This window comes from Mesorhizobium sp. M1A.F.Ca.IN.020.03.2.1 (genome assembly GCF_004023205.1).
Classification (GTDB): domain Bacteria; phylum Pseudomonadota; class Alphaproteobacteria; order Rhizobiales; family Rhizobiaceae; genus Mesorhizobium.
Genome location: NZ_RZSV01000017.1, coordinates 1 through 46,290, shown reverse-complemented (window position 1 = coordinate 46,290; position 46,290 = coordinate 1). Strand labels below are relative to the sequence as shown.

Genomic DNA, 46,290 nt, shown 5'->3' with positions numbered 1-46,290 from the left:
CTACAAGACCAGCGTCGAAAAGCTCTATGCAGCGGGCGATGTGCGCCGCGGTCAATCGCTGGTCGTCTGGGCGATCCGCGAGGGCCGTCAGGCAGCGCGTTCGATCGACGAGGCGCTGATGGGATCGAGCGTGCTGCCGCGCTGAGACCGTTTGGAAACGCTACTCCCGCGGCCATCTGAGGGCGCTTTGCCCTTCAGGTGTCCCGGGGGCAGGTTTACGGACGATCGCCGTGGTCGTTTCGGTTGTGGCCGCGGCCGCAGGCTGCCGCCTTGGCGGCCAAGAAAAATCGTCGGCGCGGCCGGGCGAAGCAGCGGGCGCCTTGCCCTCGACGACGAATTTTTCACCGGGCCCGGCTTGGCCGGCGCTGCGGCACCGAGGAGTTCCGAACCGCCGTCGAGTGCCGGTGATTTCGAGTCGGCGTCGGTAGCCGGGGCGGCGGCCTCAGTCTTTTCGTTCGAGGGTGGACTACGCTACTGGCCCAGTACCGGCAAGCATCGAAGGACCTTTACAATCATAAAGGTACGTCACCGGTCTCGCGGCTCACCTATGACGATCTAGACGCGCATTCGAGTGAAGTCTTCTTCAACGCGATCCACAATCCGACTGGCATTTTCGTAAAGGCCTCCTCGGTGCCGGCGGCATCAGGGAGGGTTTTCTCATGACGAGGACTTCTTACGGAAATGGGGGGCTACTCAAACACATTCAGTGATCAGCGCGGGGGCGGCGTCAGCTATTTCACCGCCGATCTTGGATATAATTTCTTGAACGCGCCGCGCTACCGCATCGGTGCTTTTGTTGGCAACAATTTCTGGCACGAGAGCTACGACGCTTTCGGTTGCACGCAGCAGGCGACCAACTGGAGGACCTGTGTGCCAACCGTCCCGACCTACGTCAACCTCATCAGCCAGGACAACGATTGGCATTCGCTGCGACTCGGCTTGGCCGGGCAGACGCAACTCACCGCGCGACTCAGCCTTTCTGGTGACGTGGCGTTCCTCTTCACGCGGCTCGACGGCAAAGATCAGCACCACATGCGCCCCAAGATCAAGCTAATTCCCGAAGACGGCGATGGGCATGGCGTCCAGCTCGAGGCGGTGTTGAACTACAAGGTCACGGATTTGTTCAACATCGGCGTCGGCGCCCGCTACTGGGCCGTGGCGAATAACGGCACGGCTCATTTCGAAGAGGCAATGGGCGGTCGTGGTTCCCCGCAGGCCGACGATTGGAAGGCAAAGCGCTACGGCGTGTTCGTGCAGGCCAGCATCAAGTTCAACTGAGAGAGCAAGAACCGGGGAGAGCGGCGATGCCACTCCAGCTCATTACGATCATTGGATCAACAGAAGGAAGTTTTCCGAAGAGTTCTGCAGGCGTGCGCAAAGTCGCCAGACAAAGTTCTCTGGTCCATAGTGTACGTGCCGTCACGCCCGTTCTCGACATGGTTGAATGATACGTCCCGCGCGATAGATCAAAGTCGTTCTTCATTGGTTTTCCGGAAATCGCGGGAGCACAGCGTGCAGTGACCCTCGGCTGCTGGTTTTCTGTCAACGCGCAGATGAGGGAGAATGAGCGTACAGCAAAAATCATCAGTGCTGTCGCTTTCGCCAAAGCCCGCCGCAGCTAAACGGGGCCCCACGTCCGGTAGCGCCCCTGCCGGTCACCTCACGGATGCCGAGTTCGGCACCAGCCCGAGCGCAGCACGCTGGCTAATTTTCAGCTCGGCCGCGACCAGACCTGCCGACACCAGCGGCCGCGCCAGCACCAGCTCGATCAGCGCCGGCAGGCTCGAGTTTTTGCGCCGGTTCCTGAGCCGGCGCTCCATCTGGCTTTTGGCCAGCGCCTGGATGATTGCAAGGCTGAAACAGTCGATGGAACGCCCCTCCAGCGAAGCCGAACCGGACGAGGCGCGCGCGCCAGGTCCTTCGGCTGCCATCGGCACGCTGGGTTTAAGTGCTTGGGGTGACACGGCGTGATCTCCGCCGTTGGCGGGAACAGGCGGTAGAACAGCTGGATGTTCTCAAATGCATGCGGGATTGCCCAGATCTGGCCGCCCTCCCCCGTTGCGATCTGACCGGCTTCCATCTTCCAGGTAAGCGCCGCACGCAGGCTCGGGAAGGAGTCGTTGTAGTCGTATCCAGCATCGGGTAAAAACGGGTAACCGGCACTTAAAGGCGTTGTAGTGTCGCCACCAGAAATACTGCTCCGTGGTGCTGGCCTTTGCGTGGGGGCGCAACACGGCAACTACCCGCTCAAAACGGTTGGTCCTCTACCTCTTATTCACCGTCGCTTTCCTCGCGGCCTAACCCGGCCGGAATATCCGTTGCCAGAAAAAGGCCTCGCGGCCGGTTCGAGGCGCATCCCTCCTCCGAAGCAGCACGCTCAAGTATCGTCACAAGCCCCGAGCGCTTCGCGTTCGGCGATGTCCAAATTCCGACAATGTCGGATACAGTCAGATCTACTGGATTGCGTTTGAATGGTTTTCTCATTTGGCACAGTACATGCGGGTCATCCGCAAAACACGTGACCGACCAACAAGAATTCGCATGATCACCTTACCACAACATACAGCCGCCTCGGAACAATCACTTGGCCCTGATCGCCCGCCCCGGCACCACAACCGGAGTCATCGATGTTCTGACGGGCTGCCCTAGGATACCTGCTGCGACAGGGCTTGCCCTGGTGACGACCACTCCGGCTCCGCCGGTTACCGACGAGGGCAACGTGACGGATTTCCTGCTTTTCAACGGCATGGAGGTGGCTGTCATTCCCGACCACCGAAGCGAGCGACAAATTCTATCTCAACGCCGAGCAAGAGCTGGTGTTCGCCGATGAAGACAGCCCGGCCTTCATGGCAGGCGCATTCGAGTTCCTGTCCGCGCTGTGGCTCGATGAAGAAAAGGTGAGGCAGGCATTCCGTCCGGCAATGGCGTCGGGTGGCACGATCATAGCGCGTGTCTGTTTCGCGGTACGGAACGGTTCTTCCGTCCAGGCTACAATGCCAATCTGATCGACTCCTGGCTGCCGGCCTTGGAGGGCGTCGTCGAGAAGCTCGAACGCGGCGTGGACGTCGCGGATGTTGGATGCGGTCATGGTGCATCGACCGTGCTCATGGCACAGGCCTTCCCCAATTTCGCGCTTCGTCGGCTTCGACTATCATGCCCCTCCGATTGAGCGCGCCCGCAAGGCGGCCGAGGTAGCCGGCGTCGGCGTCAACACGCGGTTCGACGTCGCCGCCGCCAAGAGCTATCCCGGAACCTACGACCTCGTCACATTCTTCGATTGCCTTCACGACATGGGCGACCCGACGGGCGCCGCCACCCATGTCCACGGATCGCTCAAGCCGGATGGCACGTGGATGATCGTCGAGCCGTTCGCGCATGATCATCTGGCGGCGAACCTCAATCCCGTCGGACGCGTTTACTATGCCGCTTCCACGTTCGTGTGCACGCCCGCGTCCGTGTCGCAGGAAGTCGGGCTCGCGCTTGGAGCCCAGGCCGGTGAGGCGAGGCTGCGCAAGGTGGTGACCGGTGGCGGCTTCAAGCGATTGCGTCGCGCCGCGGAGACACCGTTCAACATGGTGCTGGAGGCCCGCCCTTAGCGTGGCCGTCGCCAGAAATTGCAGCTCATCGCATTTGATGAAGATCACCGCCAAAATCCGGACGCATCGGGCTTTTCAAGGCGTCTGGGTTCACGCAGAGGTCGCTGCCGAGCCGCCTTCTCTAAACCACTGAAGTCGATGTCCGGCGGCAGATTCTTTCCCTCTCTGCGGCCACAAGGCGAGCAGCCTCGCTGTAGGCGTCTTCCCGCCCAGTGCTTTCTCGACCCGCCGCGGTGGGCTGATCGTCTCGGATCGTCATCAAAGCGGTGGACGCCGGTGCGAAGTCTGGGCATGGAGATCGGCACCTCCGAGGTCGAGCGGATCTGCTAAAAGCGCCAGGAGCGGCACGCGACCAGTGGCCTATTTACGACACGATGGGCTTCCACCTTCGCAATACGCTCGGTGAGTGTCATCTGGATAGCCTCATCGTGTTTGCAGCTTCACGACGCCTTACGACGCAACGCCGTTTGGTATCCAAGCCATTGGTGGATTTCAGCGGCTATACGCTCGGCATGCGCGGTGACTTCGGGAATTCCCATCAATTCGCCAACGCTGCCGCGCGCCAGCGGCCCGCTGACGAAAATGCTGTCGGTCGGTCGGCCGGAAGTGCTGACCGCACGGCCTTGGCTGTCGGTCGCCAGGCCAAGGCCAATCGGGTCTAGCCGGACCAGTCCCATTCGCCCGAGATCGGCAATTGCTGTGTTGGTCCGGAAAATATCGGCATGCGCCGGCCCGGTCGTGACGACCACCCTGTCGAACGTCTCGGTTGTCTGAGTGGGTTGGCGCCTTGGCCGCAGCGTGACCCGAATGCGCCCGTCGACCTGCTCGGCGCCGACGATCGATGCGGCGCGATAGGCGAGCATGCCTTCGGCAACGCGGCGATCGAGCACGTCCGCGACCTGTGGCGCGATGCGGAAGCGATGCACATCCCACAGCGTGCGCAAATGGCGCACGAGGCGGCGTTGCTCGTCGAGCGGCAGGGCCTGCCAGATGATTTGTCCCTGACGTCGGACGGCATCGAGGACCGGGTGCCAGTCTTCGCCCCGACGCTTGGCATCTAGGATCGTGGCCCGGATGCGTCTGAGCATCACTGTTGCGCTGCGTGAAGGCAGACTGATGAAATCACCAATCGGGTCGCCCGGGAGCACCGCGTGGCTGCGCGAACGATAACCATGACGTGACAGCGCGACGATGCGGCTACGATGCCCATTGCGGTCCAGCGTGGCAATGATATCCGCCGACGTCAATCCAGTGCCGACTACGAGCACTTGGTCGTCGCGGCCGATCGCTTGCAGCCCTCCGAGATCATAGGGATTGGCCACCAGCCGGGCAGCAGCAGCCACAGACCGCAGGGCCGATGGCAAGGCCGGTGGCGGATGCGTCGCCGCAATCACTAGGGCGTCGGCTGCGAGCGTCCTTCCATCAGCGAGAATCAGGATGTAGCCCTGGCCACTAAGCTCGACTGACGCGACGGCGGACCTGACATGACGGATCACTTTGCCGAACAGAAAGGGTTGGAGATAAGATTCCACGTAGCGCCCGAAAACGCGTCGTTGTGGGTAGAGTGCTCCATTTGCGGCAATAGCCTCGGCATCGTCGAGAATCGCGCCGGTCTGCTCCAGCCAATCGGCAAAGTGGCTGTCCTGGCCGGAGATCAGCGTCATTCTCGACGCCGGCACATTGATGCGGTGTGAAGGATCGGCCGTCGAGTAGGCCAGACCATAGCCGAGCCCCTCTCTGGGCTCGACGACCACGATATCGGCAGCACCGGCGGGCAGCAGCCGCGCAAGATGAAACGCGGTCGCCGCACCGGAAAAGCCGCCACCGATGATGGCTACGACCGGTCCCCTGCCCAAGTCTCTGGCGCTCAAGACTGACTCGCGCGCAGTGCCGAAGGCCGATGGTCGCCGGCCACCGTTTCGCCGAACGGTCCCATGTTCACTGCCGTCGGGCGCGTCGAGATTTCATGATCGAGCGGCAACAACGGCAACACCAGTTCGCCAAATCGATAGGCCTCCTCCAGATGCGGATAGCCGGACAGGATAAAGCTATCGATGCCAATGCGCCGGTATTCGTCGATCCGTTCCGCAACTGTCGCCGCATCGCCGACCAGGGCGGTGCCGGCGCCGCCGCGCACCAGGCCAACGCCAGCCCACAGGTTCGGACTGATTTCGAGCTTGTCGCGGCGGCCGCCATGAAGCCGGCTCATGCGCGACTGGCCGACGGAATCCATGCGCGCGAAAACCTTCTGCGCCTCGGTTATCGTGTTGTCGTCCAGGCGGCTGATCAGGCGGTCGGCATCGGCCCAGGCCTCATAATTGGTCTCGCGGACGATGACATGCAGCCGGATGCCGAAGGTCACCTGGCGCCCGGCTTTCTCGGCAAGACCGCGCACATAGGCAATCTTTGCCGCGACGTCCGCCGGCGGTTCGCCCCAGGTCAAATATTTGTCGATCTGTTCGGCGGCGACCGCGTTAGCGGCATCGGACGAGCCGCCGAAATAGAGCGGCCGATGTGGCGTCTGCACGGGCGGAAACAGTAGGCGACCGTCCTCGATACGGAAGTGCTTGCCTGCGAACGCTACGGTCTCGCCGCGAAGCACCGCCTTGTAGATGTCGAGGAATTCCCGCGTCACCTCATAGCGCTCGTCATGGCTGAGGAAGATGCCGTCGCCCTTGTTCTCGACCGGATCCCCGCCGGTGACGACGTTGATGAGCAGCCGTCCGCTGGAAATGCGGTCGAGCGTCGAGGTCTGCGCGCGGCTAGCGTCGGCGATTGCAGGCCCGGCCGGACGGCGACAAGGAAGCGAAGCCGCTGCGTCAGCGGTGCCAGCGCCGACGCCACGACCCAGCTATCTTCGCAACTGCGTCCTGTCGGCAGCAGCGCGCCATAGTAGCCGATGGCATCGGCGGCTTTCGCGACTTGGGTGAGATAGGGCAAGTCGACCGCCCTGCCCCCCCTCTGAGGTGCCGAGATAGCGGCTGTCGCCATGAGTCGGCAGAAACCACAGGACCTTGATCCTGTCGGGAGTGGCAATGCTCATGAATGGTCCTCTGTGATTTGGAGGCGCTTCGCTCAGCTCCAGGCATGGAGCGGCGGATTTACGTCGTTGAGGTAGTAGTTGCCGAGGATCGCGTATTTCCAGCGCACCGGATCGTGCAGCGTGTGGGTGCGGGCGTTGCGCCAGTGCCGGTCGAGATTGTGCTCGGCCAGCGTCGAGCGTGTGCCGGCGAGCTCGAACAGCTTGTTCGTGGCAATGATGGCGATCTCTGTCGTGAGGATCTTGGATTCGGCAACCGCGATCTGCGCTTCCGCGACGGTCTTCTCGTTCGGGTCGGCCACGGCGAGATCTACCGCAAGCCCGGCCCTTTCCAGAACCGCCTCTGCCGCGTTGGCCCGCAGGCGAAGGTCGCCAATCGCCTGGATCGTATAAGGATCCTGCCAGGCATGATCGACGCCGCTGTCGATCCAGGCGCGCGACTTGGTGCGCACGAAGCCGACAGTCTCGTCGATCGCCGCCTTGGCGATGCCGAGATCGACCGCGGCCTGGATGATCTGGAAGATGGCGCCGTCGGCCGTCGGCCTGTCATAGCCCTTGTAGCCGGGGACAAGATGCGTTTTGGGCACCTTGACATTGTCGAGCAGGACCGTGCCGGACAAAGTCGTCTTCTGTCCGAAGCTCGACCAGTCGTCGATCACCGTCAGTCCGGGCGCGCCGCGATCGGCGATGGCATACCAGGCGCGCCCCTCGTCATCGAGCGCCACGATCGGAACCAGATGGGCAAGCAGAGCACCGCTCGAATAGAATTTCTGGCCGTTGACCACGACATGGTCGCCGGCGTCGACGAACTTTGTCTCGAAGTCGGCCGCGCGCTTGGAGCCGAACTCGGAGAACGCGTTGCCGAAGCGCGTGCCGGACAGCACCTCAGCGAAAAGCAGCTTCTTCTGCGCCTCGTCGGAGACGGTGCGGATAGCGGCGACGACGCCAAGATGGTTCTGCGGAATCTGGCCGAGCGACGGATCGGCCGCCGAGATGATGGTGATCACCTTCGACAGGGTCACATAGGAGAGCTCCGGCCCGCCATAGGCTTTCGGCACGTTGATCGACCACAGGCCGCTCTGCGAAAACGCATCGAGCTCTTCCTTCGGCCAGATGCGTTCACGATCCCGCTTGGAGGCATCCCTGGCGAATTCGGCGGCGAGTTTTTCGGCGACAGCGATTGCCTCGGCATCGGCCTTGATCACATGCGCCTTGGCAGAGGGTCGTTCGACCGGCGGGACGGCACTGCGGCTATCCGACGCCTGCCTGGATTGGATGGTCATGCTGCTGTCTCCTTGGGAAAATGTTGCGGTGGAAGCGGCGCGCCGCCGAGGTAGTAGGTTTTGATATCGGTGCGCTGGCGCAAGTCGGCAGCCGATCCTTCCAGCACGCTGACGCCGTTCTCGAGCACGGTGGCGCGGTCGGCGTATTTCAGCGCGACCGCCGAATTCTGTTCGGCAACGAGGATCGAAAGGCCTTCGTCGCGGTTGAGCCGTTTCAGGGCGCTGAAGATCTCGTCGACGATCAGCGGTGCCAGCCCCATCGACGGCTCGTCCAGAACAAAGAGTTTCGGCCGCGACATCAGACCCCGGCCGATAGCCGTCATCTGCTGCTCGCCCCCGGAAGTGAGGCCGGACCGGGTTCGCCGCTTCTCGGCGAGCCTTGGGAAAAGTGAATAGACACGATCCAGGTCCGCCTTGACGCCCGTGCGAGAGGACGAGCGTCCGAGCGCGCCGGTGAAGAGGTTCTCTTCGACCGTCAGCGAGCGGAAGCAATGCCGGCCCTCGAGGACTTGGACAAGGCCGCTGCGGACTAGGTGCGAGGGGCTTGCCCTTGAAACATCCTCGCCACCGAAGGTGATCCGACCGGCGGTAATGGCGCCGCGCTCGGCCGGGAGGAGATTGGATACGGCGCGCAGCAGTGTCGTCTTGCCGGCACCGTTGGAGCCGAGCAGCGCGACGATCTCGCCCCTGCCAACCAACAAGTCGACGCCGTGTAGGGCGGCGATGGCGCCGTTGTAGACAGCCTCCACGCTGCTAACTGACAGTATCAGGTATTCCGGGATGGACATCGATGACTCCGCTCGGGAAGGTGGATGGCGCGGCCGGCCAGATTTGTCGGCCGCACCATACCAAATTCAGTTGCTGACCACCGCGTCGGCGTCCTCGGCCGTGCGGATCTTGATGCCCTTTTCCTTGGCATACGCCTCGGACGACTTCTCGATGATCGGACGCAGCAGCTTCCAGTCGGGAGCGATCCAGTCGGAGACGACATTCCACTTCTTGCCGTCCCATTGCTGGAAGGTCACGTAGCCGTCACCCTCGTGATTGTCCCAGGAGACGTTGATCGAGTGGAACAGGTCCTTGGCGCCGAGTGCCTCGACGCGCGCCGGATCGAGCTTGAGATGCTCGAAGCCCCAACGCACTTCGTCGCCGGTCAGCGTGCGGTTGCCGAACTTGGCCTGTGCGATGCGGACCGCCTCGACATTGAGGATGCCATTGACGATGCCGAGATTGTGGTAGACCGAGCCGATGCGGCTTTTGTCCTCGAGATTGCCTTTGCCGTCGCCGTAGACCGTTTTGACGATCTCCTGGACCACCGGATACCGCTCACCCGAGGCCTGGGTGGTGATGGCCGTATAGCCCTTGGCGGCATCGCCGGCGGGGATGACATCCTCTTCGGAATTCGACCAGACATTGCCTATGATGTGATCGGCCGGGAAGCCTGTCTTCTGCGCGGTCTTCAAGGCGACGGGGTTCATCACGCCCCAGCCGCGCAGCACGACATAGTCAGGATGCTCGCGCCGGATGGTCAGCCACTGCGCCTGCTGCTCGTTGCCGGGATGCGGCACCTCGATCTGCGACAGCTCGAAGCCGTATTTCTGCGACAGCAGCTCATAGATCGGGATCGTCTCCTTCCCATAGGGCGAGCCGTGATAGAGCACGACGATGTTCTTGCCCTTGAGCTTGTCGAGGCCTCCTTCCTTGGACGCGATGTAGTTCACGATGCCGGAGGTCTCGCTGTAAGGATTGAGCAGCAGCGGGAAGACGTAAGGGAACACCCGCCCGTCGGTCGTGTCTGTGCGGCCGTGGTTGATGGTGATCAGCGGCACCTTGTCGTCGGTGATGCGATCGATCATGGCATAGGCGATGCCGACCGAGAGTGGATTCCAGGCAGCGATGCCGGGATTGCTCTTCAACCGTTCATACACCTCGACGCCCTTCTCGACCTCATATTGCGTCTCGCCTTCGCTCCAGGCCAGCTTGGCGCCATTGACGCCGCCGTCGCGGATGTTGATCAGGTTGAGATAGTCGATGAAGCCACCGAAAAAGCCGGTTCCGCCGGCCGCATACGGACCGACACGGTAGCTCTGCAGGGGAAAGTATTGTTCTTCGGCGTGAACCGCCGTCGCGCCGAGCACGAAGGCCGTGGCGATCGCCGCTTTTCTTAGGTGACTGAAGAAGGTCATTGCTTACGTCTCCTGATGGGTTGGTCCGAGCGGAGGAGGAAGTTGAGCGGCAATCAGCTGGACCTTGAGCCGATCCGTCGTTTGAGGCGGTCGAAGAGGGCCGACAGCCCGCTCGGTTCCGCGATGAGGAAGATGATGATAATGGCGCCGAGCACGATGCGCTGGCTCATGTCGAGAACGCCCGAATCGAACAGGCCGCCGAACAGGAATGCGCCGAGCCGGGACAGAAAGAGCGGGAGGACAACGATGAACGCCGCACCCAAAACGCGCCACGGATCGAGGCCAGCCCGCCGATGATGATGATGAACAGGATCTGGAATGAGCGGTCGAGATTGAAGCCTGCCGGCTCGACGGTGCGCAGATAGGTGAAGGCCCACAGCACGCCGGCGATACCGATGATGAACGACGAGATGGCGAACGCCAGAAGCTTGGTTCGCAGCACCGGCACACCGATGACGCGTGCGGCGGTTTCGTTGTCCCGCACGGCGATGAAGTTGCGACCGGTCGCGCTGTTGACCAAGCGCCAGACGAGGGCCGTCAGCACCATGACCGTGGTGACCGAAAGCAAATAGCGGCCGGTCGCGCTGTCGAGCGAAAGACCGGCGACGGCCAGGTGCGGCGCCGAGATCACCCCGGACGGGTTGTCGTTGGAGAACCAGCCGAACTTGGTCAGCGCCCATTGCACGAAGAACTGGGCGGCGAGCGTCGAGACGGCGAGGTAGAAGCCGCGCAGCCTGAGACTGGGCAGGCCGAACACGACGCCGAAGCCGGCGGCGGAAATTCCGGCCAGGATCATGGTCACCGCCAGCGGCAGGCCTTCGACCCTGAGGTTGAAATTGTAGGCGCCGAACGCGCCCACCGCCATGAAGGCGGAAGAGCCAAGCGAGAGCTGGCCGCAATAGCCGGTCAGCAAATTGAGGCCGACCGCCGCCAGGCTGAGCGCCAGGAATGGCAGCAGGATCGCCTCGACCAGATAGCCCGAAGCATAGGCAGGGACCACGCCGTAGGCGACGACGAACAGGGCGGTCGCCAACGCCAGCTTCTGAACGAGTTTCGCCCAGTCGACTGGAAGCCTTGCGGCGTCGAGAGCTTGCACGGCCATGGTTCAGACCCTTTCGACGGTTTTCTGGCCAAACAGGCCGGAGGGGCGCACCAAAAGCACAACCAGCGCCAGCGCATAGGCGAACCAGCCCTCGATGCCGCCGCCGACGAACGGGCCGAGATAGACCTCGGCCAGCTTCTCGCTGGCGCCGATGATGAGGCCGCCAACGATGGCGCCGAGGATGGAATCGAAGCCGCCAAGCACCAGCACCGGCAGCGCCTTCAGCACGATCAGCGACAGCGAGAACAGGACGCCGAGACGCGCGCCCCACAACAGTCCGGCGACCAGCGCGACGAAGCCGGCCGCCGTCCACACGGTGCCCCAGATGCGAGGCAGCCGCAGCCCGACGGCGAGGGCCGCGAACTGATCGTCGGCGACGGCGCGAAACGCAAGGCCGATCCGCGTCCAATAGAAGAAGGCGCTGAGGCCTGCGACCATGGCGGCGGCGATCGCCGCCGCCAGCAGGTCGAAGGATGAGATCAGTATGCCGCCGACCTCGAAGGGGGTGTCGTCGATGCCGAGGTCGAGCCCGTGCACCTGCGTGCCCCAGATAAGCTGGGCGGCACCTTCGATGATGTAGGAGAGCCCCAGCGTCGCCATGAACAGCGTCATCGGCGAGCGGTTGACCAGTGGCCTGAGCACGGTCCGCTCGATGGTGAAGCCGAGCGCGACCATGACCGCGAAGGTGATGAGCAGCGAAAGCGCGAAGGGGATGCCGCGTTCGACGAGGCTGACAAAGGTGAGCGCTGCGAACAGCACCATCGACCCCTGCGCGAAGTTCAGCACGCCCGACGTCTTGTAGATCAGCACGAAACCTATGGCGACAAGCGAATACATGACGCCAGAGAGCAGGCCGCCGACCAGCACTTCGATGACGAAGAGGAAATCATAGTAGCTCATCAGATGTCCTCGCCATTCTCGCCCTCGGCGGTGCCGATATAGGCCCGGATCACTGCCGGATCGGCCCTGACCTCGGCCGGCGTCCCGTCTGCGATCTTGCGGCCGTAGTCGAGCACGGCGACGCGGTCGGAGAGGCCCATGACGACGCCGATGTCGTGCTCGATCAGGATGATGGTGACGCCGTGCCGGTCGCGCGCGGCGCGCACGAAGCCGGCCATCTCGGCCTTCTCGGTCGCCGTCATGCCGGCCATCGGCTCGTCGAGCAGCAGCAGCTTCGGCTCGGCGACCAGCGCGCGCGCCAGCTCGACCCGCTTCTGCAGGCCGTAAGGCAAGGTGGCGACGAGGCGGTCGGCGACGCTTTCGAGATGCAGGAAGGCGACTATCTGATCGGTCTTTTCGGCGATTCCCGCATCTTCGCTCCGGGCGCGTGGCAGACCTGCAATATGTTCGACGAAACTGGCGCGCCTGGTGTGGACGCGGCCGCACGCGATGTTGTTGCGCACGGACAGACCGCCGAATAGCGCCAGGTTCTGGAAGGTTCGCGCAACGCCGAGCCGTGCTAGACGGCTCGCCGGCACCCGGGAGAAGGACTGCCCGCCGATCGCAATCCTGCCGCGGTCGGCGTGATAGAGGCCGCTGATGATGTTGATCAGTGAGGACTTGCCGGCGCCGTTGGGGCCGATCACCGCGCGGATCTCGCCGACTTCCACTTCGAGATCAACATCGCTCAGCGCCTTGACCCCGCCAAAGGAAATGCCGATCCCGCTCAGCGCGAGAACCACATCCGGCCGTGACGACAGGCGTGCCAGACGCCTGTCGCCGACGGGGTTAGCCACCGCGAGGATGGCGGAAATTTCGGACGCGCGCTCGTATGCGGCCGCTCCCAGCGAAGCACCAATCATGAAACATTCCTGCTTTTGAAGGCGTGTCGGCTGCGGCCCCGTGGGCCGCGCCCGTCCTATTCCGCGGCGACAAGCTCCCTGTCGCGAGCTGCTTCCAGTTCGCGCACCAGAGGAATGACGCGCTTGCCGAAGAACTCGACCTCTTCCTGGAAATGCAGGAAGCCGAGCAGGATCAGGTCGGCACCGGCGTCCTTCAGTTTCAGGATGCGTTCGGCGATCTGTTCCGGCGTGCCGATGAGATTGCTGCGGAAGCCGTCATTGTACTGAACGAGATCCTCGAGGGACGACTTCGCCCAATTGCCTTCGCCTTCCGGCGAGGCCTTGCCGGCATTCTTGACCTGATCGGCAAAGCCCTGCACCGCCTCCGGATTCGCCTTGGCGATGATCTCGTCGAGCACGGCGCGCGCTTCCTGCTCGCTCTCGCGGGCGATGGCGAAAGCGTTGACGCTGATCCTAACCTTGTGGCCGTTGGCTTTCGCCTTGGTGCGGATGTCGTCGACCTGCTTCCGGATCTCCTCCGGGGTATTGCCGTTGGTGAAATACCAATCGGAGACACGAGACGCCATGTCGCGAGCGGCTCGCGACGAGCCGCCCTGGAATATCTCGGGCAAGGGCTCGATCGGCTTCGGCTTCATGGAATAGTTGGTGAAGCGGTAGAAATCGCCCTTCAGCGTGAAGCTGTCTTCCGTCCAGATGCCGCGCAACGCTCGGATAAATTCCTCCGACCGGCGATAGCGCTCGTCATGATCGAGCCAGAGTTCGCCAATCGCGGCGAACTCGCCTCGGAACCAGCCGCTGACGACATTGACGGAGACGCGGCCATTGGTCAGGTGGTTGATGGTAGCGATCTGCTTGGCCGCCAGCGCAGGGTTCCACGGACCGGGCAGGATCGCTGCGATGACCTTCAGCGTTGTGGTCGCGGCAAGCAAGGCATGGCTGAACGAGACTGATTCGTGCTGGTTGTCGGCCCCATAGCCGGCTGTGAAACGGATCTGGCTCAGCGCATAGTCGAACCCGTTGGCCTCGGCAATCTGGGCGAGCTTGCGGTTGTAGTCGATATCCCAACCCGTCCGCTGCTCGATGTTGGAGATGACCAGGCCGCCGGAGACGTTCGGGACCCAGTAGGCGAATTTGATGGCGTCGGAATGCGAACTCATGTCGTCGTTTCCCCTGTTGATTGGCTCAGCCGACGCGGGTGGCGACGGCGGCATTTGCGTGACTTGAGTTGAGCAAGGAGACCGCGTCGGTAGCGGCCCTTGCAATACGCTCGATGATGGCTGCGCCGACGATTTCGCCATCGACGAAATCGTCGGGCGTGCCGTAGACGCCCGTAGGGACGGTGACAGAGCCAAAAAAGCCGAACAATGGCCGGAGCTGATGTTCGAGCACCAGGCCATGGTATGGGCTCCCGCCGGTCGCCGCGAGAAGCACGGTCTTGCCCGTCAACGCGCGATAGTCGACCAGGTCGAACAGGTGCTTGAGAGCGCCAGTGTAGGAAGCCCTATAGACAGGCGTTCCGACCACGAGCAAATCGGCCTTCTCGACACGCTGGATAATCGCTTCTCCAGATGCGCCAAGTGCGCCGCGGGATAGTCCGGCGAAAAGCGACGGTGCTGCCTCCGTGATCTCAATCAGACCGGTGTCGGCAAGCAGGCGCAACGCGACCGCCTTGACCAGCGCATTGACGACCGCCGTGGTGCGGGACGGGTTGCTTACACCGCCGGATATTCCAAGAACCGATAATCGTGCCAAGTCATCTATCTCCCACACATGCGCCATAGGCCACCACCGAAACCAAACGATATTCTACGAAATCTGTAGACATAAGGTACTTTGTTCTGATGTTTTCACGTCAATGGGAAAAACGGCGCTGCTAGGAGCGGCACGCCCACCGCATTCGATCTCAAATGGGATTAACTTGGCAGGGGCCGTAGGCGTCACCCGCGAGTTCGACTTTGGTGAAAACAGGCTCCGCCGGCGCGATATGAGGAATGTCGTCCAGCCGTTTGTGACAGCGCTCTCCACCGATGCCACGCAATCAAATGAGCGCGTGTATTATGACGGCTAGGCGTGCGAGAAACGTCCTCAGGCATTGCCCTACGAAGGAGCCGATATTAGCGCCGAGATTTCAAGGCTGGTCAGGGACGATTGAGAGTTTTGAGCACCGGCAGCACGAAGGCGGCAATCGCAGCGTCATGCCTTCGGAACCATCGGTAGCTGCTCAATACGTTCTGTTGTGCTCCTGCCTGTATATGTGTTGCGTAATTCCCCTGAATGGCAACGGATTACCTGCGTCTGGTTATTCATTCTTCACCACTCACCCGCCCTTGATGATCTTTCGAAGCCGGGCGGGATCGGACAAAATCGCGAGGTCCTTCAACGGATTGCCGTAGACGGCGATGAGATCTGCGTGAGCGCCAGGCGCGATGGTGCCGATGAGGCCTTCCATGTTGAGCACGCGGGCAGCATCCACCGTCGCGGATCGGATCACGTCCCGAGGCTTGAGAACGCGGCCGCGCAGAAGAAATTCCTCTGATTGGTGCCTATGCATCTGGCCAAGCAGATCGGAGCCGTAGCCCATGGTCACGCCAGCGCTTTGAAGCGTTTCGAGCGCCGACAAGCCGGCATCGAGAACGAAGCTCACCTTTTCAAGGGATTCGGCGGACATGCCGTATCTGGCTCCGTCCCGAGCGACGACAGCAAAGGTGATGTTCGTCGGGACGACGAACGCGCCTGCCTCGCGAACCCGGTTGGCGGTTGTCGCTTTGATGAGGTTTCCATGCTCGATTCGGATGGTCGACGTTTCATCCCAGATTTACTTTCGCGCCTCACGCCGGCACTCGCGCACATAGTCCGCCGGGTTATGTCGCCAAGCGCCGAGCGGATTTGCGGCAAGGGGAAGTCCGGGCACTCCTCGCACCCTCGTCCTCGCGCAACACCGCACGTAACAGAAACGATAGCACGCATTCTCACAATTAACGACGGCTGTTCGGCAGTGGGCTTCGTCGCGAGCGAGGACGAGAGTGTCGGGTCTACAACCAAATGTCGGAGGTCGGACCCAAATGTCGGAGGTCGGACACGCAAGGCCCTTACCACGTAGGTGATTGAAAGCTTTATTGACGAGGCGCTCCAATGGCCGGCCCGCAATGCGGGAGATATTGTTAGAGGCGTCTCGAATGACTTCTCCGCGGGACCCGAAGGGCGTCTCAGGCATCCTTTGGCACGATTAGTGCAACGGATGATCCGCAAACGTTGCCGATACAATGTGAGGGGAGCGTCACCCAGATTTTTGTGTTGACCGTCCACTCACTCTTCACCCAGTGGCTGCCGCGCAGGCGCTTGCGGACGCCGGTCAGCCCGATAGCTCATCGATCCAGATCAGCGGAGAACAATACACAGAATGGGAACGAGATCAGCATGAACTCGAATTTTAGTCGTTTGGCCCAAGCCACCGCTATGAACTTGCTCTGGACGTCGGCGAACGAAGGCATGTGGATGCCGGCCCAGATTACGGAACTTGGCGCGGCCATGCGCGCGAATGGACTCCAGCTTGATCCCGCGCAGCTCAGCCGTCTAGACACTGCCCCGCTCAACGCGATCGTATCACTGGGCGGATGTTCAGCTTCCTTCGTCAGTCCGCAAGGACTGGTTGCGACCAACCGTCACTGCGTGCTGGAATCGATCCAGTACAACAGCAAGGAGAGTCAAGACTATCTCACCAAGGGATTTCTAGCGAAAAGCCTTGGTGAAGAATTACCCGCGGTGCCCGGCAGCCGCATCTATGTGATCGAGGATATCCGTGATGTGACCGCCGACATGCTCAAGGGCGTATCGGACAAGCTGAACGGCTTTGCCCGCTATGAGCGGCTCGACAGGAACCGGAAGGCGCTGATCGCCGCATGTGAAGAACAGCCCAATCGCCGCTGCGACGTGGAGTCCTATTATGGCGGCGCCTCCTACTATCTCCAGCAGAAGCTCGAAATTCAGGACGTGCGCCTAGTCTATGCGCCCGCGCTCGGCATCGGTAACTTCGGCGGCGAAACGGACAATTGGACGTGGCCGCGCCACACAGGCGACTTCGGTTTTTACCGCGCTTATGTCGCTCCTGATGGTTCCTCCCGGCCTTATGCGCGCGACAACGTGCCCTACCGGCCGAAGAGCTGGCTGCGCATTGCCTCTAAAGGCGTGCAAGACGGCGATTTCGTCATGGTCGTCGGCTTTCCCGGAGAAACCAATCGGTTCCGCACGGCGGATGAAGTACGGTTCAATTTCGCGCGGTACGAACCGCTGTTGCAGCATTTGCTGTCGGATTATGCGGCCCAGATAAACCAAACCACGGCAGGCAATCGAGAAGCGCAGATCCGCTACGCCTCCATCCTGCAAGGCGTGGAAAACTACAAGAAGAAGTTGGCGGGCGATCTCGCCGGGGCCAATGCGATCGGGCTCGACGTGCGCAAGGCGATCGAGGAGAAAGCTTATCTCGACTGGGTCGCCGACGATCCCGCGCGGCAGGCGCGCTATGGCGCAGCGATCGGCGAACTGGGCGCCATGGTGGACGAGAATAGCCAGGCCTCGCTCGAGGGGCTGCGCCAGGCGCTGCTGAACCGCGCGCAAATGCTCTCATCCGCGCGCACTCTGTATCGCTGGGCCAAGGAGCACGAGAAGCTCGATGAAGACCGCGAACGCGGCTTTCAGGATCGTGACCGTAACCAGACCGTGGATCAACTGACGCAGATCGAACGCGGTTACCTGCCCGACATCGATCGCAAGCTATTTGAGGCCGCGCTCGATGAATATCGCCGGCTAGACGCAAAGGACCGCGATACTGCGTTCGAAACGGCTCTGGACCAAATCGGCCTTGACCGACTTTATGCAGAAACCAAACTCGCCGACACGGCCACGCGGCTCGGCTGGCTCGACAAGCGGGCTGCTGCCTTCGAGGCGTCGGACGATCCTTTCATCAAGCTGGCGGTCGCGCTCTATCCCGGCGACATAGCTGCGGAGCGCGCGGCGAAGGACCGCGCTGGCCGAGCGCAGGCGGCGCGCGCGACTTATATGCAGGGCCTGCGCGCCTACTGGCAGGCGATTGGCCGGCCGGTGTATCCCGACGCGAATGGATCGCTGCGCATCACCTGGGGCAAGGTGTCGGGGCGAACACGCGACGGGCAGATCTGGACGCCATTCACCACGGCTGAGGGACTTCTGGCCAAGCACACTGGCAAGGGCGAGTTTGATGCGCCCGCCGCCGCCGTCGCTGCGATCCGGGCCAAGAATTATGGCCCCTATGTCGCGCCGGAGCTGGGCACTTTGCCGGTCGACTTCATGTCCACGGTCGACATTACCAATGGCAATAGCGGCTCGGCCACGCTGAATGGGCGCGGCGAGTTCGTCGGTCTCGCCTTTGATGGCACGCTCGATGGAGTGATCTCCGATTGGGCATATGCCGCAGACCGCAGTCGAAGCATCCATGTCGACAGTCGCTTCATGCTTTGGACCATGGACAAGATTGACGGCGCTGCCTGGTTGCTCAAGGAGATGGGAGTGCTGCCGGCGTCGCGTTCATGAGCGGGGTAGTCTGGCGGTAGGCGGCCTGTCGGCGTCATACCTCCACAAATCCCCCTTGGAATTTTAGACAAATCCCGTGTGGAAGCGCCGCCTCAGCCGGTCTTGCAGCGCCTGCCGGTCGGCGACGAGGTCGTCGCAGCGACCCGGCGCCGCTGCCCGGCCATCAATTGTCCAATCGGCGCCCACGTGCCAACACAAACACGCCGCAGTCATAAGCATTCGGCTGTCGGGTCATGGGGGCTGCCTCGAAGGTGCCGTTCAGCACCCTTGCGAGCTGGTTTGCAGGCTCGTCGTTGTGGCCCTGTCCGGGAGGAGTCGTGGTGATAGGCGACCCGCTCCGGGTTGCGGCCATCAACGAGCAGCAGCGAGCAATGGGTGCTGTCGCTGGTACGATTGCCATTGCTCACTGGCACGAATAGGAAGTCGGCTGGGCCGACAGCTCGATTATAGATGACCTGCAATGTCTCTTGCGCGTTCTGCGACCCTGCGTAACGCATTTGATCCACCTCGCGACCCAAGTTCCATGTTCCAGTCTGCCAATTATGCGACTTTAGAAGTACAAACCATGAACGCTGTGGCCGCGTGGTTATTGAGTTCCAATCGCTATTTAGTCTGCTTGCATGTTCCGAAATGACCGCGTTGGGCCCGCAAGCTGACAGGCGGCTTTGCGGACCACTGGGTAGAAAGGAGTCATCCGCCACGACGTTGCGCACAGCCCGGAGGTGCAACTCCAACGCATGATGCGTATCTTATAGCGAGTTTAGGTCTATATGGAACTCAAACGCACCTCCGGTCTGCAGATCACCACGTCGTATTCAGCGCGTGCGCATTTTCGAGAAGTCGGCACCGACGACTAGCAGGTTCTCATGTTCCATCTTGGCCCCTCCGGCATCATCCTTATTGATACTGCTTGGCACCATGACTTCGAACCTGACCGACGTCACAAGGTCATCGCTCACACTCGACACCCACGCTCAACCGGAATCGTCAATATGCAGCAACATTTCTGCATCGACATCAGCTGATACGTCATCAGCAATAGTCATCGATCGAGTCGCCAAGGTCCTCTCCAGCTAGTTCGCAGAAGTGCTTCAGAGCGCCCTTGAGACTGAAGAAGGTGAATTCGCTTCGGTGATGGAAAAGGCCATCATGGATTGAAATGTGGGCCACTGCCCAATTCTTTATGGCGTCGCCGGCAAAATGAGTGAGTACGATCAGGTCATCGTCCTTGAGATTCCGGTCGACGACGAGGCTCGTGGAGAGCTGGTTGCGCGCGAAGATACTTCCGAAAGAGAGGCGCGATTCATAAAGAAGAAGGGCGTCGTCGGTGAATTCGTCCGGGCACGCCGGAAATTCGGTTGGAACCTTCCAGCGGACCTGGACCGCAAGAGGGGTCAGAGATGGGTAGAGTGTTTCTGCCTGGTTAAGCATTCTTCAATCCTCGCGGCGTGAGTGCCTCAATGATCAGCCTTGCCGAGAAACGACACTTGGTAAAGACTTGCGACCGCAAAGATCGGGTGGCCGTGTCACTAAATGCATATAGCCCTAGCGACTGCTATACCTGATTGAGTGTTGCGCGCCCGCCACGCTCGGACTGAGCGATTTGACGGCGATGCTTGCACCGTCAACAACGTGATTCGAGACAGCATGAGACATGGCTGCATGAGTGGCCCAAGGGTCACCGCCTAACCCGTAACATCCTGAAATCCGTTGCGGCCTGCTTGGTGGCGAAGCCGTACGTCCACCACCCTTGCCATCGACGTCCAGACGGATCCCCTGGATCGGCAGCTTTCAGGAAATGGCTTGGGCAATTCGAGCGGCTGGAATGAGGCGCAAAGCCGCCGTTCACCTCTCCTTCGAGTCAGCGCTCCGACCGGCCAAAATCGTCGAGGCCTCCAACAAGGTGAAATGGGTATTTCACACTGACGCGCAACCCGGGGTGATGAAGGTATGCCAAAACCCACCGAGCCTGATTGGCGATCCAGCGTTAGCCGTCTCAACCTGAAATCGCGGCAACGTTTGCCGACGACTGATCCAATGCCAACCGCTCCATTTCCGGGCGACTGTGTTCACGGGCGGCAAGAATCTGGGCTCTTGTCTGCTTGAGTTGCTCAAGACCGAGAACCAAGGCGCCCTGCAGCCGCTTGCGGTCGCCGAGAATATCCTGGTCGATCTGCGCGATATCGCGTGGATCGATCGCGCGTGAGGGATCGAAGACAAAGCGGGCTTCGACGGACCTTCGCCAATTTAACAACTTCTGCGCCGTTTTGGGTTCGAATCCGGACACGCTGTAGAGCTTGTTCCTCTCGACATCGAGCGCTGTTTCGACGCCATACGACTCCAGGACCTGTTTCTTTCCCGGTCCGATGCTCTCGATCTTTGCCGATGAGATTTCAAAGTTGTCCAGGAACCGGTGCAGTTGCGCCTGACGGCGGTTGCGCTCGAGCTCCGAGATCCTGGCTACCGTTTGGAAGGTAAGATGTCCCATTCGCGCCTGAGCCCGGCGAGCACCGTTTTTTGCCTGTCGAAGGCATCCGGCCCGGCTCTCTGCATCCACGTGGTTTGCGCGTTTTTCCACTGGGTGGCGGCCTCGCCGGCGATGCGCCGGTATTCCGCAGCCTCACTGTCCCTGTTCAAGAAACCTCTCAACCCCAGAAAAACCCCCAAGGCAATGCCCAGCACCCAGATCTGCGCCATCATCAAGCCAGCGACGCCGACTACTGCGGCCGCTACTCCTGCCCGGAAGTTGGTGCGGCGCGCGTGCCCCTTGAGCTTCAAGGCGTTGGGATCTGGTGTCACATTCTTCTCGGGGACGGTCGGCACCGGCCCGGGATGCGGGATGGCGTCCACCTGCGCTGGAATCCGGCGATATCGAAAAGCGTCGCCCCGCTGGCGGGAACAACGGTTGAGAACAGCGGGACGCCAGTGGCGCCTTCCATTTTGCACCAAGGGCACGGCGATGAGCCAAGTGACCAGTGGCTGGAATTGGCGGAGCACTGCTTGAGGTTCGCTTCAAGTTCGGCCAAGGCAGCCACCCAGTCCCGGGCCACGGGCCTGCCAGCCGACGTTCCTTTTTGCGAGAAGGCATCCTCAAACATTTTTGCAAGTCGTGGGCCGACGGTGGAACGCGCCCCGAAACCCGAAGCTTCTTGCAGGCCGAGAAGGAACTGGACGGCAAGGGCTGGCTTCCCGCAGCGTTGCGGGCGACGGTCAAAGTAGAAAGCGAAAGTATGGCAATCGCCGCCGACTAAGCACGGTTCGCATTCAAGGTCAGGGCAGCGATGCCCCGACCTTGAATGCGTCCGGAATGTCTTTCGAGCCGGTATCGAACCCGCCAAGGCCAGGCGAGCGTGCCCCTGGCCCGCCCCTCGCGCTCCCCCTCCCGTCTGAGGCAGAGCGCAAAGCATCTACTATCTAGGTGGACGACGTTTACTCCATTTCCGCCCACGGCGCATCTTTCGCGCTCTGCATGTCAGCCGGAACGGCCAGATCCTGGAAGCAGACGGCGGCACTGCACGCCACTCAGCGGTCAGTGGATCTCGCCAACCGCCTTTCCAGGCTGTTCGGCATCGACCCAACCCATCACCGCGTCAAGATCGACGCCCTTGCGAGTCGACCACTCAACCAAATTGGCGGGCCGGTAGCTTGACGAGTGGCGATACCGCTCGAAGACCGAGCCATCAATCGTCTCATTGACATTGATGTACGTCGCATCCGGGTCCCGGCCGGGAGGGGATGCAATGGGCCGAAGATGCCTCTTGCTGAGGATGGCGTAGGAGCCGCGCATGAACTCCCGGTAAGAGTCTGAAATCGGAGCGTCGAGGGCCCCGTCGTCCACCTCGATGTCGCTCCTGAACGCGAGACCGTGGGACCGGGCCTTTTCGATGATCCAGCTGAGAGGAGCCTGTGCAAGCAGATCATTCGGGTATCCGCCGCCCACATTACCGTGGGCGCCAGCAAACCAACGCTGCTCGACACTGCTGTAGGGACGCGGCGGTGCGATCACCGCCTGGGGATCGGTAGGGATTCTCTTCGTCCATAACGTCGGCATGAAGCTGTTGCGATGCTCATCGAGGGCAAGGGCGTGAAACGCATTCTCGATTGGCACCCTCAAGCCCGTGTCCAGAAATCGGAAACTGGTCCGACTGATGCCTTCCCAGCTGAACGCGGGAATGCCGAGCGCGCCGACAGTGTCCCAGACGGCCACCAGCTTGATCGGCACGCGGCGGGAGTATTTCAGCATCCAGCGTTCTTCCAGGGCAGAGGCCTTCAGCGGGCCTGCGACCAAGTCGTCATGAAGCTTCCACACGGTCAGCGCGTCGCGTCGGCGGTACCGGGCGAACAACTGGTTGACGCTTAACGGGGCACCCGGCCTCAACAGGCCACACTTGGTGATAAAGCCTGTCAGAGAACGCGCAGTGAAGGCGCCACGGCTGAAGCCGAACACGAAGATGTCGTCACCATCGTTGTAGTTTTCGACCAGCCACTCATAGGCATCAAGGATATTCCTGAGCAGCCCCTTCCCAAAGGCTCCGCCAATGACTCCGTTCACCCCGATATCATAGTAGGCGAGCTGGGCTGGGTTTCCGGTGTCTTTCGTTGAACACAGGGCGCGCAAGCGCCAGACATTGGTGTTGTCCGACACGGAATTCCAGGTTCCATCAAGGAAAACCGCCAGCCGCTTCTTACCCGGTCCCGCTGCCGATAATGATTCCATTTCGCTTCCTTGAAAAGGAAGACAGACCACGACATATGGCGGCTGTCCAGCGGTCCTAAGTCAGCGCCCTCCGGAGATTCTGTCCGGTTGCTAAGAAGGTGGGGTAACGCGGCCACAGATGGTGACAAAGGCTGAACTGCCCCAAGCGGCACGAGGCGCGAACAAGATCGAGTAGTCGCGGCTGCTGGTCGTGGGCCGGCCGATGGTGATCATGGACACGCCGACGTAGCTCCCGGTCTTGAAGCGGCCGATGAATTCGACAGGCATCGCCTATGTAGCGGAAGCACCCGTCGCGCCGGTCGAGCTTGAACCTCAGTGTCGGGTTCGGTTGCGTTGGTTCTTCCTGGGCCCTTGCCGGAGCAGATATGAGAATGGCGGCGCCGACAGCCCAGAGCAGCGGCCATTTGGAGGCACTATGGCGCATCACTTGGTCTCGGGGTCGGGCTCACCAAAGGTCTTCACGAAGATGGCCTTGCCAGTGCCTGAAATTTGCTTCTGGATGTCCCAGTCGAGCTTGCTGTCCCTGATGTAGAGACTGAGGGTACAAATCTCGCCGCGGCAGGCACTTGGCGTTGAGGACTGCTTGTCCTGGATAGAATATGAGGCGATATATCCAACGATAACGTCCTTGCAGTCCGTGTCGGGTAAGCGGCAAGGCGGCGCGTTTGACACTTTGCTACTTAAGGAGTTCCGGTGCATAGGATTTGACGCGTGCCATCGTGAGGGCCCGACCATGTCGCACCAAAACCTCATGCTCTTCGGCCTCCAATCTCTTTAAATCTGTTGCCACCAGCGAGGCGAAAGCGGCGTCGCCAGGCCGTTCCTCGCCTACCCGGCTGTCGATTGAAAACCAGATGGGTTTCGGGCCCTTTTTCGCGTCGTACGACAATTGCAGACGAGCAAATTGAAGACCTCTTACCTGCTCCATCATGATGTTGATCGCCTCCTTGAGCACGATTGTCCCGGACTCCGTCGGATGAGGGGACACGGCGAACGGCTTGCCGCCATCACTTACAAAACACACATCGACGGGATTGCGCCGCGCTCGCATCAACGGGTTCACGCCCAGATTATCGTAAATGCCTCCATCGCTCAGCGTCGCGTATTCGCTCAGGGAATTGGGATAGATGTCGGCATTGAGCCGTAGCGGGGGAAACACGGGCGGGAAAGCCGAGGATGCTGCCACGGCCAAGCTGATTGGATAGTTACTCGCATTCGCGGTGCCGCTCTCGTGCTCCCCCATCGTTTCTCCAGCGTCTTCTCCGGGCGCCAATGCCTTGCCTGCAACAAAGAAAAACATGTTGCCGGTGGCCAGGTTGGTGGCGTTGAGATAGATTCGTGGACCATCTCTGAGAGCGGATAGCCGTGCACCCGCGAACAGATCCCGATCGTAGCTTGCGCCAAGCTTCTCCAGGCGTGTTTCGAAGGGGTCCAGGATACCTCCGATGATCGAAGAGACGGCGATCGACTTTGTCAGCAGATAGTCCGAAAGGCCCTTCAGCACATCCTGTTTGCCCCAATTCAGCGCCAAGTAGGCGCCTGCCACGCTCCCGCCGCTCACGCAGCTGATGAGATCAAGCTTGTCGAGTAAGTCGAGTTCCTGGAGAGCCGTAAACGTCCCTACATGGAACGCGGCAGCACGAAACCCGCCCCCCGAGAGCGCAATTCCAAGTTTCTTGGTTTCGCCGTTGATTAGAACGACCATCGTATACCCCCCATTGAGAATTCCCCGCCGACCCGAGCAGCTGGCATCATGAAAGGTCGAACGTCATCTCAACAAAAAGATCGCTGTGTTCGATCTTGACCGGCCGCTTTGCTGACGTCGGGTTGTTTCGGAAAGCTCGTTTTTCGACGGTTGGATTACCGTCGCCCTGAACGATGCGTCCCTTGGTCTTTTCCTGCAACGCCTTGTAAAGCTCCTCGAACGGCATCCTCCACCCGCTTCCAGGTTCCGCTCGACCCTTACCTTGAATGGCCGCGACCGCCTCTACGACCGGTATCGCGGCTACTAGTCGTGGGTCGACCATGCGCTCCAGACCGAGCGCTTTGACCGTGGCATTATGACTCCCATGGTGTCCGACCTTGTAAAAGGTTGTCCGGCGCAACAGGTCCTCTGCGGTGACAGGTTTGCCCGAGGACATAGTCTTCGCGGCGGGAGGATAGGTCTGGTCATTCCAAGACAGCCAATTCCCCACCTGGGCGTCTCCGGGAAACAGCAATACCTGGCCATCGGGGAGTTCAAACGCCAGTGCCAGGCTGGTGTTGTTTGTATCCGAATCCATCTTCAGGGCCAAAGCTTCGATGGAGCCTGTCCAGTCGCTGTCAATCCTACGCCACTTTTCGGCCGGAGCGTCATACAGTTTGCGGACCCCCGACTTGGTCGCCTTCTTGCGACGGGTTTTCTCTTTCAGGGGTCTTTGGTAAACGGCCGAGAAAGGCAGGACTGTGTCGGTTCGATTGGCAAGAAGCGAGAGCTGGGCATTTACTGTGCTTTCCGCCGCCGCGGCGGCGTCCAGACGCGTCAGATATACCTCCTTCGCCTGTCCCTTGGATGGGGTGTCTTTTCGCAGCAAAACTTCATCTCGAGGCGGGCCAAGAACAAAGGCCTTGATATTGAACTCGTCGAGGTCAATGACCTGTCCAGGCTCAAGATAAGATGTTGAATCGGCACCAGCTTTATCCTTCAGCATTTGCATGATTTCGGCCGTCCCGAAGACGCCCGATGCACCTAGCCCGTTTATGGCGACTGGCCCGGCGAAAGCGGCAAGCGCCGCTGCCGTTCGCAAGCCGGGATGCGCATCGCCTTGCGCCAGCGTGGCCGCCGCCGCCAAAGCCTGCTTTCCCTTCGAAAATCGTGCCCTTAGGACCTGAGCCTGCGGATCTTTCAGGTTTTCGGTCCAAGCCATCCAAAGCCGGCCGATGGAAACCGCACCGTCAAGGAATGCGCCTTTTTCGAACGCAAACCCGGACAGATGGTCGTAGTGCTCGTGGGTTATGACCAGCAGGTCGATCCGGTTGCCGACGGTCTTCAGGACGTCTTTCGCGATCGCTGAAATGCGGGCCGGGCCTGCCTCAACTTCGGACAGGCGCTTTTTACCGATCCGGTTCACGACCTTCGGGTCAAGTTTGGCGATCAGATCGGCTCCAGCGGCAACGTTCTGGAGGACCCCACAATCTATAAGTATGGATCGCTCCAACTCCGCGCCGCCGTCGTCCAACGTGGTGCGAATGAGGAAGCAATCGCCCAAGATGCCGCGATACATCCTGATCCTCAAGAGCTTCAATATCCCCACACCTAACCTCCCCGGTGCACCAGAGCGAACGGTTCGTCCAACGCAGTGCCGGTCGATCCCCCTTGCAGTCCATAACCGAACGCAGTCGAGCCGAAGCGGTAACCCGCAAGGAAATCGCGTTGTTGCTCCAGCCGGGCATCGTCACTAATTCGCTTTCGGACTGCGTAACGCAGGTGACCCTCCCGAAGGTCGAAGATGAGTGTGGCACCACCGCGGAACACAAAGTCCGCGCCCGACGGGTTATCGCCGTGCTTGTCTTGAAGCTCCTGTTCGTTCTGATCGTAGAAGCCGCGCCGCTGCTGTACAATTTCAATGATAAGTTGGCGGAGATCCTGGCCGTCGGGTCCTGTTCGCCGGGAGGTTCTTACAGAATGAATTTCCACGGGCGGAGCAAATCCCTTCGGGTCCCCTGGCCGGCTCAGTATCGTCTCGCGGTCGTCATACGAGATCAAACCTCGTCGGAAGACTACTCCGCACACCTCTTGCCATGGCTTATCCTCGGTGGTCCGAAAGCTCTCCGATCCCAGGATCCACCAATGCACGCTCTCCGCGTTCTCCTCAGCGGCCTTGATTGCCGTCGTCCGATCGAATTTTGGCTCCAAATCCAGGTCCAAATCGTCATAATCGGCCGCCAGATGATGGACCGGCGCCTCCCACAACAAACTGTCGACAGCCAAAGAGAGACAGCCCTCCGGGATGATACCGCGCCGCCGAAACCCTTCTATGATGGCGAGCCGATAGTTAAGCACGTCATCGGGCACCAGGTCATAGTCCGCCGTTATGATTGCCCGGAGAAAATCGCCAAAGCGGACGTCTACTGGCGGCAGGTAGTCGAGGGCGCGGATGCACATTCGCATCACGTGTTCCGCCGCCTTGCTCGCCTCCCGGGTTAATCGTTTGACCAGGTCTGGATGGAGGTTCTGGTCGGGACCAATGCCGGGTCTGATGCCGGCGATTCTGAGCAGATCAGCGGTGCGGTTCTCATAGATCGACAGAAAAGCATCGAAAACGGCCGCCACCAGGACCGCGCCGCGTTCGTGAGGCTCCGTCATGTCGTCGCGCAAGATCACGGGCGCAGCGCCACTGTGATCGTCAATCGCCTCGCGAAGGGCTCCGTCCCGGCCGGTAGCCTCGCCGAACTGCCGGGCGAGGCCGCTGAGGAGGGAGCGGTTGTCGAGGCTACCGCCGTCTTTCGCAATCTGGGCGCTGACTGCTTCCTCAAGCGAAAAATGTGAGAACAGAGCGACGATATCGGCAAAGGCTTCGTGGAACGCCAAGCTGTCTACGCTGGTCGGTTCAGCAAACCGCCGGTGAAGTCCATCCAGGATAGCATGCGTGACCTCGTGAACGATGATGTCATGCGAAAGCGCGGTAAACACCCATTTGGCGCCGGCGCTGTGCGCGGACGTCTGAAAATAGCCGAACAGGAGGGCCTTCTTTTCCCGGCTGTAATAAGCATTGGGCTCGCGAAGGGCATGGGGATAGATACGCAATTTATAGACCGGCTCGTATTTTCGCCCGTTGGGAACGCGACGCGGAGCCCAGAAGACTCTCCTGCCAAGCGCCCGTTCGAAAGTTCGAATAGTCTTCATTGCAACGGCGAACACCATCTGCTGGTGAAAGCGGGGATCGCCTTCCGAGGGGGCCAAGCCGTCCTGAGCCAGGAGGTAGGGGTGATTGAGGTCCACCGGCTCATAAAATTGGCCGCTGACCGGATCGATATCAATAACTTCAAGGTAGTCATTGATGGGGCCGGGCTGAATTTCTTCCTCCCAGCTCTGCTCCCAAGGTATTTTAATTGTTGCAACATTAACGCCTGCAGTCGCAGCCGACGTAGAAGCCTGCGGGTCGAAGGCATAGACCCGCAACCGGCGAACAGGCGGAGCCGTATATTGCCCCGACATGGCATTTCCCCCATCCCTAGTATTTCAAACACTACCGATTGAAATACTTACCGAGATTACACCCTCACTCTATTAGAAACATGCTCGAAACATCGGGTCAATGGCCGGCGCGCTTACAGGCATAAAAAACGGAAAATGTTCTTGCCGTATCGGAATAACCGGAGCACTCGATCACCAGACCCTGCCGGTTTACTTTCTGAAGAACGGTCGCTTTCGGGTCGTCATCACCGGGCTAGCGCGTCGCCGCCCGTCCGCACACTTCTTCTAAACCGTTCGCACTCCTGGGCTGACCTGTAGCATCCCATCTGAACGCTTGTTCAGGACGTTCAAGCCGCTTTATCAATCCCCGAAACCGCAGGCATCGTCTTCCCTAGCTGCTCCGTCGGCGGGTGACGCAGCAAGGCCGTTGATTGCTGGATCAAGGCAAGCCTGGCCACCGGGAGACGACGTAGGGGGGTCATGGCTGAGTTATCGAGTCCGTCGACATCTCAACTGTCAGAAGATGAGCGCGCCAGGATCTCAGACAATCAGCGGCGCGCCAGGCGTGAAAGGGGAAAATGGGGCGATGGCTCAGATCTTATAGTCGGTTTGATCGCCAGTATCCTGATTTTTGGATGCCTCTTTATGTTCGCCAAGAACTACGATGCGAGTAGGCCTGAACTGTTTTACCCATGTCTCCTCAGCGGCACCCTCGGGGCATCCCTTGGATGGGCAGCCGGAATATTCATATCCCCTTACGGGGATGGTGAACGCGAAGCGTTTGCCAGCTTAGGAAAGCTCGTTTACGGATTTCTGAGCGGATACGCGTTCAGCAAAATCGATCCTCTGGTCATCGCCCTCCTGAAGCCGGAAGCGGCCGCGACTTCCAGCCCTGCCCTCATCTATGCGACAGTTGCGCTGGTGGCGTTTCTCACAAGCCTTGCACTCACCTACATAAGCCGCTCGTATTGGCGTTAAATGGCGATCCCTCCCGGCGTCACATTTTCCGAGGTGGGCGACATAGCGTTCGTTCATCAACATGATTGGTTGAGCCGGCTGATTGTTATCGGGCAGAAAGCGCTTGGAAGGCACGGGGCCCGATTCTCCCATGTTATGGTCTGTGTCGGTTCCGGGATTTGGGCCGATGCAACGCCAGAAAGCGGCGTGATGATTGCCGCCGAGTCAGCTATTTTCGACAGCTTAGCTCCCGGAGAGTTCCGCATCCTACGTCGACCCTCCATACTTCCGAGAGCGAGGCCAAAGCCGTCATTCAAGAACGCGTTGGACGCCCTCCAGCACGAAATCAGCAAGCAAAGTGCTTGGTTTTATGACTTCTTCTATTTTTGCTATCAGCGATATGACTACCTGCTGGGTTTTTCGCAATACGCGGCAAGTCGAACGTCATTTTGCTCAGATTTGGTCGAGAAGATCTATGCTCGCCGTGCCCCCGGATTGTTACAGGCCGGACGGCGCAACCGCATCTTCCCACAGGACTTATTTGCGATGGCTACAGACGCGAAATTTGATGACATAACTCAAGCGTTTTCCGAAGGCCGCCGGACATTCCCCTCTACCACGGACAAAGAGCGGGTTAAGCACATGCTGAACGTCATGGAATTTCGCCTGGGTGCGGCTTTGGACAACATCGCGGCGCTCGAACAGGGTGAAAGAATAAGGGTCGTTACCAGCAAAATGCCTGGAGGGGATCGTTTACCCCAGACCCCAATCGGTGAATCATTTGGCCCCGCCGAGCAACTCACCTGGAGTACAAAAGCGGCTGCAGTTGCGGCCCGAAAAAGGGTGCAAAAGCTAAAATTAAGGTGGTGAAGCTAAATCCATGGAGCACAAATGGCCCCATGCAGATTAGCCTACCTTGGCATCACGACACGGGCGACGGCATCGCCGACACGGATTCATTGACGCCGTGACGGAAGAAGACAAACCCAGTGTAACGGTCACCCTCAACGGCGACGGCGTGATCGCGCCGGCGCTTCAGGCCATCCGCTTGGCGACTGAAATGGTGGCCGTATGCACGTCAGCGATCGAGGCTACAGATCTCAACGATCTACCTCGGGACGGGTTTTCCGGGCTGAGCTTCGTGCCTCACGCCGATCAAGCCAAGGCCAAGCTAGCTTATCGCGCGTGGATATTGGGGAAGGCGTTTCAGGAACTGGCCAGGGGGCTGAGGGCTACGCTCGAGCAAGCCTACATCTACACGCTTGGTTTGAGGGAAGGACGCAAGGTCGAGACCTGGGGCGAGTTCGAGGACATTTATCTCGCGGCGGAAAAGAAGGCGTCGAGTCTCAATTTTCCAGATTTGCTGCTGGCCGTGCAGGCGCAATTGGCGACGAAGCTCGATTTCTTTGAGGAGTACCGCTCGCTTCAGAGGGCTCGGAACTGTCTGGAACATCGCAATGGCGTTGTAGGTCATATTGACTGCGACGAAGGCGCGGGGGCCCTTAGCCTGAAGTTGCCCCGTTTGAAATGTTCTACCGTCAGCGACGGGGAAGAGATCGAGGTTCACAAGAACCAGTACTTTGAAAAGGGCGCGACGATCAAAATCAAAAGAGACTTGCGTATTCGTGTCTTCGCCTTGGGGGAAACGGTCTCTTTCACCGCGGAGGAATTCAGCGAGATCGCCATGGCGCTTCGCTTGTTCGTCGCCGACATTGCGCCGAAGCTGCCGATTTAGACCACCGGAATGGCGGTGGGTTGTCGGAGTGCATGCCTGCGAGATGGGCCATTCGAACTGGCACTGTGTTCTCCGGATTCCTATATCTAACCGGCGCTATCCCATGGGGACCATGACTGATGAGTGACGATTCTCCCGACTCTCCCAAGCCCATCAAGCTTGAGGACCTTAAGGTAAGCACCGGCAGTGGTGCCAAGCCATTGAGCGAGATTGCAAAAACACTTGCAGGTATTGGGTCACACGTAAATCCTGCTAAAAACTTGGCCATCCGCCTGCAGGAACAGCAAGACAAGTTCAGTGATTTGCTCCGGCCCTCGAAGGAGGCGGAGGCGCTTCGGAAGCGCTTTGAATCGCTCACACAGCCGTCGCCTGCAATGAGGTCCATACTGGATCAGGTGGAAGGCCAAAGGCGACTGCTCGATTCAATCTCGAAGCCGGATGCCGGGGGGCTATTGACCGAGCGAGCTATTTCGGCCCCTAGAATGCCGGATTTCCAGATGCCCAGAAACCCCATTCTGGACACGAATGCGCAGCTGGCAGAAATCGAACGGAAGTTTGAAAGCATGCTGGATGTCATGACAAACGCCGCGCGGATCGGCAACGATATTCAAGCCCAGGCAACGACCTTTATAGGAAAGTTCGAAGAGGCCTCCAGCCAGACCGACAGTTCAGCCAAAAAAGCAATTCTTGTCGGCGTATTTGCGCTCGTGATCGCCACGCTGAGTCCCTTCGCCCCGATGGTCGTTGATTACTTTTCGCCAAATCGCACCGTTCCGGCGATCGAGGCTCTCACGCGGGAGGTGGTTTCTGCCGATCGGGCGGCTAGCGCTGACAACCAGAAACTAATTGAGGCGCTCAAGGAGCGCGACGATCAGGCGACCGGAAGAATTGTCGAGGAAGTTCGCCGCAGGCAGGACGAAACGAATGCCATTCTGCGGGAGCTCATTGAGACCCTGAAAGATCGCAATGTGCCTGCCAACCCCTGAGAACCGGGCTCTGGCGCAAGAGTAGCTCTATGCGAACAGCTCACGGTCTCGGATCTTGAACGGGTCTGTATAGTCCTCAGCCCACCATGGGTCTTCACCGGCCGTAGGCGCCTTTTGCAAGGACGATGTCTTTTTGGCCTCTGCAGCGTCTTCCTGGGTGACGCGGAAATGGTAGTCGTCGAAGATGCGTATCCCTTCGACCATATACGATGTCGCAATTTTTTGGTCGCGGATGAGGAGCAGGTTCTCTCCGTTCTGAAGGTCAGCGGGCTTGCTGAAGTTGTAAGAACCGGTCCACACGCGGGCGTCAGGTGTGTTGAAATCGATTACCAGAAACTTGTGGTGCAGATTTGGCCCGATGCCGGTGTAAGGTTCGACCTTAAACGGCGTCGGCACGTGTTTGTTGAGGCGAGCGAAATAGACGGGTGCAGTGTTGCCATTGGGCTTATGAACGGTGACACCGGTGTTGTTGTCGGAAATGCCGTAGGTGAAACCGGGCTGTTGGTAGCCGCTTCCACGGCGTCGGTTACAGCACCGCCTGTGATGCTCAGGAAAGCCAGGGAATAGAGGAGGCAGGCCTGGGCCTTTTCGACATCCTGGCCGATTTCCGCAAGGCGGGCACGGGCTGTGTCATGGGGAGAAAAGGTGATGCTGGCATCAATGCCCGCCAAGCCGAGCGGATGCCAGTCGGGTGAGGGACCGTTGGCGAACCCATCCTTTTTCCAATAGGCCTCGAACGCAGCCTTGAGGGGGGCGACGGCTTGAGCGCCCGTTAACAGCAAGGCGTTGTTCGATTGAACATAGAGCCCGCGCCAGCTGAAGTTTGTCGAACCGCAGACGGCGCGCGGGACGGCCGCATCCACGATAATCATCTTATTATGTTGGAGACCTCCCATCCGTTCCCGCTTGACGTTGTCCTCGCCAGCGGAAGCCTTGAGCAGTGTCTCGGACTGGGTCTCACCACTTGTCTTGAGCCCATGCTTATCGCTGTCGTCGATGATCATCCTGAGGCGCGGACCGAGCGCGAACAGGCGGTCCATGATTTCGCTTTCGCTCATGTCGTAGGCGACCATGCTGACCGTTGCGGCAGGATCGGCTACTGCTGCATCCAAAAGCGCAAAGATCTCTTTTCGGGCCTCCAGTCCCATCCATTCGTAGGCATCGTCCGCGTCCGGATGCGTCGGCTTGAACGTGGTGCCCTGAGCGACGCGGGCGGGCAGCAATGTTTTGAGCGGCCCGCGAGCCTGATATTTGTCCACGAAAGCCTGGGAAGCCACATACCCCCTGGTGGCGCTGCCGTCCGACGTTTCCATGCTAGGGCACACATGCGACGGTGAAGCTTGCGCCTCAAACGTGGCCTGTGCGCAGCTGGAGCTTCACCGACCTGGCCCTCGACCGAGCAACGTGAAGCGCGACTTGCGTTCTCGGGTCCCGCTACCATATGTAAAAAGACATACCTGCCATGCATCGCCGCCTGCGGCGTTTTGGTCCGATTGGCCTGTTGACAACTTGCCAAATAATCGTACCCTCAGTGCAACGCGCTGCACGAACGTATTTACTTCATTTTAACGCTGTGCCATAAAAAAGGCAGACGGTGATTCCACCGCCTGCCTTCTGTTTGTGCGTACCTGCGGACGTGGCGCCGTAAGACTGCCCAGACCACAGGTCCGTACCGTTGAAAGTCGGTTCTAGTGCCCCAAGGCTCCATTGACAAGCCACAGGCTAGTTGCCGGCGGCGCGCGCACACGGAAATGATCCGTTGCGTGCCCGTTCCGGCCAACCATAGGAACCGACACAGATGCCTGCAAAACTGACCTTTTCCCCGTGGGCAACGGGGACATGGCGCTGATCAACCTCGACAACAAGCGAAATCGGGCTTGTAGTAGATGATTGCGGCCGCGGCGGCGATGGTCAGCAGATTGAGCACGATGCCATAGGGCTTCAGCGCCAGGAGATTGCGGTAATAGCCGTAGGCGATGTTCTCGTTGAAAAGAATCCGAAATTTCTCGGTGTCGCGGGTGTTCTCGCGCAGCCAGTTGTAGCACTGCACATAGAACGCAGCCGCTTCGTCGGGGTCCTCGACTTCCATGTCGCGCGTCGGCGCCGGCTGCTCGAGCTGCTTGGCGAGGAATTTGCGGTAGCGGTCCTTGGTCCGCTCGTCGAGTGTCTTATCCAGGTGGTTCAGTTCGCGATTTTCCGGTCTCCCGCCGGTCGTCGCGAACAGCTGTCTCTCCTTCCTCTTGCCCAGGCGGCGGGCCACATTCGAGGCAGCGAAGAACAGGACCATGACGGCGAGACCGATGATGGCCTCGGGGAGGCTCGGCTGAACCCAGTTGAAGGCCAGCACAATCAGGACAATGACCGGGGCAATCGCCAGAGCTGCCGGCGCGAGGCGCGCCTTGATGGAGTAGGCGTCGAGGTAATCGTTCATGGCGCGTCCTGATGCATGATGGCATGGTACGTGGCTGGAGTGGCAATGAGAAAGGATGGCCGGCGGCGCTCGCTCCACGGCGACCTGCTTGGCCGTCTTGCGGTCGGTGGGCGAGGGACCTTGTTCGGCGAGGTGGCTGTGCCAGGTACCCACATCAAGCAGCGAGCGGCCGCTTTCCTCGAAACGGGCATCGATCCGATTCTTCATGCCCTTCGTTCCAAGCACGAACAGCGTCGGCGTCCTCACGCTGTCTTCTGGCGCCTCGATCAGGTCGACCACCGTGACAGTCTTCATGAGAGAACTGCAGGAGCCGATCAGAAGGCCTCCCGTCTCGACATTGGGAAACCGCGCGGTCTCTTCGCGGATCATGCCGGCGACGTGCGACGACAGACGCAAAGTCCATTCGCTGCCCTCGACCGGGATTTCCAGGAATTTTGACACGGAGAGGCGGCGCCAACTTGTCGATGGGCTATCGGGCTCTGCCACCCCCACGACCAGTTCTCCGCCATCGGCATTGGCGCCGGCGAGGCGCATGAGTTCCTCGGTGGCCATGGCGGTCATCGCCGAAAGGCGCGCGTCGGTCATCGGCATAGTCATGGAGCCGCAGCCTTCCCCGATCTGAATTTGCGTCAGCCCGAACTCGGGATCGAACAACAATGTCCGTTCATAAGGCGTCACGGTCGCGGACAGCACCGCCTGCAGGTCGGCGAGGCTCGGATTGCGGTTGCTTCCCTTATGAAATACGAAACCGCCACGGCCGCGCCCGAAAAGGGCGATCTCCGCCATGCGTGCCGGCAGCTCGGCAGGGCTCACCATTGACAGGGCATCGCGCACCAGGCTCGATGCGGTCGTGTTGAGCAGCGTGCCGGTCCCGGGCGGCGAAATCAGCAGGCGATTGTCCGCACGCTTCAGGCCCCTAACCACGTCAATCAGATGGGCTTCCGGTTTCTGCCCGAGCAGGGCCAGCTCGTCAGACAGTTCAAACGCCTTCGGCCACGGCAGGGGTGGCCGCACGAGGGCGTGCCGGGCCATGTTGTGGGGCCGCAGCTCGTTGCTGTCGGAGACGGCCAAGATCTGGGCGCCGGCACGGGCCAGATGCAGAGCGGTTTTCGATCCGACGCTGCCGCAGCCAACCAGGCTGAATGGCGGATAAGAGGGAGCTGCCGACACGGCGCGGAGAAGCGCGGGCGTCGTGCGACCCAGTTGCTCCATGGCAACGGCGGCTCTCGCGTTGGGCCCTTCGAACAGCGAGGCCCGCTTCTGCGGAGCCGTGATTTCAATCAAGAAGCAACTCGATCGTCGACGCCCGCCCGATCAGCCGAAAAGGTCGCCGCACGCCAAACAAAACGGCGATCGGGAAGGTCGCGTCATCGGTTTTGCCCGCCCAGCGCCGCTGGAGCCTGTCGAGGAATTTCGCAAACTCAACGCCGCAGCCGAAGGCCTCAGCGCGTTGTGCCAAGTCGTCAAGGTTCGCTACCGTCTCAGGCAGCACCGCACTTGTGATGGCGCCATTTGGCGGCCAGATCAGCACCGTCGCGGTGATGCCGCTGTAGCGTCCTTCGCTTTCGGCCTCAAAGGGGAAAGCAGACATGTTGCCGACGGCAGCGGCAAATTCATTGTGCGCCGAGAGGGTGTAGGACCTTTTGCCAGCGAGATCCTTGCCCTTCATGAATTTGGTAGCAAGCCATACCGAGCCGGACTTGTCGGTGATCTGGCTTCGGGCGAAGTCCGCATCGATAATAAGCCGGTCCGGCAGGCCTTGGCGCATCACGGGTTCCCAGCCATGATCCGGATCCATCAAGGTGCCAATTGCTGCGCGACCGAGCCAAACGCCCATCTGGTTGACGATGGCCCCGATGCCGAGTTCGATCAGGCCGTGCTGATTGAAATATTCGTCCTGGTTGCCATCCACAAGACAGGGGGTTGGACACACGTTTTCCGAGCCGGGCGTCAGATGGTGCAGGTTGCGCGGAAAGCCCTTGCGCAGGGTGAAGGTGGGGCACCGCCACGGGTAGTCAGCGCCAAGCAGGACCTCAACGCGTTCGACCGGCAGGACGCCGTTAGGGGCGGTGCCCTTGGCGTGCCAGTGCGTTGGCATCTCCACGGCCAGATCAAGGAACAGGGTCGCCACGTCGTCACCGACGGCGATCAGGCCACAGCGCTGGCATTGCGGAATCTCTGTTGCGACACGCAGAAAGTGTTCCGCGTGCCGCTTCATGTCTGCCGAGGCCATGGCTCAGCCGTGGGATCTGGGCGTCGTCGTCACTCCGGTCACGCCGGCGATCGAGGCGGCCTTTTTCGGGGTCAGCGCCAGCTGCTTGGATGTGCCGACGCCGGTGATGTTGAACTCGACCGGCCCGTCGTGCTCATCGGCATACTCGGTCGTGCAGATGAAGCGTTCGGCCGAGGTGATCGAGACATATTCCCGCTTGGCCCGCTCATGAGGCGGGTTGTCGTCGTCCTTTTTGATGGGCTTGCAGGAGGCGACGATGATGGCGCCGTCACGGGTCTGGGAGAGTGCGTTCCTGGCGTCCTCGGACACCTTGACCTTCTCGCCCATCTCGGACCAGCGGTCGTGGCTCAGGGTGCGCCAGGAGCAGTGGTGCGGCGTCTCCATGACATCGTAGCTGAGCCAGTCCTTGTTACTGTCCTTGTGGCGCTGCCACAGCCGGTCCCAGATGGAGACGTCCGCGTCGCCACCGGTCAGGAAGCGGCAGCGGTCGGCCACGCCGTCGCCGGCGATGGAGAACCGCACGATCGCCGAGGAGTTGTTCTTCTCGAGGACTTCGATCAGCTCCTTGTCGTCTTCGTCGACGTACATCGGCGCCAGCAGGCGGCCTTCGAACTGGCCCGTGTTCACGCGGTCAGCTGCGGTCAGCAGGCCGTCCTGCTTGACCGGGATGTCCGTGAGATCATCGGTCTTGCCGTCTTTATCCTCACCGAGGATCAGGATGCGGTCGCCTGAACCGGTGCCGGTCAGGCCCTTCTCTTTGAACAGCGCGACCCGGCGCCGCGCTTCGGTGGCCCACGCCTTGGCCTCGTCGCAGAGCTTGTGCTGCTTGCTGGCGCGCCGGAACACGATCGGCGACGACCACATTTCGCGGATCAGGATGAGGTTCTCGTCACCCTCCGGGAAATCCTCGGGCGGGCCGAGGTGGAAATGCGTCGTGAGCCCGGTCACGTGGTCGGAATCCGGGTGCGAGAGCAGGAAGGCGTCGACGTAGAGCCGGCCCTTGTCGTCGCGGGAGAGGCGCCTCTTGAGATCCTGGGCAACGTCGTAGGTGTCGTCCTCGGGATCGTCGGCGGCGGCGCGGATGTTGATGTCGACGAGGATCGTTTGCCGAGCTAACCCATGGAAAGCTTGCGGCCCTCGGCATCCTCGCCGCCGTGCATGCGGGCTACCTGATCTTCGGCGTCACCAAGCGAGCCACGCTTGACGCCTCGAAGGCATATGCCCGCCAACTCACCCTCAGCTGCGAGACGCTGATGGTGCAGATGAAATCGGCCTGAGCTGCAACGTTCCCTGTGGCGCGCACGAGTGTCGCCAAGCTGTACAGGTTCAGGTTTTTGAGCCAAGCTGGTGCGGAAATTGAAAGCCTGCCCGTGACCGACCGCGAAATCCACCTTTACCTCGATGACAGCGGCAGCCGTGAGCCAGACCGAGAGCCCAGAGAGAAGCGCCGGGACGAAATGGATTATTTCGCCCTCGGCGGCATCCTCATCAACGAGGAAGACGTCGATGAGCTCTATGCCCGCCACAAGGCCTTCTGCCAGAAGCACGGCATCACCTACCCGCTCCACTCCTGGGCGATCCGGGGCGGCCGTGGCGACTTCGGCTGGCTGAAGAAGCCGGAGTCCGCTTTTGAATTCCTGGGAGACTTGCAGGGGATGCTGCTTGGGCTGCCCGTGATCGGCATCGCCGCGGTCATCGACCGACCGGGCTATGTTGCCCGCTACCGCGACCGGTACCGGGACCAGCTCTGGTTCATGTGCAAGACCGCCTACTGCATCCTGATCGAGCGCGCCGCCAAATATGCCCGCAGCCAGGACCGCAAGCTGCGCGTGTTCTTCGAGCGCGCCGGCAAAGCCGAGGACCGCGACCTGGTGGCCTACACGCGGATCCTGAAGACGCAGGGGATGCCGTTCGACGGCGCCAACTCCGCCAGCTACGGGTCGTTAACTGCCGAGGAGTTCAGGGACATCGTGCGCGGGGAGCCCCGCGGCAGAACCAAAGCCACGCCGATGTTGCAGATCGCCGATCTCTACCTCTATCCGATGGCCAAGGGCGGCTATGACCCGTCCTACCGGCCCTACAGGGCCCTGATGGACCACAAGCGTCTCATCGACGCGCACCTGCAGCCCGAGGACCTGGCATCCTGCGGCATCAAATACAGCTGCTTTGAACGGATAAAAAACAAAGACCCGGACTAGCCGGGCCTTCGTTTTGAAAAGTTCGGCTGGCGCCTGGCGCCAACCCCGGAGCGATGCTCACGCCCAAAGTATGGGTATTGACGCTCTCTTTGTCAACACCCCGGGTGAACCTCTGGTCGGGGGGTCCCTATCTTATCACTTGCATATAGCACGGTTCGTCTGATCGGCACTTCATATTATCAAGTCCTCTTCTTTGGGTGCAGCGCGGTTCCCCGGCCCCTGAATCCAGGGACATAGGCCGGGCGAACCTTGAAACACCCTCCCCCTGAATGCAGAACCGTCCCCAATGCCCTTGCGTCATCACGGGAAACCACCATATCTAGGCGCAGTTCATCACAGGGAGCCTCAGATGGCCCAGCCAGAAACCGCCAAGGCAGACGTCGACAAGCTACGCACCAACGAGAAGAAGTGGACCAAGGCACTCATGGCCACGGGCTGGAGCGCTTTCCCCAACATCATCATCGAGAAGCAGCAGGCTCTCGGCCTCGATGCGCTCGACATGAACATCATCATCCACCTGGTCCAGTACTGGTGGCTGCCCGACAACCTTCCCCACCCCTCGGTCGAAACCATCGCCAAGGCGATCGGGGTGACGCCCCGCACCATTCAGAAACGCATTGCCGCCCTCGAGGCCCTTAAACTTCTTGGCCGGGAGGAACGGCGCAACACGCCCAATGGCAGCATGACGAACCGCTATCATTTCGATGGCCTGATCGAGGCCGCCAAGCCGTTTGCGCTGGAAAAGGCCGCCGAGATCAAGAAGGCGGCCGAGGAGAGATCGAACCGGTTGAAGCGTAAGAAGCCGCAGCTGGTCGTGGACAACGATGCATAGGCAGATCGTGGCGTAGCTCAGAGGATAGAGCGCCTCGCTTTCGACCTGGGTGGTGCGTGACACCGCTATCTAGGGGCGAGGAGGTCCCAGGTTCAAGTCCTGCCGTCACGTCCAAGGCCCACCGGGAGTCGTGCCATGCACGGAGAATCTCAATCGAACGGCGTCATATCGGTCGGGGGCACTTCGACTTGAGACTCCAGAACACCAAAATCAACTGGACTGCATGATCCCAGAATCGGAAGGCGCCACCCCGTTCGGTATTTTCCTGCTCGCCGACTCCTTTTTGCAGGCCGCGAAGGCCGTTGATGCCGGTCGCCGCGGTCTGACGTCGGGACCGACCAGGTTGCTTTGCTACCATGCGTGCGAACTCTTCCTGAAATGCTACCTCCGCAGCGCGGGCCGAGACATTGAGGCTTTGCGGGCCTTGGGGCACAATCTGCACGAGATGGCTGTGGCCGCTCAAGGTTCAGGCCTGGTCCTGCCTGCCAGAACTGTCAGCCAAGCCAAAACTCTGGCCGACAAGAACGATTATGTGCGTGTGCGCTATATGGTGGTTGAAAAGCCCGGAGACATCCGACCGGAAGTTCTGCTGGCGATGACTGAAAGCATCCGAGAGAGCGTCAGGCTGGCGCTCGGCATGGATCCGCTCGGCAACCCACACCCTTAAGCGCGCCGCCCCAGCGAACTATTCTTTTCGTCAGGCCCCGCTTTTTTCGGTGTCTCGCCCACGAAGACGCCCGGTCGGTCCATGCGAAGGAGTACGGCGCAAGGGAATACGCCGATTGGCGCCTCCGGACTGACGAATTCCAGGCCGACCTGCACCGCCGTGGCGTGCCGTCAGGCCGATCGCCTGGTAGCCCGGCGTTTGTCCGCTTCCGTAGGCAATCTCTGCTACAGTTCTCCCATGTCCCTGTTCTCCCATCTCGATCCGTATCTGCTCAACCCAGCCAACGATCCACTGGTGTTCGACGCCACGCTGGCAGGCCACGGGAGCTACACGACGGAACATTTCGTCTTGCGCCTCAGTCCCCGCGCCCATGAGCTTGTCGACGCGCTCACCCAGCGCGACACCGAGGGTCATGACGCAGCCGAACTGTACCAAGCCTACTCGACCTATCTGCACGAAACCGTGCATTGGTGGCAGCACATGGGGTCCACTGCGGGACTCATCCTCAGCCTGGCGTACCCGGCGCAAATCTATGGCAGCATGACGTCTCTTCAGACCTTTGCGCGGGGCGCCGGCGTCGCCAAACCTGTAAAGGCTTGGGCGCACAGGGCGATGCTCGACGGTCGGACGCACTCTGATCCGGTGCTCGCCGCCGCCAATATTGCCGTCAACAACGCGCTCGACATCAAGTTCTACAAGCAACTTGCCTGGTCGCCGAAGTCGATCCTCTCGCTGGAGCAAACGCCCTATTTTCAGAGCGTCGGGCACAGCTACCTCAAAACCTATGGTGAGATCGTCCACGCGATCAACGGGTCCTGTGACTTCGCGGAAGGGCAATTTCCCGACCCCGGTCGCTGGGATGCACAATTCCTCAAACTTCAACTCAGCCGGATTGAAGGCTTCCATCGCGGTGCGCGCCCACCTTACGCCGACATCGGCATCCAGCAGATATTCGAAGGCCAGGCCCGCTTTTGCCAAATTCAGTATTTGGCATCGTCAGGCGGCCGAGCTGCTTCAGACGTATCGCGAGCAAGGCTACTTTGCGCCCGTCTATGTCGACTCGTTTGAACTGTTCCTGGTGCTTACTGGGACAGAATGGCCCGAACGGTATGACAGCCCGATCGTCGGCCTGTTTCTGCTGATCTGCGATCTGGCAATCAACCCGACGAGGGGGTTTCCGCTCGACATCGAGTTCTTCGAGGACTTTATCCGCGACGTTGATCCTGGCGCGCGCTTCACAAGACTTTGCCTGGCCGCAGCCGAAACCCCCGAGCTCGCCCAGGCGGTGCAAAATTTCTCCGCTCAGGAGTATGAGCACGTCGCGGCGCGACTGAGCGAGCGATGCGGATACGATGATCCGCGGACGGGACTTGCTGCCGTGGTCGGGCTGCTCGGCGACAAGGGCCCTGTCGATGCCCTGATGGAGGAGCATCGTACGTTCAACTATGCCGGTGTGAACATGCCTGTCCGGGTCCTGGTCTCGCACTTCATCGCTTTTTGCCGAGACAAGCAGCGCAGTCCCGAATTTTTCTGTTGGCCGGGCATCTGGATGGCGGGAGACAACTTCAACCCTGAGGCCGGATCGCTGTTCGTCACCCATCTGTCCCTCTTCCAGGACAGAGGTGACACCGAGCAGATCTTTCCTCGCGCCGTGCGCGGCCGGAGCCCCGAAAACATCAAGAAACTGGTCAACACCTTCTTTGGCGGAATGCTCGTGTTCGATCTCGCCCTGCAATGGGTCCTCGAGCCGGGACCTTTCCGCTACGATTTCAAATGGCTTACCGGGAAATCCGAAAATGCTGCACTGATCGCCTTGGCGAGCGACAGTTCGCGCAGTACTACGGCCCGGATCCTGACACCTGCACTCTGATCGACTCGCCTGTTCCCTGAGGGTCCCGACGAGCGCCTAGCCACATGCCGGAGGTGCAGGCACCGGCCGGCATGCCAGCCGTGGGGGGTGTGACGCGCCCCCGTCCTGACCCAAGTAACGACATGCGAGATGGCGATGCTTGCCTTTCACCGTGTCTTACGTACAATGTCCGTACGATATGGATTCGGTACGGACTTGATTGGAGGTAGAAATGGTGAAAACCGAGCGATTCGAGCTCAGGCTCGATGAAAGCACGATTGACCGGATCGATGCTTGGCGGGGAGAGCAGCGTGACCTCCCTTCGCGGGCAGAGGCCATCCGCACCTTGGTGTATACTGGGCTTGAGGCTGGTCGGCGCAAGGCCTTCCGGCCGACCAGCTCTGAAAAACTGATCATGTGGATGCTAGCCGAAGTCCTGCGCCAGCATAAAGGCTACGAGGACATGAAGTCAGTCGAGTTGATTCAGAGCGCCATCTACGGAGGCCATTTCTGGGGCCTGGAATGGGAAATGTCGGGCATCTTTCACGATGAGGTCGACGACCCCGAGGCGCTCGACTTCGTGGTCGACACGATGGCGATGTGGCGAGCCATTGAATGGGGATATGAGAAGCTCAGTCCCGAAGACAGGCAGCGCGTCGAGGACCAGGTGAAGTACTGGGGGAAAAACCCCAAGTTTGACGGCTTCGACGGGAACGAAGAGGGACGCTACATGTCGATGGCCAAATTCATGGTCGAAAAGCTCGGGCGCTTTGAGGAGTTCAGGGACAGATCCCTGAACGCTCACGCCAACACGGTGTCGACTTATCGCGAGATGCTGCAGAAATATGCCGAAATCGAGGCCCGCCGCGGTTCGCCGGCATACAGGCGTGCCGGCCAGTTGCTCAACGCCGACGAGCTCATCGAGCTCCTCAAGCTCCGGTAGCGAATGGTGCAGAGTCGCTGGCCACGATAAGCTCGGGTCGGCGTGGAATCGTCAGTTTGCGGACCGTTCCAAAACTGCCTTTAGATTATTCAAAATGGCGCGCCGCATCTCCTCGGCGCCCAGGCCCACAACGTCGCCAAGCATGCGAACGGCCTCGTCCACGCCGCCCGGCGTGACGGGGGAACCATCTACCTCCACGAAGGGACCATCCGTCTCCGTGAGCAGCCGGTCGAGCGGCAAGGTCCCGAGGAGAGCCACTGACCGCTCGGACCTGAACATGGCCTGGTTGACGGAAAAATAGCACCCGAGAGCCGCAGCCCGCCGCGCGTCTGCGACCGATCCGCTGAACCAGTGCAGCACCACCTTGCCACTGCCCTTGGGAAGCAGCTCCTCGATGTGGTCGAGAACCTTCGACGCCGTGCGGACGCTATGCACGGAGAGGATCTTGTCCCCCGCCCTCTGGCAGGAGGTTAGAATACGCCTGAAGACGTCGACTTGACGATCGATCGAGCGGTAGTGTGCGGGGCTCGCATCGAGACCGACTTCGCCGACATACCTCGTCTCGGGCAACAGCGCCTCGAACAGGGGCAGTTCGGTCCAGCGCTGCTCGGCAAGATGCGGGTGAATGCCGAGCCCAATGCGCACAAACTCGGCGCCCTTTGCAAGGTTCATGTTCTGCCTGAACGCCTTCGGCGTCGTCGTCACCGCGAGCGTCGCCACCTTAGCCTCTTCGCAGGCTCTTATAGCCGCGGCCGGATCTGGATACAGGTCCAGGTGACAGTGGAAATCGACGAGGCGTGGTGCAGACATGCTCAGCTAGGCTTCGCCCTGACGGGTTCGAGGAAATGGGCCACTTCCTGCATCCCTCGCACGAAGACGTCAACATAGTCGTCAATCTCGGACGGCTCGTCGGTCAGCGGACCGGGGATGCGCGCGAGGGCCTTTGCGGCCCGCGGATTCCGCCGTAACCGCTCCGCCATCAGCTGAAACGACCTCACATGTTCGCCCTCGGCCTCGAGCGTATCGAGACGACGCGCCGCCAAATCCTTCACCACATAGGGTGTCGTATCCGACTCGTTCGCGTCCAGGCCGGCTGCCAGGGATGCTCTGCGGATCAGACAGGGGACGCACGTTCCGCAGTGCTGCGGTGGCAGGCCTCTGTAGCGGGCTTTCGCCGGCGAGGAACACGACATCGACGAGGGAATGGCCCGTCGCAACAGCGCCGGATCCTCGCAATCCCTGACCATCTGACCCTTGGTCACGTGGCGATAGGGGTTTTCCAGACGCCGGGCGATGCCAAGCCCCCGCATCAACTCGTTGAAGCGCGCCATGTAGAATGGGTGAGTGGTGCGGGTGCTGAGCGAACCGAGGCGGAGCGGGTCGAGGGGTACGTTGAGGCCGATCAGGCCGTTCTCGGGCACGCGGACCGGGGCGTCAGACGTCAGCCCCGAAGCCGCCAAAATGGCCAACGCGAAAAACAGGAAGGATCTCCCCCTCTGGCTGTTTTCCACCTCGCCGGTGTCGACATGGTTGCGGTCGAAGCCGAGGCGCGCCCGCAGGGACAACGGCTCGTTTGTTTTGTAATTCTTGCGCAGCAAGTCCAGCAGCAACGTCTGCGCCTTGCTCGTCTCCGAATCCCAGTAATGGCTCACCAGAAGCGGCTTCCCGCCCCCGGCCAGGAAATCCAACGCCCCGACGAGACTGTCCAGACCGCCGGAGAACAGACACACTTCGTCCGGCTCGGCGAGGCCCAGCGACGGCCGCGCCGTTGCGATCGTCGCAAAGGGTGCGGGCCGTGCCCTGAACACGATACGCCAATGGTCGCCCGTCAAGAACCTGAGAGTGCGGGCGAGCAACGCTCCCTGCGCCGCCCACAAGTCAGGCTCACGCACCGGCACCACTAGGTCCAGCTCCCGGGTCCAGCCGTCCTGTGCATTCGCGGAGCGCGAGACGCGGGTGTCGGCCGCGTTGACCATGGCGGCGACGATGACGAGGTCGATCGCGGTTTCCGTCCGCCGGAGACCGAGGTCGGCCAACGTCTGCAGCGCGTTGCCGATGCCGTAATCGAGCCGCTTGTTCGCGGCCACGAACTGGACCGTCACCGGCGTCGCGTCCGGCTGGACGACCGGCACGGCCCCGTTATCCGCCGCACCCAGGCGGCCGACAAACACGAAACGTCTCATGCGCTATCCCCCAGGATGCGGATCAGTTCGAAGGACTGCTCGTAGATGGCCTGGACGAAGGCCTCGACGCCCGCGTAGGGAACTGACGCCAGCGTGCCGCCCGCAGCCGCGAAGCGATCGCGGACGGTGCCCTGGATGAAGTCGTGCAGCGTCCTCTGAATGATCTCGACCGCGGCAACGTCGGTCGGGAGCCGTATGGACCTGCCCCCGATCTCGTTGAACAGCTTGGTCTCGATCGAGCGTGCGAGCGCACCGGTGAACACGGCGTCCAGCACGTCGGGCGTGGCGCCATCGAAAGGCAGATCTCCCGCCGCGCCGAGCTCGCCCACGGTCTCGAGCATCGCGTTCCTCGCAATGGCCTCATCAATCGTCCCGCCGTCAGGGCACAGGAGGTCCGTGAGGGCGAGGAAGACGTCGGCTATCGGGGCGCCGACGAGGCTCTGCAGGTTGAAGAACCGCAGAGCCGCAGCCGGGCCGTTCTGCGCCACCTGACCCAACAGCTGTCCCAGGCCAGTCATCACCCTGCGGGACGGCGCCATGGCACGGGCAGCGTTGCGTGCACCGCCCATGGCTCTGACGTACTTGCCGGCGGCGCGCCTCAGGTCCCTGCCGCCACCCCCGCGCGAGCGGGCCGCACGGGAGAAATCCGAGCGAGCGGAGCCGAGTGGCTTGCCCGCCGCCGGTGACGCCAGCGGGGGCAGCGGCTGTGGCACGGGAACCGGGTTCGGCGGTGTGCCCGACGGGGCAGGAACCGGAGTTGCTCCGGGCTGCCCCGGCGGGGCGGGCACGGGAAGCGGTGTCGGAAGGGG

The 46,290-nt window shown here is 60.8% G+C and carries 39 protein-coding genes, 1 tRNA gene and 4 pseudogenes; 16 read left to right on the top strand and 28 right to left on the bottom strand.

Annotation, left to right across the window (positions count from 1 at the left end; translation table 11 throughout):
- Nucleotides 1-160: 160 nt before the first annotated feature.
- A pseudogene (locus tag EOA79_RS33440) lies at nt 161-405 on the bottom strand (hypothetical protein); the annotation flags it as partial.
- 276 nt (nt 406-681) lie between these two features.
- Here EOA79_RS33440 and EOA79_RS05185 point away from each other — a divergent pair.
- Nucleotides 682-1,278: an omptin family outer membrane protease gene (locus tag EOA79_RS05185; protein WP_091600473.1), complete on the top strand. Its 597-nt coding sequence runs from the start codon at nt 682-684 to the stop codon at nt 1,276-1,278.
- Between the two features lie 377 nt (nt 1,279-1,655).
- On the opposite strand, the gene EOA79_RS05180 is transcribed toward EOA79_RS05185, so the two are convergent.
- Nucleotides 1,656-1,964, bottom strand: coding sequence for a helix-turn-helix domain-containing protein (locus tag EOA79_RS05180; protein ID WP_236473435.1), 309 nt, complete (start codon nt 1,962-1,964; stop codon nt 1,656-1,658).
- 620 nt (nt 1,965-2,584) lie between these two features.
- Here EOA79_RS05180 and EOA79_RS32640 point away from each other — a divergent pair.
- Entirely contained in the window at nt 2,585-2,830 is a 246-nt protein-coding gene (locus EOA79_RS32640) for a hypothetical protein (RefSeq protein ID WP_164893824.1), read from the top strand.
- A pseudogene (locus EOA79_RS05170) lies at nt 2,775-3,596 on the top strand (class I SAM-dependent methyltransferase); the annotation flags it as partial. The gene EOA79_RS32640 and the pseudogene EOA79_RS05170, both read left to right, overlap by 56 nt.
- A gap of 440 nt (nt 3,597-4,036) precedes the next feature.
- Here the strand turns inward: EOA79_RS05170 and EOA79_RS05165 are convergent.
- From EOA79_RS05165 to EOA79_RS05115, 11 genes and pseudogenes are all read right to left on the bottom strand, one after another.
- Entirely contained in the window at nt 4,037-5,467 is a 1,431-nt protein-coding gene (locus EOA79_RS05165) for an FAD/NAD(P)-binding protein (RefSeq protein WP_091600474.1), read from the bottom strand.
- Nucleotides 5,464-6,639: pseudogene (gene ssuD / locus EOA79_RS05160) on the bottom strand (FMNH2-dependent alkanesulfonate monooxygenase). Before ssuD ends, EOA79_RS05165 begins: the two are co-directional and overlap by 4 nt.
- Nucleotides 6,640-6,671: 32 nt before the next feature.
- Complete coding sequence (locus tag EOA79_RS05155) at nt 6,672-7,919, bottom strand: SfnB family sulfur acquisition oxidoreductase (protein ID WP_128292927.1); 1,248 nt, start codon at nt 7,917-7,919, stop codon at nt 6,672-6,674.
- Nucleotides 7,916-8,707, bottom strand: a complete 792-nt coding sequence (locus EOA79_RS05150) for an ABC transporter ATP-binding protein (protein ID WP_128292925.1) — start codon at nt 8,705-8,707, stop codon at nt 7,916-7,918. The genes EOA79_RS05155 and EOA79_RS05150 overlap by 4 nt, the downstream gene beginning before the upstream one ends.
- Nucleotides 8,708-8,773: 66 nt before the next feature.
- On the bottom strand, nt 8,774-10,105 hold the full coding sequence (locus EOA79_RS05145) for an ABC transporter substrate-binding protein (protein ID WP_091600477.1): 1,332 nt from the start codon (nt 10,103-10,105) through the stop codon (nt 8,774-8,776).
- 53 nt (nt 10,106-10,158) lie between these two features.
- Nucleotides 10,159-11,207: pseudogene (locus tag EOA79_RS05140) on the bottom strand (branched-chain amino acid ABC transporter permease).
- 3 nt (nt 11,208-11,210) lie between these two features.
- A complete protein-coding gene (locus EOA79_RS05135; protein WP_128292924.1) occupies nt 11,211-12,107 on the bottom strand; it encodes a branched-chain amino acid ABC transporter permease in 897 nt (298 codons plus the stop codon).
- Nucleotides 12,107-13,009, bottom strand: a complete 903-nt coding sequence (locus tag EOA79_RS05130) for an ABC transporter ATP-binding protein (protein ID WP_091600479.1) — start codon at nt 13,007-13,009, stop codon at nt 12,107-12,109. The genes EOA79_RS05135 and EOA79_RS05130 overlap by 1 nt, the downstream gene beginning before the upstream one ends.
- Nucleotides 13,010-13,065: 56 nt before the next feature.
- Nucleotides 13,066-14,166 carry a dimethylsulfone monooxygenase SfnG gene (gene sfnG, locus EOA79_RS05125; RefSeq protein WP_127335040.1) on the bottom strand — a complete coding sequence of 367 codons (1,101 nt, stop codon included), beginning with the start codon at nt 14,164-14,166 and terminating at the stop codon, nt 13,066-13,068.
- Between the two features lie 25 nt (nt 14,167-14,191).
- On the bottom strand, nt 14,192-14,761 hold the full coding sequence (msuE, locus tag EOA79_RS05120) for an FMN reductase (RefSeq protein WP_236473434.1): 570 nt from the start codon (nt 14,759-14,761) through the stop codon (nt 14,192-14,194).
- Between the two features lie 565 nt (nt 14,762-15,326).
- Entirely contained in the window at nt 15,327-15,779 is a 453-nt protein-coding gene (locus tag EOA79_RS05115) for an amidohydrolase family protein (protein WP_236473437.1), read from the bottom strand.
- A gap of 647 nt (nt 15,780-16,426) precedes the next feature.
- On the opposite strand from EOA79_RS05115, the gene EOA79_RS05110 reads away from it, so the two are divergent.
- The gene (locus EOA79_RS05110; RefSeq protein WP_091600481.1) at nt 16,427-18,574 is read left to right on the top strand and encodes a S46 family peptidase; all 2,148 of its coding nucleotides are present in this window, start codon (nt 16,427-16,429) and stop codon (nt 18,572-18,574) included.
- 1,032 nt (nt 18,575-19,606) lie between these two features.
- Here EOA79_RS05110 and EOA79_RS05105 read toward each other — a convergent pair.
- The 7 genes from EOA79_RS05105 to EOA79_RS05075 all read right to left on the bottom strand — a co-directional run bounded on the left by EOA79_RS05105 (nt 19,607) and on the right by EOA79_RS05075 (nt 28,488).
- Nucleotides 19,607-20,005, bottom strand: a complete 399-nt coding sequence (locus EOA79_RS05105) for a hypothetical protein (protein ID WP_091600482.1) — start codon at nt 20,003-20,005, stop codon at nt 19,607-19,609.
- A 565-nt stretch (nt 20,006-20,570) separates the two neighbouring features.
- Nucleotides 20,571-21,062, bottom strand: coding sequence for a hypothetical protein (locus EOA79_RS05100; RefSeq protein WP_091600483.1), 492 nt, complete (start codon nt 21,060-21,062; stop codon nt 20,571-20,573).
- Complete coding sequence (locus EOA79_RS05095; protein ID WP_091600484.1) at nt 21,035-21,424, bottom strand: hypothetical protein; 390 nt, start codon at nt 21,422-21,424, stop codon at nt 21,035-21,037. The genes EOA79_RS05100 and EOA79_RS05095 overlap by 28 nt, the downstream gene beginning before the upstream one ends.
- Nucleotides 21,425-22,103: 679 nt before the next feature.
- Nucleotides 22,104-23,291, bottom strand: a complete 1,188-nt coding sequence (locus tag EOA79_RS05090) for a DUF2235 domain-containing protein (protein WP_091600486.1) — start codon at nt 23,289-23,291, stop codon at nt 22,104-22,106.
- A gap of 676 nt (nt 23,292-23,967) precedes the next feature.
- Nucleotides 23,968-24,996 (bottom strand): patatin-like phospholipase family protein, encoded by a 1,029-nt coding sequence (locus EOA79_RS05085; RefSeq protein WP_091600488.1) that lies wholly within the window; start codon nt 24,994-24,996, stop codon nt 23,968-23,970.
- Between the two features lie 46 nt (nt 24,997-25,042).
- Nucleotides 25,043-26,554, bottom strand: coding sequence for a hypothetical protein (locus EOA79_RS05080; RefSeq protein ID WP_126089952.1), 1,512 nt, complete (start codon nt 26,552-26,554; stop codon nt 25,043-25,045).
- A gap of 32 nt (nt 26,555-26,586) precedes the next feature.
- On the bottom strand, nt 26,587-28,488 hold the full coding sequence (locus EOA79_RS05075) for a hypothetical protein (RefSeq protein ID WP_091600490.1): 1,902 nt from the start codon (nt 28,486-28,488) through the stop codon (nt 26,587-26,589).
- A gap of 624 nt (nt 28,489-29,112) precedes the next feature.
- Between EOA79_RS05075 and EOA79_RS05070 the strand changes: the two genes are divergently transcribed.
- The 4 genes from EOA79_RS05070 (at nt 29,113) to EOA79_RS05055 (ending at nt 32,145) form a co-directional block, all read left to right on the top strand.
- Nucleotides 29,113-29,445: a hypothetical protein gene (locus tag EOA79_RS05070; RefSeq protein ID WP_091600491.1), complete on the top strand. Its 333-nt coding sequence runs from the start codon at nt 29,113-29,115 to the stop codon at nt 29,443-29,445.
- Nucleotides 29,446-30,294: a hypothetical protein gene (locus EOA79_RS05065; RefSeq protein ID WP_091600492.1), complete on the top strand. Its 849-nt coding sequence runs from the start codon at nt 29,446-29,448 to the stop codon at nt 30,292-30,294.
- A gap of 97 nt (nt 30,295-30,391) precedes the next feature.
- Nucleotides 30,392-31,159, top strand: coding sequence for a hypothetical protein (locus EOA79_RS05060; RefSeq protein WP_091600493.1), 768 nt, complete (start codon nt 30,392-30,394; stop codon nt 31,157-31,159).
- 119 nt (nt 31,160-31,278) lie between these two features.
- Nucleotides 31,279-32,145, top strand: a complete 867-nt coding sequence (locus EOA79_RS05055) for a hypothetical protein (RefSeq protein WP_091600494.1) — start codon at nt 31,279-31,281, stop codon at nt 32,143-32,145.
- A gap of 27 nt (nt 32,146-32,172) precedes the next feature.
- Here EOA79_RS05055 and EOA79_RS05050 read toward each other — a convergent pair whose 3' ends face one another.
- The 5 genes from EOA79_RS05050 to EOA79_RS05030 all read right to left on the bottom strand — a co-directional run bounded on the left by EOA79_RS05050 (nt 32,173) and on the right by EOA79_RS05030 (nt 37,757).
- A complete protein-coding gene (locus tag EOA79_RS05050; protein WP_164748213.1) occupies nt 32,173-32,541 on the bottom strand; it encodes a phospholipase D-like domain-containing protein in 369 nt (122 codons plus the stop codon).
- Nucleotides 32,472-33,458, bottom strand: a complete 987-nt coding sequence (locus EOA79_RS05045; RefSeq protein ID WP_091600496.1) for a phospholipase D-like domain-containing protein — start codon at nt 33,456-33,458, stop codon at nt 32,472-32,474. Before EOA79_RS05045 ends, EOA79_RS05050 begins: the two co-directional genes overlap by 70 nt.
- 536 nt (nt 33,459-33,994) lie before the next feature.
- Nucleotides 33,995-35,647 (bottom strand): Mov34/MPN/PAD-1 family protein, encoded by a 1,653-nt coding sequence (locus tag EOA79_RS05040; RefSeq protein WP_164893823.1) that lies wholly within the window; start codon nt 35,645-35,647, stop codon nt 33,995-33,997.
- 205 nt (nt 35,648-35,852) lie between these two features.
- Entirely contained in the window at nt 35,853-36,809 is a 957-nt protein-coding gene (locus tag EOA79_RS05035) for a hypothetical protein (protein WP_091600498.1), read from the bottom strand.
- A gap of 3 nt (nt 36,810-36,812) precedes the next feature.
- Nucleotides 36,813-37,757, bottom strand: a complete 945-nt coding sequence (locus EOA79_RS05030) for a hypothetical protein (protein ID WP_189347894.1) — start codon at nt 37,755-37,757, stop codon at nt 36,813-36,815.
- Between EOA79_RS05030 and EOA79_RS33135 the strand changes: the two genes are divergently transcribed.
- The 8 genes from EOA79_RS33135 (at nt 37,737) to EOA79_RS05000 (ending at nt 43,298) form a co-directional block, all read left to right on the top strand.
- Complete coding sequence (locus tag EOA79_RS33135) at nt 37,737-37,925, top strand: hypothetical protein (RefSeq protein WP_189521625.1); 189 nt, start codon at nt 37,737-37,739, stop codon at nt 37,923-37,925. The genes EOA79_RS05030 and EOA79_RS33135 overlap by 21 nt on opposite strands.
- Before the next feature lie 38 nt (nt 37,926-37,963).
- Nucleotides 37,964-38,086: a hypothetical protein gene (locus tag EOA79_RS34050; RefSeq protein ID WP_268931439.1), complete on the top strand. Its 123-nt coding sequence runs from the start codon at nt 37,964-37,966 to the stop codon at nt 38,084-38,086.
- 93 nt (nt 38,087-38,179) lie between these two features.
- Nucleotides 38,180-39,007, top strand: a complete 828-nt coding sequence (locus tag EOA79_RS05025; protein WP_091600501.1) for a DUF3800 domain-containing protein — start codon at nt 38,180-38,182, stop codon at nt 39,005-39,007.
- Nucleotides 39,008-39,356: 349 nt separating this feature from the next.
- Nucleotides 39,357-39,839, top strand: a complete 483-nt coding sequence (locus EOA79_RS05020) for a helix-turn-helix domain-containing protein (RefSeq protein WP_126037961.1) — start codon at nt 39,357-39,359, stop codon at nt 39,837-39,839.
- Nucleotides 39,840-39,845: 6 nt separating this feature from the next.
- Nucleotides 39,846-39,953: transfer RNA gene (locus tag EOA79_RS05015), tRNA-OTHER, on the top strand.
- A 109-nt stretch (nt 39,954-40,062) separates the two neighbouring features.
- On the top strand, nt 40,063-40,506 hold the full coding sequence (locus tag EOA79_RS05010) for a hypothetical protein (RefSeq protein ID WP_091600259.1): 444 nt from the start codon (nt 40,063-40,065) through the stop codon (nt 40,504-40,506).
- 910 nt (nt 40,507-41,416) lie between these two features.
- The gene (locus EOA79_RS05005; RefSeq protein WP_127335043.1) at nt 41,417-42,376 is read left to right on the top strand and encodes a hypothetical protein; all 960 of its coding nucleotides are present in this window, start codon (nt 41,417-41,419) and stop codon (nt 42,374-42,376) included.
- A gap of 211 nt (nt 42,377-42,587) precedes the next feature.
- A complete protein-coding gene (locus EOA79_RS05000; protein WP_091600257.1) occupies nt 42,588-43,298 on the top strand; it encodes a YfbU family protein in 711 nt (236 codons plus the stop codon).
- A gap of 51 nt (nt 43,299-43,349) precedes the next feature.
- Here the strand turns inward: EOA79_RS05000 and qatD are convergent, their stop codons facing one another.
- Genes qatD through qatB form a run of 3 tightly spaced genes read right to left on the bottom strand, consistent with a single transcriptional unit; the run spans nt 43,350 to nt 46,050 of the window.
- Complete coding sequence (gene qatD, locus EOA79_RS04995; RefSeq protein WP_091600256.1) at nt 43,350-44,108, bottom strand: Qat anti-phage system TatD family nuclease QatD; 759 nt, start codon at nt 44,106-44,108, stop codon at nt 43,350-43,352.
- 2 nt (nt 44,109-44,110) lie between these two features.
- Nucleotides 44,111-45,481: a Qat anti-phage system QueC-like protein QatC gene (qatC, locus tag EOA79_RS04990; RefSeq protein ID WP_091600255.1), complete on the bottom strand. Its 1,371-nt coding sequence runs from the start codon at nt 45,479-45,481 to the stop codon at nt 44,111-44,113.
- A complete protein-coding gene (gene qatB, locus EOA79_RS04985; RefSeq protein ID WP_126089958.1) occupies nt 45,478-46,050 on the bottom strand; it encodes a Qat anti-phage system associated protein QatB in 573 nt (190 codons plus the stop codon). The genes qatC and qatB overlap by 4 nt, the downstream gene beginning before the upstream one ends.
- Between the last annotated feature and the right edge of the window lie 240 nt (nt 46,051-46,290).

Coding starts and splice junctions, on each gene's coding strand:
- EOA79_RS05185 (WP_091600473.1), top strand. CDS start 682: ATGGGGGGCTACTCAAACACATTCAGTGATCAGCGCGGGGGCGGCGTC.
- EOA79_RS05155 (WP_128292927.1), bottom strand. CDS start 7,919: ATGACCATCCAATCCAGGCAGGCGTCGGATAGCCGCAGTGCCGTCCCG.
- EOA79_RS05150 (WP_128292925.1), bottom strand. CDS start 8,707: ATGTCCATCCCGGAATACCTGATACTGTCAGTTAGCAGCGTGGAGGCT.
- EOA79_RS05145 (WP_091600477.1), bottom strand. CDS start 10,105: ATGACCTTCTTCAGTCACCTAAGAAAAGCGGCGATCGCCACGGCCTTC.
- EOA79_RS05135 (WP_128292924.1), bottom strand. CDS start 12,107: ATGAGCTACTATGATTTCCTCTTCGTCATCGAAGTGCTGGTCGGCGGC.
- EOA79_RS05130 (WP_091600479.1), bottom strand. CDS start 13,009: ATGATTGGTGCTTCGCTGGGAGCGGCCGCATACGAGCGCGCGTCCGAA.
- sfnG (WP_127335040.1), bottom strand. CDS start 14,166: ATGAGTTCGCATTCCGACGCCATCAAATTCGCCTACTGGGTCCCGAAC.
- EOA79_RS05110 (WP_091600481.1), top strand. CDS start 16,427: ATGAACTCGAATTTTAGTCGTTTGGCCCAAGCCACCGCTATGAACTTG.
- EOA79_RS05105 (WP_091600482.1), bottom strand. CDS start 20,005: ATGCTTAACCAGGCAGAAACACTCTACCCATCTCTGACCCCTCTTGCG.
- EOA79_RS05100 (WP_091600483.1), bottom strand. CDS start 21,062: ATGGGACATCTTACCTTCCAAACGGTAGCCAGGATCTCGGAGCTCGAG.
- EOA79_RS05090 (WP_091600486.1), bottom strand. CDS start 23,291: ATGGAATCATTATCGGCAGCGGGACCGGGTAAGAAGCGGCTGGCGGTT.
- EOA79_RS05085 (WP_091600488.1), bottom strand. CDS start 24,996: ATGGTCGTTCTAATCAACGGCGAAACCAAGAAACTTGGAATTGCGCTC.
- EOA79_RS05080 (WP_126089952.1), bottom strand. CDS start 26,554: ATGTATCGCGGCATCTTGGGCGATTGCTTCCTCATTCGCACCACGTTG.
- EOA79_RS05075 (WP_091600490.1), bottom strand. CDS start 28,488: ATGTCGGGGCAATATACGGCTCCGCCTGTTCGCCGGTTGCGGGTCTAT.
- EOA79_RS05070 (WP_091600491.1), top strand. CDS start 29,113: ATGTTCGCCAAGAACTACGATGCGAGTAGGCCTGAACTGTTTTACCCA.
- EOA79_RS05065 (WP_091600492.1), top strand. CDS start 29,446: ATGGCGATCCCTCCCGGCGTCACATTTTCCGAGGTGGGCGACATAGCG.
- EOA79_RS05055 (WP_091600494.1), top strand. CDS start 31,279: ATGAGTGACGATTCTCCCGACTCTCCCAAGCCCATCAAGCTTGAGGAC.
- EOA79_RS05045 (WP_091600496.1), bottom strand. CDS start 33,458: ATGGAAACGTCGGACGGCAGCGCCACCAGGGGGTATGTGGCTTCCCAG.
- EOA79_RS05035 (WP_091600498.1), bottom strand. CDS start 36,809: ATGGCCTCGGCAGACATGAAGCGGCACGCGGAACACTTTCTGCGTGTC.
- EOA79_RS33135 (WP_189521625.1), top strand. CDS start 37,737: ATGCGTCGTGAGCCCGGTCACGTGGTCGGAATCCGGGTGCGAGAGCAG.
- EOA79_RS05020 (WP_126037961.1), top strand. CDS start 39,357: ATGGCCCAGCCAGAAACCGCCAAGGCAGACGTCGACAAGCTACGCACC.
- EOA79_RS05010 (WP_091600259.1), top strand. CDS start 40,063: ATGATCCCAGAATCGGAAGGCGCCACCCCGTTCGGTATTTTCCTGCTC.
- EOA79_RS05000 (WP_091600257.1), top strand. CDS start 42,588: ATGGTGAAAACCGAGCGATTCGAGCTCAGGCTCGATGAAAGCACGATT.
- qatD (WP_091600256.1), bottom strand. CDS start 44,108: ATGTCTGCACCACGCCTCGTCGATTTCCACTGTCACCTGGACCTGTAT.
- qatC (WP_091600255.1), bottom strand. CDS start 45,481: ATGAGACGTTTCGTGTTTGTCGGCCGCCTGGGTGCGGCGGATAACGGG.
- qatB (WP_126089958.1), bottom strand. CDS start 46,050: ATGGGCGGTGCACGCAACGCTGCCCGTGCCATGGCGCCGTCCCGCAGG.